This is a genomic window from Cytophaga sp. FL35, from assembly GCF_014349235.1.
Lineage (GTDB): Bacteria > Bacteroidota > Bacteroidia > Flavobacteriales > Flavobacteriaceae > Euzebyella.
The window spans coordinates 114,274-171,944 of the sequence record NZ_JACSOH010000009.1; the positions used below are offsets into that span (position 1 = coordinate 114,274).

Here is a 57,671-nt window from a genome sequence, read left to right on the forward strand (position 1 = left end):
CAATAAAGCTAACTTTTCGTCCATTAGGGAGTCAATTTTATCTTTGAATTCCTCAGGTTCCAAAAGGTAATAATCTCGTACTTGGTCGGTTTCTTCTTCCCCTGCCAAAAAAAGCTCCAATAAAAAATTATTGACCTCTTCCCCTTTTCCTGAGAAAATCAATGATTCATCAAAATCTACTGTATTTAAACGAATGACCAAACTATCTCCGCCTTCAAGATATACGTATTGTACCTCTGGGTCATGGTTAAAGTGATAAAGGCCTTGTGGTAGGGTATCAAAGTTGAAACTAAACCTATTGTTCTTGTCCAGTCTAGCGCTATCTATAACTGCGTCTCCCTTAAAAAGTACAATATGTTCACTTGTAGGATTTACAATTTCACCGGCAAAATAGACTTTATTGCTAGTTTTTTCTGTGCTTCCACAAGAAGCAAAAAGAATAAGAAAAAGATAGAGTAAATGTTTATTCATATAGATCACCTCCAATACCTTAAACAAAATTAATGAACCCCTTTAGCTACGCTGTTAATGGGGAGTTAAAAATTAAGGTGATACGTTAATTATGAGGATGAAAGGTATTGAATTCAAGATTATTGGTAGAGCATAGAAATTTATCTATTTTTGCACGGATTTTTAAAAAGAGGAAGGCTATGTTATCTGTATCTAATTTATCTGTTCAATTTGGGAAAAGAGTATTGTTTGATGAAGTAAACGTCAGTTTTACAGAGGGCAATTGTTATGGGGTAATTGGGGCAAATGGTGCTGGCAAGTCAACCTTCTTAAAAGTTCTTTCCGGTAAAATTGAACCTACATCTGGTCGAGTTCACCTTGAGCCCGGTAAAAGAATGTCCATTCTTGAGCAAAACCATAACGCTTATGATGAAAATACGGTTTTGGAGACCGTAGTAATGGGTAACAAGCCACTATTTGAAATCAAGAAAGAAATTGATGCCCTTTATGCCGATTATTCTGATGAGAATGCAGATAGGATAGGGGAGCTGCAAGTTCAGTTTGAGGAAATGAACGGATGGAATGCAGATAGTGATGCAGCGGCCCTCTTGTCCAATTTGGGAATTTCTGAGGACATGCATTACACCCTAATGTCCGATATGGATTCTAAGATGAAAGTAAGGGTATTATTGGCTCAGGCACTTTTTGGAAGTCCGGATGTTCTCATCATGGATGAGCCTACCAATGATTTGGATTATGAGACCATCAATTGGTTGGAAAACTTTTTGGCAGATTATGAAAATACCGTAATCGTAGTTTCTCACGATAGGCACTTTTTAGATACCGTTTGTACACATATTGGTGATATAGATTTTGGAAAGTTGAATTTATATTCCGGTAATTATACATTCTGGTATGAGAGCAGTCAGTTAGCGGCAAGACAACGCGCACAGCAGAATAAAAAGGCAGAGGAAAAGGCCAAAGAACTTCAAGAGTTTATCTCTCGTTTTAGTGCCAACGTTGCTAAAAGTAAGCAGGCTACTTCCAGAAAAAAGATGTTGTCCAAACTAAAGGTGGAGGATATTAAACCTTCTAGCCGAAGGTATCCCGCCATTATTTTTGAAAGGGAGAGAGAGGCAGGCGACCAGATTTTAAATATAGAAGGGCTGACTGCCAATTCGGAAGATGGGGATTTGCTTTTCAGTAATGTCAACTTAAATTTGGCCAAAGGCGACAAGGTGGCCGTTATATCCAAGGACTCAAGGGCGACTTCCGCGTTTTATGAAATCATTAATGACAAAAGAAAGGCCGATGCTGGTGAATTTCAATGGGGTGTAACCACCACACAATCCTATCTTCCGGCAGATAATGCCGAATATTTTACCGAAAACATCAACTTGGTAGATTGGTTAAGACAATGGGCTAAAACCGAAGAGGAAAGGGAAGAAGTTTATATCCGTGGATTTTTGGGCAAAATGTTGTTCAGTGGTGAAGAGGCCCTTAAAAAGTGTACGGTACTTTCCGGGGGTGAAAAGGTGCGTTGTATGCTAAGTAGGATGATGATGCTTCGTGCCAATGTTCTAATGTTGGATGAACCTACCAACCACTTGGACTTGGAAAGTATTACAGCCTTTAACAATAGCTTAAAGAACTTTAAGGGCACTGTTTTATTTACAACACATGATCATGAGTTTGCACAAACTGTGGCCAATAGAATTGTAGAATTAACACCTAAAGGCAACATCGACAGGTATTTATCGTTTGAGGAGTATATGTCTGATAAAGCACTAAAGGAACAACGGGAAAAAATGTATCCCGTAACCGTCTAGCGCCATCAGTCCCAAACTCTTAATATATGAAAACCTACCGTTTGTACCATATCTTATGGGTACTGTTATTTGTTGCCTGCTCCAAATCCGAAGATACTAGCGAAAATTCAACGGAATTACAACATTCAGGTAAGTCTAGCTATACCATGTTATTGGATACGGGGGAGGCCATTTCCTCTATTGATTTGGAGGCAAATGGGGAGTTACTTTATGTGCATGCAGAATCTTTAAAAGTTTCCACAACGTCAAAGCCGGAAATTGAATTTTTTGGAGACAACAAGTGGAGTACCTATACTGCAAGTGGTGATTGTAAAGGAGAATTACAAATTTTTGATTTTCAAGGTAATACCCCTGTTCAACTAAATCCTTTAAAGGACTTAAACGATTGTAAAATCAGCGTTCATGCCATGTTGCACACAAATTCAAAGGTATATCTAGGATACGAGTATAGAGAGACGCCCAAAAAGACATATTATTTCATAAGGTCCATCGGTTATAATAATAATTCATCAGAATATCTGGATATTCCTTTGGACAAAAAGCCAGTGGGTTTGGCTTTGGCGAACCAACGGTTATTTGTTCTAACTTTGGATTTAGAGCAAACTAGTAAAAATGCTTTGACTATTTTAGATAGTACCACTGATTTGCCTGTTCATTCTACCGAATTAGATAGCAATGCAAGAAAAATTTTTAAGGGGCCACAGGACCAGATTATCGTAAGTTATGACGATCATCATACGGCCATCAATTCTCAAACCCTGGCAGAAAGTTTAACAAAATATGGAACTGGAACAGAACCAAATTTTAATTCTGCCACTTCAATGAATTTTGATACTTCCGGTAAGATGTATTATGATATGCCTGGAGGGCCGCATAGTAGTTATCCAACCATCTCTGCCGTTTACGATTTTGATAAAAATAGCGCAGTCTTATATGCTTACGAAAATTTTATGACCGAAGAAGAGAGACAGTTTGAATATCAAATTGAAAACACCACAGTGGTTTCGTATGATTCCACCAATGATTTAATACTTATCGGTTATAAAAAGTCCATACAAGGCCATAAGGGTGGTTTAATTCGTATAAAACCGGCTCCTCAACCAAAATTTGTGGATAATACCGATACAGATGGTATTCCCTATGCCATTTTTGTCAATTAAAAGCAACCTCTTTTTTAGGCATTAAAGTATTTACTGTTCCAGATGGCAGGATTAAAATTCTTACCTAAGGCGAAGCCATAAAATATGACAACGGAGGCTAAGCATTTGAACATAAAAAAGAAAATGATCCAAAACTGTGCATTGGTATTGGTTTTTGAAAATAGCCCGTCGGGAACCAATAGCGTCATTAAGTAACTAATTAGAACCACTAAAACGCTAAGATTAACAATGCTTTTAAAAGGCCACATGAGTATCCTTCTAAGAGGGTGCAGGTCATTGCCCCATTTATGCACCAAATAATAATAACCATTGCCTATAGGTGCAAATAGTAAAGGGTCATCTTTGTCCTCCAATTTAAATAGTTTGGAGGGAGCTAGAATTTTAAGGCCATTTAAAGTTGTATTGTGTTTATATTCCAATTCCCTTATTTGAGAAATAGCCTCCTCAGGAATTTCCCCTTTAAAATATTTAGAGTCCAAGAACCGTAATCTGTAATTTATACAGATATCCTTAATATGGGCTAAGTGGTAAATCCTTTTGCTTTCAAGGAGGTCGATATCAAAGCTATTGGAATTCGATTTTTGATGGGTAGATAGACGATTGTGTATCAGTTGTCTATCCTCTTGATTCTTGTTTAGAATCTCTTGTACTTGGGCCAAAATTTCAAAGGAAGATGTTTCCTTATTTCTTTTTTTGCTCAGTACCTCTTGAATATTCGTTCTACTCAGCATTTCTTTCTTTTTATAGCAATCCTAACAAAGTTAAGAATTAAGATTGGCTATTAAAATGAGAAATACGATGCAAATTAGTTAAGTAAATGTTAAATAATGTGTCTTTGGTCGATAATTTTTGTAAAAAATTAAACAATAGTTGTTATTTGTCGATGAAGTTTACCGTTCATCGGATCCTAACTTAAATTTCGCCCCCAAATTATGAAGTTAACTGTCAAGTCCATCATTGTTGTTCTTTTGTTTGCTGGCGCAAGCGTATCTGCACAATCCAAAATACAGGAGAATCAAAAAAAATCCATTGTAAAGACAACGGCAAGTTCCGATCATCATAAGACCTTATTGGCGGCAATGAGAGCTACTGATTTAGAGCAATTATTGGACAAATCTGGGCCTTTTACCGTTTTCGCGCCTTCTGATTCGGCCTTTGAAAATATATCGGGTAAATCAATAGATTATCTTTTAGACCCACAAAATAGAAAAGAACTTAAGGAATTGGTCACTTACCACATAGTTGCCGGTAAATTATCCGCATCAAAAATTTTAAAGGCAATGTGCCAGGGTCGTGGCAAAGCTACTTTTACTACCGTTCATGGAGACGAGATCGTTGCTACCATGAACGGAATTGACATTGTCCTTACAGATAGCCATGGAAATAAGGCGACCATAGTGGTTGCCGATTCCAATCAACTAAATGGAGTTATTCACGAAATAGATAGCGTTATTCAACCCGCTTACGTTAGATCTTAACGCAACTCTGCTCCTAATTCTTCTTCGTAACGTCTTTGCAGCTTGGCCATAATTTTGTCAATCTGCTTATCCGTTAATGTTTTTTGTTCGTCTTGTAGGGTAAAGCTAACTGCATATGATTTTTTGCCTTCCGGAAGCTTTTCTCCTGTATAGACATCAAATAGATTGATGGTCTTTAGAAGCTTTTTTTCTGTTTGAAATCCTATCTGGTGTATTTCATTAAAGGTAACAGAATCATTTAAAAGAAGGGCAAAGTCCCTTCTAACTTCAGGATTTTTTGGTATTTCCTTGTACTGAATATTGTTTTTACTGGTTAAGGAAATAATGTGGTCCCAGTTAAAGTCTGCATATAGAACGTCTTGTTTAATATCCAGTTTCTTGAGAATGCTTTTTTTGACAAGTCCTATGCACACCAATTCCTTTTTGCTTGCTCTTAACGTGATTCCCTCAGAAAAAATAGTATTCTCTAAAGGAGTCGGTTGAGGGTCGGTTATACCTAAACGTTCCAGCAAATTGGTCACAACGGATTTAAGATAGAAAAAGTCAGATGGTTTTTCATGAACTGACCAACTTTCTTGATTTCTATTTCCGGTAACAAATAGGCTTAAGTGCTTGTTTTCTATTTTTTTGTCATTCTGCTGATGATATGTTTTACCAAACTCGAATAACTTAAGATTGGGTTTTCTTCTGTTCAGATTATAAGAAATAGCTTCGAGTCCACTAAATAACATGGATTGCCGCATTACGGATAGATCGTTGCTAAGCGGGTTAAGCATTTTTACAGGCTCATGAACAATTGTGGAGTCCAATAACTCCGTGTATGCCGCAGAAGTTAAGCTATTGGCCATAATCTCATAAAAACCTATAGAAGCCAATTGATCGCCTAGTTTTTGCTGCAGTTTATAATCATCAAACTTGGATACGGGAGCAACCGAAGCGTTCAATTTAGTCTTAAAGTCAATATTATTATAGCCGTACACCCGTAAAATCTCTTCAATTACATCTACTTCCCTATACACATCAACGCGATAGCAGGGAATGGACAGACCTAACCCAGTTTCCGTTACATTCTTAACTTTAATGTCCAAAGATGCCAAGATGGATTTTATGGTATCTTGAGGTATTTCTTGTCCAATAAGACTATACGTCTTTTCAAAGGTTAGAAATACTTGTTGTTCTTCAATCTTTTTTGGATAGAAGTCCTCAATATCCGAGGTGATATCGCCACCGGCGATCTCTTTAATCAATAGGGCCGCACGTTTAAGGGCATATTCAACATTTTCAATATCTATCCCACGTTCAAATCGAAACGAGGCGTCCGTATTCAAACCATGTCTTTTGGCCGTTTTTCTAATACTTACCGGATCAAAATAGGCACTTTCCAAGAAAATGGAGGTTGTTGATTCCGTAACCCCTGTGTTTATACCACCAAAAATGCCGGCCAGACACATAGGTTTTTCGGTATCACAAATCATTAGATCATCTTCATGTAGACTGTGTTCCTCGCCATCCAAGGTCATGAATTTGGTGCCAGCGGGCAACGTTTTTACAAGTACCTTTCTACCATGAATACGGTCTGCATCAAATGCATGCAATGGTTGGCCCAGTTCATGTAACACGTAATTGGTGGCATCAACTACATTATTAATAGGTTTTAGTCCAATGGCTTTTAACCTATTCTTTAGCCAATTCGGTGAAGGTTGTACTACCAAATTACTAATGGTAACCCCACAATATCTTGGAGCCAATTTACTGTTCTCCACTTCAACCAGCATTTTCAAAGAACGATTGTCTACGTTAAAATTGCTTACAGAAGGTGTTATTAGCTCCTTATTGATTTCTTTTTGTCTTAAACCAGCCTTTAAATCCCTAGCTACACCGTAATGACTCATGGCATCTGCCCGGTTAGGTGTAAGGCCAATTTCAAAAACCTCATCTAGCTCTACGGAGAAAATTTCCGAAGCTGGCGTTCCCACGGGAATTTTGTTGTCAAGAACCATAATTCCGTCATGACTAGAGCCAAGTCCCAATTCATCCTCGGCACATATCATACCTTCACTAACTTCACCTCGTATTTTTCCCTTTTTTATTTTCCATGCTTCACCTTCGGGCGTATATAGAGTAGTGCCAATGGTAGCAACAGGTACTTTTTGTCCTTTATCAACATTGGGCGCCCCGCAAACAATTTGTAATGGTGCTCCTGCACCTACGTTTACGGTAGTTAGTTTAAGTTTATCTGCATTGGGATGCTTAATACAGCTGAGTACTTCTCCAACGACTATTCCGTTAAGACCGCCTTTTACGGATTCAAAGGAGGTAACTCCTTCAACTTCAAGCCCTAAATCTGTTAAAAGTTCTGCTGTTTTTTCGGCTTCCCAGTCCAGTTTTAAGAACTGCTTCAACCAGTTGTATGATATTTGCATTGGTCAATTTTATTGGGCGCTAAGATAAAACAATGCTATAAGACATTCAATAAGCAGTCTTATTCATTTCTTTAATTTTTTACTTAGTAGTTTTGCAAACTCTAATGTCAGAATAATTTATGATCAGATCGGTAATTATCCTCGTTATTATAACTTTCTGTTTCTCATGTAAACAGAATAAAAGCAATACTCTTTTAAATGATGGTATGTGGAGGGCGCAGTTAAAAACCAAAAACGGAGATGCACTTCCATTTAATTTTAGGGTAATCAAATCTGAAACGGATAGTATTTCCTTAGAAATATTGAATGCCGAAGAAGTGATTACAGTAGATGAAGTTGAAATTATTGGAGATTCCATTCGTATACAACCTCCCATTTTTGAAGGTTATATTGCTGGAATTTTCACGGAAAATAGTATCAATGGAAAGTTTATAAAGGAAAGCTTGGACCGTGCTGTTACCTTTTCTGCTAAATATGGAGAAAAGCAACGTTTCTTAAATACATCTCCAGCCAACTTTGATGTGAGCGGTTCTTGGGAAACTGTTTTTTCGGATAGCACTAAAAGTAGGTACGAGGCAAAGGGTATCTTTGAGCAGACTGGCTCAAAGGTTACTGGAACTTTTGAAACCCCAACCGGTGATTATCGATTTTTAGAAGGAGTTGTAGCGGGAGATTCCTTAAAATTATCGGCTTTTGATGGTGCACACGCTTTTCTGTTTCTCGCATCTTATAAGGATAGGATTCTTGATGGTGTTTTTTATTCTGACAATCATTTTGAAGAACCATTCCGTGCCAAAAGAAACGACAACTTTACGTTGCCTGATGCAGATTCGCTTACTTTTCTGAAAGATGGATATGATGAATTCAATTTTGCATTTCCGGACAAGGAAGGAAGAATGGTCTCTTTAAAGGATGAGAAATTCAAGAACAAAGTAGTTTTAGTGCAGATTATGGGTTCTTGGTGCCCTAATTGTTTGGATGAGACCAAATTTTATATGGACTACCTGTCAAACGAGCATCCCAAAGATTTGGAGATTGTGGCTTTGGCCTTTGAGTATGCCAAAACCCAAGAGTCCGCATTTAAGAGCCTAGAAAGGTTGAAGAAAAGGATGGAATTATCCTATCCTATTTTGCTTGCACAATATGGAACCTCCAACAAGGTTGAAGCGCAAAAGAAGTTGCCCATGCTAAACCATGTATTGTCCTATCCAACAACTATTCATATAGACAAAAAAGGAGAGGTTCGCAAAATCCATACAGGATTCAATGGACCAGCAACTGGAGAAAAATTTAGGGAATTCAAGAAAGAATTTCAGGAGTTTACGGAGGCACTCAGGAACGAGTAGCTAAATTAAATTATGGTGGATTTTCCTAACCCTATATTTTCATCGTTAATATTCAGGTTCTCTTCAGAATCTACAATATGCTCCGAAATAAAATCACCTACGTAGTCCGTTCCATATTTACTGCTTCCAAGGATATCCGGAGTAACTACTTTTCTGCTTAAAGACTCATGAACCGCCTTTACTATGGAATTGGCTTCTTCCTCAAGTCCAAAATGTTGAAGCATCATAACGGTACTGAAAATGGAAGCTACAGGATTGGCAATGTTCTTACCTTTTGCTTGAGGATAGGAGCCATGAAAGGGTTCAAACATGGCATTGTCCGTACCAATGGAGGCAGATGGCAATAAACCTACAGAGCCAATAATAACACTGCCCTGATCGGATAAAATATCGCCGAACATATTATCGGTAAGGATAACATCAAACTGCGTTGGTTTCAGCATCATTTGCACGGCAGCGTTGTCTATGAACATTGCTTCCCAAGTAACATCCGGATAACTTTTGGCAATTTCCGTCACGGTTTTTCTCCACAGTCGGGAAGACTCCAGAACATTGGCCTTGTCTACCAGTGTCAATTTCTTTCGTCGTCTCTTTGCAGCTTTGAAGGCCATGTGTGCGATTCTGCTGATCTCCTTCTCAGAGTATTCACATACGTCAGAGGCCTTTGTTCCATCGGCGCTAATAGTCTTTTCGCCAAAATAAATCCCACCGGTAAGTTCCCTGAAAATTACAAGGTCTGTACCTCTAACAATAGACTCTTTTAAAGGAGAGTTTTTAAGTAGGGTAGGGAACATTTTTACAGGGCGTACATTGGCAAAAAGCCCTAATTCCTTTCTCAAACTAAGTAGGCCCTGCTCCGGTCTTACTTTGGCTTCCGGGTTGTTATCGTACTCCAAAGCACCAATGGCACCAAATAGTATGGCATCAGACTCTCGGCATAATTTAAGCGTCTCATTTGGTAGAGGTTTTCCCGAGCCGGACATGGCTATAGCACCTACGGGCGCTTCTACATACTCAAATTTATGGTTAAAGGTCTCCTCTATGGCCCTCAAACATTTAACTGATTGTGCCAAAACCTCAGGACCAATACCATCTCCACCCAGAAGAGCTATTTTTAACTGCATAGAACACTATTTACACCTTAAGTGCGTAAAAAGCGAGTTTCATACGCACATCCTTCGCTTTTATAAAGCATAACGAAGGTTAAAAAAAATAGCGACATTTCAGCAAAAAGCTGTGGAATTTTTAAAAAATGAAATTCAGGGGGAAACCTGTGTTAGGATACGCTTTCAATATTTAGATTGGTAGCCTCGATTATTTTTGGAATGTCCTCATCAGTAATTTCCTTATGCTCATCGGCAAATTTCAAAAACTCTTGGTAAACATCGTCCAATTGAAGTTTGGTGAGTTCAAAACCTACCAATTTGGCTCGGTATGCCAAAGCGGCCCTTCCACTACGTGCCGTTAGCACAATGGAAGATTCGTTTACCCCAACGTCCGATGGGTCTATAATTTCATACGTTTCCCTGTTTTTAATTACCCCATCTTGGTGAATACCCGAGCTATGGGCAAAGGCATTGGCGCCAACAATAGCTTTATTTGGTTGTACGATCATACCCATTTTTTGGGAAACCATTTGGCTGGTGCTATACAATAGTTTACTATTGATATTGGTATCCAAATTCAAGGTTGGGTGCTGCCTTAAAATCATCACCACTTCTTCTAAAGAAGTATTTCCGGCACGTTCGCCAATTCCGTTGATGGTACATTCTATTTGTCTGGCACCATTGATGACTCCCGCAATGGAATTGGCAGTGGCCAATCCTAGGTCATTATGACAATGGCAGGAAAGGGTCGCTTTTTCAATACCCTTTACGTTCTCTTTAAGGTACTTAATTTTAGCACCGTATTCATCTGGAAGGCAATATCCCGTGGTGTCCGGTATATTGAGTACGGTGGCACCGGCCTTTAAAACAGCTTCGCAGACGCGCGCCAAAAATTCATTGTCCGTTCTTCCTGCATCCTCGGCATAAAATTCAACATCTTCTACAAAAGTTTTGGCATAGCTAACCGCTGATACGGCCCGTTCTATAATTGCATCCCTATTGGAGTTGAATTTATATTTTATATGAGAGTCCGATGTGCCGATACCTGTATGGATACGAGGTCTTTTGGCCGATTTTAAAGCTTCGGCAGCTACCTCAATATCCTTTTTGACTGCGCGGGTCAAACCGCATACCGTAGCATTTTTAACTAAATCCGATATTTCTGCAACAGACTTGAAATCTCCAGGACTTGAAATGGGAAATCCAGCTTCAATAATATCCACACCTAGTTCATCCAGTCTTTCGGCAATGACCAATTTTTGCTCGGCATCCAATTTACAGCCGGGCACTTGTTCACCATCTCTTAGCGTTGTATCAAAAATCTGTACCTTATCTTTGCTCATTATAATTATGTAGTTTAGCTAACCATTACGAAGATATGACCCTTAGGTTAAAACACCTAGACCCGATATAAAATAGTACAACGTTAAATTAGATTTTCAATTATGTAAAAAATTGAAAATCAGTAAAATAAACTATACTTTTTACGATGACAAATGCGCACCGAGATGCTTTGTTCGTGCTTGTAAAATCACTTTCCAAATCAGAGAAACGACAGTTTAAGCTGTATGTTGGGCGTTTGGGGGTAAATACGGATGCCAAGTTTTTGGCCCTTTTTAATTTATTGGACCGCTTGAAGAAGTACGATGAGAAGGCAATCCTTGAATCTGGAATCGTAAAAAAAGCACAGCTGTCCAATTTAAAGGCACATTTGTACAAACAGATTTTAGTAAGCTTACGCTTAAACCCCGTGAACCAGACTATTCGGGTTCAAATACGGGAACAACTGGATTTTGCAACCATCCTCTATCAAAAAGGATTGTACAAGCAAAGTTTAAAGATTTTGGATAAGGCGAAGGCAGTGGCCATTGAAAATGAGGAAAAGAACATTGCTTACGAAATAGTTGAACTTGAGAAAATAATTGAAACACAGTATATTACCCGTAGTATTCCTGACAGGGCAGATGAATTAGCCGTTCAGGCTAAGGAACTTTCTGCGCATAATGTGATTACCAGTAAACTGTCTAATCTTTCGCTACAACTTTACGGACAGATGTTAAAAGTGGGGTATGTACGTAGTGATGAGGACTATAGAAGGGTCAAGGAATATTTTGACAAGCATCTGCCCAAATATCAAATAGAAAATTTAGGATTCAGGGAAAAATTATGGCTGTATAAGGCGCATTTATGGTACAGTTTTTTAACCCAAGATTTTTTATCCACCTATAAGTATGCCAATAAATGGGTGGATTTGTTTTATGAGCACCATGAACAAATTGCACTTAATCCGGTATTCTTTTTAAAGGGGAATCATTACTTGTTGGAATCTCTTTTTTATGTGAAGTATAGCAGCCAGTTTAGGCAAACCTTGGAAAAACTGGAAGAAGTAGTAGAGAGTAAAAGCTTCCCTAAAAATGATAATATTGCATCCTTAACATTTTTATATCTCAATGCCAATAAGTTGAATCTCCATTTCTTGGAAGGAACATTTCAGCAGGGGTTATATTTAGTGAAAATTGTTGAGTATGGTATTAACAAGCACAAGGATCGTATAGATGCGCATCACATTATGGTGCTATATTACAAGATTGCTTGTTTGTATTTTGGAATTGGAGATAACAAGACCTGCATACAATACCTCAAAAAAATAATCAATAACAAGAATTTGAAAATGCGCGAAGACCTTATGTGTTTTGCGCGTGTGCTTAGTTTGGTGGCGCACTATGAAGCAGGTATGGATTATCACTTAGAGGTTCAGCTAAAGAGTACGTATAAGTTTCTACTGAAGATGAACGACCTTCATGCCGTGCAAAAGGAGATGATCAAGTTCTTAAGGAACCTTGGAAATATTTATCCGAACGAACTTAGAAACGAGTTTGAAAAATTACATACGGAGCTAAAGAAATATGAAGACCACCCATACGAAAAACGTTCGTTTCTCTATTTGGATATTATTTCTTGGCTTGAAAGCCATTTAGAGAACAGACCAGTTGCTGAAATTATTAGAGAAAAGGCTCTTGCCGTTAGAAGATAAAATTTAATGCCCCTTACCGCCCAGACCAGAAATTTCTTAGAATTAAACCTTACCGTATTTTTTATGTCAACCTCAGGGCCGTTCGGCAAGTTCATAGAACTGCCAGCCCCGTTGACCATTGAATTAAGGGCTCTTTTTGCATTTCTTTTTTTACTGATTTATTGTAAAATCAGGAAGATTTCGTTCCATATCAGCAAAAGGGATATTTGGCCAGTTCTCCTAACAGGTGTTTTAATGGGAGTTCATTTAGTCGCCTATTTTCACGCGCTACAATTGAGCAATGTGGCAATTGGTATGCTGTCCTTATTTACATATCCCATTATGACCGCTTTTTTAGAACCTTTGTTCTTAAAAACCACTTTTAGGAAAAGTCACCTATTTTTAGGCTCTTTGGTACTTCTTGGAATTTACTTTTTAGTGCCCGATTTTGGTTTGGAGAATGATAGTACCATTGCCATAGGTTTTGGACTGTTTTCTGCCTTCACGTATGCTTTGCGAAATTTAATACTAAAGACGAAGGTAGACCGGTATCAAGGTTCCACCTTAATGACTTATCAAATGGGGATTATCGGTTTCCTCCTGCTGCCTACCTATATAGCTTACGATATTTCTGAAATTCCCCAATTTATTCCGGCGCTTTTGGGGCTTATCCTTATAACCACTGTGATTGGCCACACAATGTTCATCAATAGTTTTAAGAACTTTTCAATTACTACCGTAAGTATATTAAGCAGTGTTCAACCAGTATACGGAATTTTGATAGGAGCTCTTTTCCTCAAGGAAATTCCCGGTTGGTCCACTATTTTAGGAGGGGGATTGATTTTAACTTCCGTGATATTGGAAAGCGCCAGGTCCTTCAAATAATGCTTAATTTTCTGGAGATATCGGGGTTGGAGTAGTGCTATTTGCCTTAAACTGCCCCATGAGTCCATCGCCCATTTTTTGAAATTCTTCGTTCTGGGCCATTTGACGCACTTTCACAGGATCAAAATCACCATTGAAATATAAAAATGAACCTGTGGTGTTATTGTTGTTGTAAATAAGGATTTCCTTTACGGCATCCCGTTTTTCTCTTATGGAAACTACATTCCGTTTTAACTGGTCATTTTTACGATATACTTCAATAAAGGAGTTACCAGTAATTCCGTTCATTTGCTGATTCAAAAAGCGGGTTCTGTCTTCTGTAGCGCTAGGAAATTGCATGAACCTTAAATCTTTGGTATTTCCTACTAGGGATTTCATTTCGGGGGAGATATTACCTATCATTGATAGCATGAACCTAGGAACCCTAATAGCGGTAACCTGGTCATCTTCTTTATGTGCATTGTAAAAAGCATCAATGGAATTGTAGGTACTGCAGCTGCATAAAATCAATAGGCAGCTCACTAAGCGTAATTTTTTCATAATGGTGTTGTGTTTATGTTGCTAAATATAAAGTATTTAGCAACAAGCGTTCCAAAGTGGTTCTGAAGGCGGAGGGGCAAGAAAGGTCATTTTCTCCTTCTTCACAGGGTGAACAAATGATAAACTACGGGCGTGAAGGTGTATGCTCGCATCTTTGTTACTACGGTCAAAGCCGTATTTTAAATCTCCTTTTATGGGACTTCCAATACCGGCCAGTTGGGCTCTGATCTGATGATGACGACCGGTTTGCAAATCTACCTCCAGTAAAAAATAGGTATCCAATTTTTTTAGAACCTTGTAGGATAAAATGGCTTTTTTACTATTTGCCGTCTGTTTGTTGGAAGGGTATGATTTATTTTGTTTCGGGACTCTGGTGAGCCAGTGAACTAGAGTTTCCTCCTCTTTGGGAGGAGCATTCTTTACTACTGCCCAATACGTTTTTTTTGCATCTTTTTCTGCAAAAAGTTTGTTCAACCTAGGTAGTGCTTTTGATGTTTTTGCGAAAACTACTATACCGGAAGTAGGCCTGTCTAAACGGTGTGTAACCCCTAAAAATACGTTTCCAGGCTTATTGTATTTTTGTTTGATATAGAGCTTAACCACCTCGCTCAGGGGCATATCGCCGGTTTTATCTCCTTGAACAATATCCCCTGGTCTTTTGTTGATAACGATCAGATGATTGTCTTCAAATATAACTTGAAGATTTTCGGGCGTGGAAAGGACTTTTTTTGACACTAGAACAAGCTTTTTTCTTTGGAGAATGATAAGGCCAGTAACAAAATAACACCAAAAGTTACGGATACATCGGCCATGTTAAATATTCCTGTCTTAAAAATACCAAGTTGAATCTGAAAGAAATCGGTAACGGAACCGTAGGCAATGCGGTCTACCAAATTTCCAATTCCACCTCCTATAACACAGGCAAAGGCAAGAATAGACCATCGGCCCAAATGTTCTTTACTCAAAATTCGATACAACAGGATTAGTAAAACCATAATAGGAAGGGCCTGAAATAAGATAAGTTTTATCCAAAAAGGGAACTGCTGTCCAAAACCCAGCATAGCACCCGTATTTTCCACATTAGTGAGTATGAACCTATCTCCAATAAGCTGAATGTAATCCCTTGGGGTCACATGTTGGCGCACCACTTCTTTTGAAATTTGATCGCAACCAAAATTCAACAAAACAATGAGAACAATGGCTATTTTTCTTAAAAGGCCCTTATTCATAGTTATGATTAGTATTGCTCCTGATCATTGGGGAAGTCCCTGCTCTTTACATCAGTTACATACTGACCAATAGCTTTGCCCATATCTTCATAAAGGTTCATATACCTACGCAAAAACCTTGGATTGAACTCATGGGTCATTCCTAAAAGGTCATGAATTACCAGTACTTGCCCATCTGCGTGTTTACCTCCGCCAATACCAATGGTTGGTATACTTATACTTTCTGAAACTTTCTTGGTTAAATCTGCTGGAATTTTTTCCAAGACAATGCTAAAACATCCTAGCTTTTCAAGAAGTTTTGCGTCTTCAATGAGTTTTTCAGCTTCTTCCTCTTCCTTGGCCCGGACGGTGTAGGTTCCAAATTTGTAAATGGATTGTGGTGTAAGTCCCAAATGCCCCATCACCGGAATACCCGCATTTAAAATACGTTTGACCGATTCTTTGATTTCTTCTCCACCTTCCAATTTCACCGCATGGGCTCCGCTCTCCTTCATAATTCGTATGGCACTGCGTAAAGCTTCTTTGGGGTCGCTTTGATAGCTCCCAAAAGGAATGTCAACAACTACCAAGGCTCTTTCCACTGCACGAATTACCGAACTGGCATGGTAAATCATCTGGTCTAGAGTAATTGGCAGGGTAGTTTCATGGCCGGCCATAACGTTACTCGCAGAATCACCAACCAAGATTACGTCCACATTCGCAGAGTCTACAATTTTGGCCATGGAGTAATCATAAGCGGTAAGCATGGAGATTTTCTCACCATTCTTTTTCATATCTACGAGGGACTTTACCGTTACTCTTTTGTACTCTTTTTTTGCTGTTGACATTAGTTATTTGTTTTTGGAGGGTTAAAAGTAAGGAAATTGTTTCAGCAGTGAGAAGGGTAGTGGTGGTTTGTACCTTCTCTTAAATATAATTTTATAAATTACCTTGTGATTTTATTTTACTTTTAAAAATAAGTTCGGTCCTATGTTAAGAATACTATCAATCCTATTTGTTTTATTGAGTACAAATGTGATGGCTCAAGACGACCAAGATGCTGTCAAGAAAACCATTGAAGACTTTTTTGCAGGATTTCATGCACAAGATTCACTATTGATGAAACAAGAGGTATCTGAATCTGTAATTCTTCAGACTATTGGCAAGGATGAAACTGGCAATTCAATTGTGAAAAGTCAGCCTTTTAATGAATTTTTAAAATCCATTGTAAGTATACCCTCTACCACTACTTTCGAAGAAGTAATTACTAACTATTCCATACAAGTAGATGGGCCCATGGCCAATGTGTGGACGGATTATGAGTTTATGCTTAACAATGAGTTTCACCACTGCGGCGTAAATTCCTTTCAACTGGTAAAAGATGCCAATAAAGGCTGGCAGATAATTTACTTGATCGATACTCGCAGAAAAGAGGGCTGTAACTAAAAAAGCGGAAAAACCCAAAAGGTTTTCCCGCTTTGAAAAATAGTTTTGTGAGAACTACATCTCCCAACCTTTTCTATAAGTTCTACCAACATATTGGTTGGCTTCTTCAAGATTGGTAATACGCATGTTTTCGCCGTCCCATAATAATTTTTTACGGGCGTAGAAATCCATTTTTCCTTTTTCATCCTCTTTTCTCAACAAGTAACTTCTGATAGCTAGGTTACCCATTAATACGGTCTCCGTCATTGGGCCCGCATAATCGAATGATGATGTAAGTGCTTTGTGCTCTTCACTGCCAAAACCAGCTTTACAGGCATCGACCCATTTGCGCTGGTGACCGTATTCCGGTTCATCGTTTGGCTCTGTTTCAGGGCCAAAATCGGTGGTTCCGTCGTTCAAGTATAACTTAGGAGTTAGCGGACTACTATCATTAATATTGGTAGAAATAATACCTTTTTCACCAATAATGAGAACCCCGTTTTGGCTGTCGGGTCCGCCTATATCGTTGTTGGCCGGAATGATATCTGGGTGGGCAGGGCGTATACCCCCGTCGCTCCATGTCATCTCGATAGGTGATTTTGATTTTTCAGTCTCGTCAAAATGGAGGGTGATGAAAGAGCTGGCAGGGCAACCATCTGGATGGTAATCTGCATTCCACATCTGGGAATAAACGGCTCCTACGCTACACTCGGCATCCGTAGGGTATTTTAAACCTAATGTCCTAAAAGGAATATCGATTAAGTGACAACCTACATCTCCCAAAGCTCCCGTACCATAATCCCACCAACCTCTCCAGTTAAACGGGTGTAAATTAGGGGTATAGGGTTTCTCTTCAGCAGGGCCCAACCACAGGTCCCAGTTCAAGCTGTCCGGTTTCATGGATGGGTTGGGTTCCGGGAAAGCACCACCTTGTGGCCAAACAGGTCTGTTCGTCCATACTTGTACTTTGCTAACGGCACCAATAGCATCTTCATCGATCCATTTTTGAACCATACCCAATAAAGGATTTGACCCCCCTTGGTTACCCATTTGGGTCACAATTTTCTTGTCCCTGGCCATTTGGGTCAGCATTCGTGCTTCCCGAATGTTGTGGGTCATTGGTTTTTGAACGTACACATGAACACCTCGGTTCATGGCATATGCCGCTGCTGGTCCGTGTACGTGGTCAGGCGTGGAAATGGTAACAGCATCAATGCCTTTTTCCTTATCCAACATTTCCCTGAAATCTGCATAAAGTTTTGCTTTCGGAAAACGCTCTACAGATTTTTTTGCAGAACCGGCAAAATCTACGTCGCAGAGGGCAACTACTTTTTCACGTCCGTTAACGGATGCATTCGCAATGTCACTGGCACCTTTTCCTCCGGCACCGATGGCTGCAATGTTCAAACGATCACTAGGCGCTAAGTAACCCACTCCTCCCAGTACATGTCTTGGTACAATAAATACGGATGAGGCAATGGCTCCTTTCTTGAGGAAGGACCGCCTAGAGTTTTTTGAAGATGGAGTCTTCTTGTTTTTCATTTTCTTTTTGATATAGTTAGGATTTGAATGAGCTTCTAAAGGTAGTAAAATATGTGAAAGCACTAATAATTGCACTAAATATTAATCATTTTCTAAAGTTTAGTTTGCTGTTTGTAAAAATTTGATGGGTTTTTCTATATTAGCCAACTTTAAAACCAAAACCCCTAACTCATAATGAAAAGAACTACATCGTTACTCTATCTATTTTTATTTATATTCTTAGTGGCCTTTTCTTCTGAAATACGTTCTCAAGACGACAAATTTTTTGAAGGTAAATGGGATATGACCTTACAGATGGACGGAAAAGAAGCTCCGTCTTGGCTAGAAATTAAACATTCTGGAGTACAGACCTTGGTAGGTCGTTTTGTATATGCCAGTGGCAGTGCCAGGCCAATTTCAGAAATTGTTGTTGAAAATGGCAGTTTCTCATTTACCATACCACCACAATGGGAACAGGATTTGGGTGACATAACCGTAAAGGGTACCAAGGATGGCGAGGGTCTCAAAGGAACCTTGTCTTTTGAAAACGGAAAAACCCACAAATTTACAGCGGATAGGGCACCCAAGTTGGCTTATACCGAAAAGGTGAAATGGGGAAAAACCAAAGATCTCTTTAATGGAAAGAATCTAGAAGGTTGGAAAGCCTTGGGTGAAAACCAATGGGTCGTTGAAAACGGCATTCTTAAAAGTCCGAAATCGGGTGCGAATTTAGTTTCTGAGGAAAAATTCAATGATTTCAAGATTCATGTAGAGTTTAAGGTTCCTGAAGGAAGTAACAGCGGTATTTACCTTCGTGGTCGTTATGAGGTTCAAATCACAGATGATCATGGTAGCGACCCGAGCAACGTTCTGTTTGGTGGCGTTTATGGCTTCTTGACACCTAACGAAATGGCAGCTAACCCTGCTACTGAATGGCAAACCTATGACATTACGTTAATCGGTAGAAGGGTAACAATTGTGGCAAATGGCAAAACTATTATTAGCGAGCAGAATATTCCAGGAATTACGGGAGGTGCTTTAGATAGTAAAGAAGGCGAGCCCGGACCTTTCTATATTCAAGGAGACCACGGTCCGATTTCATTCAGAAAATTTACCGTAACTCCAAGAGTTGAATAAAAGTTTTTGTTAGGGCGTCAGTTCTAACAATCACTCATATTAATACCAACAGCGAGACCTCCTTTGGAGGTTTCTTTGTATTTGGAGTTCATGTCCTTGGCTGTTTCCCACATGGTTTCTACCACTTTATCCAAGGGAACCTTCGCATCTTCGGGGTTGGATTCCAAAGCCAATTCCGCTGCTGTGATGGCTTTGATGGCCCCCATGGAATTTCTTTCGATACAGGGTATTTGAACCAATCCTCCTATAGGGTCACAGGTGAGTCCTAAATGATGTTCCATGGCAATTTCGGCAGCCATTAATACTTGACCTGGAGAACCGCCTAAAAGTTCGGTAAGCGCGCCGGCTGCCATGGCGGAAGACACCCCTATTTCAGCTTGGCAGCCTCCCATGGCCGCAGAAATAGTCGCTCCTTTTTTAAAAATGCTGCCAATTTCACCTGCCACCAATAGAAACTGTTTAATGTGTTCAAAACCGGCTTTATGGTTTTCAATAACCAGATAATACATTAACACGGAAGGTATAACCCCAGCACTGCCATTGGTAGGTGCCGTTACCACACGACCTAAAGATGCATTTACTTCATTAACGGCTAAGGCAAAACAACTAACCCACTTAAAAATTTGTCTGAATTTTACTTTGGTCTTTCGGATAGTTTCCAACCAACCTTGTGCATTTTTATACTTCTTGTAGTTTTCGCCTAACAAACTCTTGTTCAGGTCTGCAGCCCTACGTGTCACATTGAGGCCTCCCGGAAGTTTTCCATGGGTATGGCATCCATTGTACATGCAGTCTAACATGGTGTTCCAGACACTATGTATACCAGTGTCTATTTCCTTGTCTGTTCTTAGGGAACGTTCATTTTTAAGCACAAGACTTGAAATGGAACTATCTTGTGCCTCACAATGTGCTAAAAGCTGCGTTCCGTTTTCCACCGGAAAAGGAAACTTGTGGAAATCTGCCATTTTTTTCTTGGCATTTTTTCTTTCCTTGACTACTACGAAACCACCGCCTATGGAATAGTAGGTTTTGGACTTTTTATCACCGGTTTCTAGCACCGCTTCAAACTTCAATCCGTTGGCATGAAACTCTAGAAATTTCTTATGAAAACAAATGTCCTCTAGAGGCGAAAAAGGAATTTCCATTTGTGATCCTAAATGGATTTTTTTGGTCTCTTGGATTTTATGAACGGTAGGAAGAATGTCTTTTTCAGGAATAGCTACCGGGTCTGCCCCGGAAAGACCTAGCATGATGGCATAATCCGTGGCGTGTCCTTTTCCCGTCAAGGAAAGTGATCCGTATACATGTACCTTTACTTGTCTAACCTTGGAAAAAAGTCCCTTATCCTGAAGTTCTTGAATCCACCTTTCAGCGGCTCTCCATGGTCCCAGTGTATGGGAGCTTGAAGGGCCAACGCCAATTTTAAGCATGTCAAAAACACTGATACATTCCATATACCCAATTTTGGGTAAAGTTATTATTTTCTAATAAGGACTTCGCACAGTTTTATTTATAGTGTGGTCTGTATTAAGGAAATTCCAATGTTAAGAAAGAAAGCATCTTGGTTCATACCTTCAAACTTTTTTAGCATACCAGACCTTTGATAAAGTAAATCGATATAAATTTTTCTGTTCATTATGTTTTTTTGTATGCCCGTACCTAACAGAAACCCAAGGCTTAATTTGGAGAATGGACTTTCGGTCGTTTGGTTAGTGCTTACAGTAACGCCATTGGTATCCTGCAATTCGTATTCGTGGAGATACTCAGATGAGAATTCTAAATTATTGAATGCTCCAATTTGGAAAGTTGGTTGTAATTTATCTCCTGGAAACTCATATTTAATTGATAAATTATTTGACCAAAATGTTCTCTTTGAACTAATATTATTTGTTTCAGTAAAATGATATAAGCTTTCTTGTCTGCTTTGGTTCCATTCTAAATTGATAAATGTGATGTAAGATGACCATTGAAGAAAAATGTTTCGATTGATTTTTGGGAAATTAGTTTTATAAAAGACTCCTAGAACGGGGGATGTGGCCTTTTTGTCTAAAGTCTCTTTAAAGTAATAAAATTGATTTTGCAAATTATCATTGGTAGCAACCGAAATGTGGTTGACTCCAAGGATCGCACCAAAGGATTGATTGGCTTTAGACACTTTACCACTATAATCATGGTATGAATCATTTTTTTCAATGTCCTGGTGATACTTTTTCGCTATTTCAATGAGTGATTTTCTAGTAAAAGGTAATGTAGATAGTTGACTTAAAACACTTTCGCTTTTGTAAAGTACAAGACTAAGTGTAGTACGATATTCATAGCTTTCAACTAAATAAGTCTTACCATTTCTTAAAATTTCTTTTTCATCGTTTTTGAGTTCGTGAAGTGTTCCTTCTTCGTCCAATATGTAATACCGGTCTACACCATTATAATTTAAAAAGTAAAGGCTTACATTCCCTTTGAACAAATGCTCTAAGAATAGCTTTTCATTTTCGTTATTAATGTTGACCAATCTTGAGCTGTATTTTGCTCCGTCCTTAAATTGAAAGGATATCAAATTTGTAGGATTATAAATTTCGGGCTCTACATTTAAATTCTTTATGAAAATACATTTTTTAGGGTTAAGGGAATTACCCTTAGTACTAATAAACCCTGGTATTGTGTCCTTATTAGCTTTTACAATTAAACCTTCTTTAAAATTGGATTGAGAATAAGAGGCAACTGTTGTGAGTAAGCAGATTAATAGGTAGTAATAATTTTTCATTGAAGTATAGGATAAGTTGGCCCAAAATAATATTTCAGAAATGATTTGGCTCAATAAAACGGTTGTATTACTCTTTAATTCGTCAATTTAATTAGAGAGAAGAAAGCATTATCCTCGGTATTTAATTAAGCTTAAAACCAATTACATTTTCATGAATCTGTTCTTCACCCATAAGGGAATCTACCTGAACATTCATTAAGGATATGTTCTTAACCGGTTCTTCTTCCTGACCCATAATTTTGGATAGAAATTGCCCTTTTTTCAAATGAACATTTTTCAGACTAATATCTGAAATGGGGGTAAGTCTTTTTTCATAGGTTGGTACTAGGTCCCGCCATTGGTATAGTACATCGGTTTCAATGCCTAATACTCCATTTCTAACCTCGTTGGCCATAATATTGTTCATGAAAATGTTCTTGACATAGCCGCCACGACGCTCATTCGTTTTTATAAATAATAGGTGGAATAAAGAAGCCTCATCTTCCACTACACAATTATCAATCAAGATGTTTTCAATACCTCCAGAAAGTTCGCTACCCACCGCCAATAATTGATGTCCGTTTTTGACCGTACAGTTTCTGATGACCATGTTTTTGGAAGGGGTGTCCAAACGCCAGGCATCTTGATTTCTACCAGATTTCACGGCAATGGCATCATCACCTTGGTCAAAAATACAATCTTCAATAAGTACATTTTGACTCATTTCTGGGTCCACCCCATCATTGTTGTGACCATGGGCTTTAACCTTCACCCTGCGTATAGTTACGTCGTTGGATAGATATGGGTGGATGACCCAAAACGGACTGTTGGTAATGGTGACATCTTCCATTAAAATATTCTTACTTCTATTGAATTGAATGAAATGAGGGCGAAGGTTGGCGCTATCGTTTACCATCTGCCGTTCTTCCACATTATCGCTTTTCGCCGCCAAATTGTATAATCTCTTTAGGCTGTTCATATGACCTGGAGGTCTGCCGAACCATTTCTCCCATGTACCCATTTTAGCTCTAAGTTCACCTTTGCCGGTAATGGCTACATTTTCACATTCATAGGCATATATCAATGGAGAGTAGTTGTAACACTCCATACCCTCCCATGTGGTATGCACTGCTGGTAGGTAATCTTTAGGATTATCAGAAAATAAAAGAATGGCACCTTCTTCTAGATGAAGGTTAACATTGCTTTTTAGATGCAATTTACCGGTAAGCCATTCTCCCTTGGGAACTGTAACGGTGCCACAACCGGAAGCATTTGCCTCAATAATGGCGGCCTGAATGGCTTGTTCCGTAGCTTGTTGATTTCCTTTTTCAGCCCCTTTGTCCACAATGGAAATGGTTGGGCACATACTAAAGTCCGGAGCTTTTACAGGTGGCATTTCAAAAGGAGCTTCCACATTTTGTTCCTTAATAGTTACTTGCGCGCTTTTATTTTTACAGGAGAAGGACAACAGGCCTATTAAAGCAATGAGATATACCTTATTTATTAGGGTCATACGGTAATTTTAGAAATTGAGGATTTTTTAAGATGTAGTATTCAACCTAAATGCTTCTTTCTGTGCGGTTAAGGCTAACTCGGTGGCCAAGAAGCAATGGTCTTGGCTCATGGCCGTTTCCGTACGCTCGACCACATCGTTGACCAATTGCTCCCCGTATGGCATATGCACTTCGTTGCAATCAAAGTATTTGGTTTCCTTTTGATCTACCAAGAAAAGATGATTGCCTTTGGGTCTTCCGGCTATATCAATGTACTTGCGCATTTCAATGTAACCCTCTGTTCCTAAAATAAAAGTTCTACCATCGCCCCAAGTGCCCAATCCTTTAGGGGTGAACCAATCGATTCGTATATAGCCAGTAGCATGATTACTTCGTACCATCATATCACCAAAATCCTGATAATTAGGATACTTTGGAGTGCCAAAATTTCCTATTTGGGAAGTGCTTACTTCGGCCTTGGTAGAATTGGTATAATATAAGAATTGATCACATTGATGAGACCCAATATCGCAAAGAATTCCACCCGCTTTTTCCGGATAAAAGAACCAATCAGGCCTACTTTCCGGGCGCATGATATGCGGACCCAAACCAATGGTTTGTATAACCTTTCCAATAGCTCCTTCGTTTACAAGTTTTCCCGCCATAACCGATGCCGGATTGGCCAATCTTTCACTGTACGTAATGGAATAAATTCTTCCTGTTTCCTTCTGGACCTTTTTTACCTCGTGAAATTGCTCAAAAGTGAGAATACCGGGCTTATCTGTCATATAATCTTTTCCAGATTTCATCACTTTTATTCCAATGGGTGCACGTTCAATAGGTATGGCCGCACTGGCCACCAATTGAATGGTGTTGTCTTCAATAATTTCGTCAGCGCTTTTGGTCACCTTAACGCTTGGATATCTTTTGGTGAAATTCTTTAATAAATCTTCCTCCTTGGCATAAACCGCCACTAAGGTACCTCCTCCTTTAATTAGGGAATCTACCATTCCGTATATATGGCCGTGATTGATACCGATTACTGAAAATTTAATACTGTTTTTTGGCGGGGCTATAGTTTTTTTGGGAAGTACGATTTCCCTTATGTTGTTAGCATCCAAATGATTGGAGTACATATTCATTGGAAACATGGTGGCAGCTGCCATACCAGCAGCGGAAGTTGCCCCTTTGCGTAAAAAATCTCTTCTATTGAAATCCATAATTAAGTTGATTATTGAGTAGGCGCAAATTAGAAAAATTAGGACATTATGTGTGCTTAGTAAAATTAAATTATTCCAAAAGGGCAGTCGTTTTACTTATTTATGATACTGAAATGACATCATGTCATGTTGCTTTGACTTGGCATATTGTTTGTCATTTTGATACCGAAAAAAATCAAGCACTAATATTTAATAACATATATAATGAGCAAAATTATAGGTATAGATTTGGGTACGACCAACTCCTGCGTCTCCGTAATGGAGGGTAATGAGCCCGTTGTAATTCCAAATGCTGAAGGTAAGAGAACAACTCCTTCCGTTATCGCTTTTGTTGACGGTGGTGAGATCAAAGTTGGTGATCCTGCTAAAAGACAGGCGGTAACCAACCCTAATAAAACTATTTATTCTATTAAGCGTTTTATGGGGAACAAATTTTCCGAGTCTAGCAAAGAAGCGGAAAGAGTGCCTTACAACGTGGTTAAGGGTGACAATGACACCCCAAGAGTAGATATCGAAGGTCGTTTGTATACACCTCAGGAACTTTCTGCCATGATTCTTCAAAAAATGAAGAAAACGGCCGAAGATTACTTAGGTCAAGATGTAAGCCGTGCGGTAATTACCGTACCCGCTTATTTTAATGATGCGCAACGTCAGGCTACTAAAGAAGCCGGTGAAATTGCAGGTCTTACGGTAGAAAGAATTATCAATGAGCCTACTGCCGCTTCTTTGGCATACGGTCTTGACAAAAAAGATACCGACCAAAAAATTGTAGTATTTGACTTTGGTGGTGGTACACATGACGTATCCATTCTTGAATTAGGAGACGGTGTTTTTGAAGTACTTTCTACCGATGGTGATACCCACTTAGGTGGTGATGATGTTGACCAAAAGATTATCGACTGGTTGGCCGAAGAATTCAAGAGTGAAGAGGATATCGATTTGCGTAAGGATGCCATGGCTTTGCAACGTTTGCGCGAAGCTGCTGAAAAGGCAAAAATCGAATTATCATCTTCAGCTCAAACGGAAATCAACTTACCATATGTAACGGCTACCGCTACAGGACCAAAACACTTGGTAAGAACACTGAGCCGTTCTAAGTTCGAGCAATTGATCGAAGATTTGGTAAGAAGAACTATAGAACCATGTGAGGCCGCTCTTAAAGCCGCTGGTCTATCAAAAAGTGATATTGATGAGATTATCTTGGTTGGTGGTTCTACTAGAATTCCTGCGGTACAAGAAGCTGTTGAGAAATTCTTTGGTAAGAAGCCATCTAAAGGTGTAAACCCTGATGAAGTAGTAGCCGTTGGTGCTGCCATTCAAGGTGGTGTATTGACCGGTGATGTGAAGGATGTACTTTTATTGGATGTTACTCCTTTATCCTTAGGTATCGAAACCATGGGAAGTGTAATGACCAAGTTGATCGAGGCCAACACCACTATCCCAACAAAAAAATCACAGGTTTTCTCTACGGCAGCTGATAATCAGCCTTCTGTTGAAATTCATGTGTTGCAAGGTGAGCGTCCTATGGCCGGTGACAATAAGACTATTGGTAGGTTCCATTTAGACGGAATTCCACCTGCACCTAGAGGTACACCTCAAATTGAAGTTACTTTTGATATCGATGCCAACGGTATCATCAAAGTATCGGCTACCGATAAGGCTACTGGAAAATCGCAGGATATTAGAATTGAAGCTTCTTCAGGATTGACCGAGGAGGAAATCAAGAAAATGAAGGCCGAAGCAGAAGCAAATGCCGAAGCGGATAAAAAAGCCAAGGAAACTGCCGATAAGCTGAACGAGGCTGACGGAATGATTTTCCAAACTGAAAAGCAATTGAAAGAGTTTGGCGATAAACTTTCTGCAGATAAGAAAAAGCCTATCGAAGATAGCTTGGAAGAATTGAAGAAAGCGTATGAAAGCAAGGACTTAGCGGTTATTGCCCCAGCTTTGGACAAAATCAACGAAGCTTGGAAAGCGGCTTCTGAAGAAATGTACAAGGCTCAAGCAGAAGCACAACAAGGCGGAGGACCATCAGCTGATGCTGGTGCCGATACTGCTAGTGCAGATGCCAAAGAAGGCGATAACGTAGAAGACGTAGACTTTGAAGAGGTGAAGTAATCTTCACTTGATAGATAAATTAAAGCCCCTGATGATTTTTCATCAGGGGCTTTTGATTTTTTAAGTATTGGAACTAGTCCCTAGAAAGAATGCTCAAAATATACCAAAAGAGCAACATTAAAGAAGCAAACAAGCCTAAAGAAGCGGCTACATACTGATTTTCGTTGTATTTGTGAATTAAGTTAGAGGTCTGGTAAAGAATAGAGCCAGAAGCCAAAACAACCATTCCAACACTGAACCAAAGTCCAAGATCAAAGCCGAACAAGGTTCCCGCAATGATCAATCCTAAGGCAATGCAAAACCCAATAGTTAAAATAGATTTCAAAAAAGAGAAATCTTTCTTGGTCAAGAAAACTACTGCCGAAAGTCCTGTGAACAGAGATAAGGTAAGAACGGCCGCCTGGTTTAAAATTTGGAAAGCGCCACCCTCGGCCATGGTCATAGCAATAAAAATCAAAGGGATAAATATAAATGCTTCCGCCACCACGTACAGCACTAATCCCGCATAGTGCATATTCTTATCGTTACTTCGTAAGGCCAACCTTTCGGCATAATTGGTCACAAGCATAAATCCTCCTAAGAGCAACAGCCAGCTTATTCCACCGGTTAAGGACAAAGCTAGATTTAGTATTGCATCGGATTGAAAAAATAAGGTTTCTACCAGAATGAAGAGTAGAACAGCGCCAGCCAAATGGGCGTATGTTTTTTTGTAGAAAGCTACGCGAGCTTGATCGTTCAGTTGTCCAACAAAGGGGTGGATTGGGTTAGGTTGTGTATCCATAAATTTTGATTAAGGTGTTTATACTGTTAACCAAGGAAACACTTTTAAGGAAAGTGAAGGTGTTTTGATCGATGCTTCGGACTAAAAAATAGTTAAACTACCCCAATTGTACTTTTTAATGAAATGCTATGGCTTTTATTTTCAATTGTAGGAATAACCATTAATTTTGCAGTATGTCACGAACAAGTCCCCTTCTTTGTTTATGCCTCTTGTTTATTTTGGTTTCCAAACTTTCAGCGCAAGAAATCGAAATATTTAAAGTATCTGATTTTGATTTAGTCGGCCCGGTAAAAACTTGTTTGGTTATAACCGATTATGGTAAAGAAGAATATCATTTTGATGAAAAAGGGAGGCTTACCAAATCCGTAACCATTTATAGTGATAGTGATTACGAGACTACCTATTATAAATATAAAGATGGGTATATAAGCGAACGTAGAATAGAGAATTATTTAAACGATACGTTCGATAGCGCTACTTCTTTAGCTAATTTCTATACCTTGGATACCTTGCCGCGACGAATGGTGACAGAAAAAATCATTAGCTATGAAAAGGAATTGTTGGAACAAAATCGGTATTACTATGACGAAGACCATAGAACTATAAGAATGGTTCGTGTAGGTACTGATGGTACCGATGAAATTACTTTTGAGTATGAGAATACCGATGAAGGAGAAGTGTTAAAACAAAGCTTGAACGGGGTTCTGGCCAAAACGGTTGAAACCGACTTTGTAGAAATACAGAACGATTCATTGAGACAAAAAACCGAAGTAAGTAAGAATTACATCAATGGCGAATTAACCTCTAGAAACAAAAAAGTAATTAATCCCAAAGGGAAACCACTTTATACCAGTTCTTCAATTTACGACGCCAGTACCGACAAGTGGATATCACAACAGGAAGTAAATTTTGAATACACGGCAGATGGTATTTTAAGTAAGACCCTAGAGAAGAATAAAGGGTTAACTTCTACCAAAGAGTATATCTATCAGTTTGATGGCCATTCACCAAAAAACTGGGTGAAGAAAATCATTACTCCTAACAACTCATATATTACTAGAAAAATTACCTATTATAAGCCTGAAGTTACCAAAACTATCGAGAAGAACGATTAGAGTATTAGCAGGAGCTGTCTGCCACAATTTTCCATACTCCATTTATTTTCTTGAAAATAATCATAAATGTTCCGTTGGCATTACCCGCTTTTCTGGTTAAATGGTATTGCCCCATCACATAATAGGCACCTTCATTTATTGGTGTAATTTGATCAATGATAAACTTTAAGGTTCCCGTGTAATCTTGGTTGGGATATCCTTTTTTATAATTGTCAAGAGTAGTTTGCCACCCTTTCGTAATTCGTGCTCCGCTGTAATAGGTAAGAGAGTCGGACTGCCAATATCCTTGCATAAAACCTTCTAAGTCCCCTTTGCTCCAAGCGGCTTCCTGTTTTTTCATTAGTTCAATGATAGCTTTTTCGTCCTTATTTTGGGCAAAAGTCAAAGAAGTTCCTCCAAAGAATAGGGCAATAAGTAGCAGAAGAAATTTATTTTTCATTGTTATAAATTTTATTGTCTAGCATATAGCCCTAAAATACCTCTTTTAAATTAGAATGAACCAGATTGATTTCTATCAATGTTTACTATATTGCCCACCAAACCAAACCGAAAAAATGATTTCTACACCAAAATCCTTGCTATCTCTTGCTTTTCTATGCATTCTATTTTCTTTAAAATTGTGTTGTCAACATACGGATGACAGGCCCAATATTCTTTTTATTCTTTCTGATGATCATACTTCACAGGCTTGGGGTATTTACGGAGGTATTTTAAAGGACCATGTTAAAAACCAAAATATAAAAAGATTGGCTTCGGAAGGTGTGGTACTTGAAAACGCATTCTGTACCAACAGCATCTGTACGCCAAGTCGTGGAAGCATTCTTACCGGACAGTATAGCCATATCAATCAAGTGTACACCTTGAGCGAACCTTTACCTGATGGTCACCCCAATATTGCCCGCACTTTTTCTGAAAACGGATATCAAACGGCCATTATAGGTAAATGGCACTTAGTAGGTCAGCCCCAGGGCTTTGATTATTTTAATGTCTTGCCGGGCCAAGGACGCTACTGGAATCCTATTCTAAAAACGAAAGAGGATTGGAAAGATGGCTATAACAGTTCGGGTGGCACGGAGTACAAAGGATTTTCAACAGATGTAATTACAGATTTGACTATTGAACATTTGCGGAAAAGGGATGAAAATAAGCCCTTTTTAATGTTCTGTAATTTTAAGGCCACGCATGAACCTTTTGATTACCCGGAAAGATTTAAAGATTTAAATGCTAACGTGGATTTGCCCGAACCTGCCTCGCTTTATGATTTTGGTAGTGCAACTACTGGCAGAACTTTTAAAGGACAAAAGCTAGAAAATTTAGGACAACGCTGGCATAATGCCACTGTGGACCCAGATAATTGGTGGACAACCTATCCCGGACTTCCATATCCTTTGGAAGGATTGGACAGCATTCAAAAACGAAAAAAGATATATCAGAAACTCGCGAAAGATTTTATTCGTTCCGGTGCGGCCATTGATGATAACATTGGTAAATTACTGGACTACCTGGAGAACGAAGGTATAGCCGATAATACCATTGTCATCTACACAGCGGACCAAGGTTATTTTTTAGGGGAACATGGTTTTTTTGATAAGCGAATGTTTTACGAAGAATCGTTGCGAATGCCCTTTGTTATCCGTTACCCAAAGAAAATTAAGGGCGGCAAACGTATAGATGATATCATTTTAAATATTGATTTTGCAGCGCTTATGGCAGATTATGCAGGTATAGAAAAGCCTGGTTATATTCAAGGAGAGAGCTTTAGAGATAACCTAGAAGGGAAAACCTCAAAAAACTGGCGCAAGCAAATGTATTATAGATATTGGTTGCATCACCCAGATAGACCGGCCCATTTTGGTATTAGAAACGAGCGTTATAAACTTATTTTCTTTTATGGGCAGCCATTGGATAAAAAAGGTACTTCTAAAGAAACTACAGAACCTGCTTGGGAATTTTATGATTTAGAGAAGGACCCTAAAGAATTGCACAATGCCATAAACGATTCAGAATATGAAGGGGTTATACCTGAAATGAAAAAGGACTTGGTGAAAGAAAGAAAAAAATATACCGATCAAGATATGGACTCCTATAAGATGCAAGAAATTTTAAAAGAGCATAGCTTACGCTAAAGACCCATCTAGTTTAAGCATTTAATTTTTTGGTACGCCTGTAGCCAAATAGCAAAAATAAAATAGGCTCCATATCCTTATTGGCTTTTTTCCTTAAAATGGCGAAGGCCTTGGTGATATGATATTCAATTGTTTTTATAGAAACATTTAGATGCTCCGCAATTTCTATGTTGCTAAAACCTTCCTGTTTGCTCATTAGGAATATCTTTTTGCATTTAGGAGGTAGGTTCTGTATTTCTTTCTGGACCAACGACAACAACTTTTCAAAGAACACTTCATCTTTGTCCACAATTCTATCCAATTCCTCAATGTATTTCTTTTCCAAAGCGGTAACGGACTTTTGTTTTCTGTATTGATCTATAAACTCGTTGTGTACAGAACGATAAAGAAAGCTTTTAATGGTAAAATCACTTTTAAGGTTTTGTCTGCGTTCCCATGTCCTTATAAATACATTCTGTACAATATCTTCTGCTTGGTCCTTATCATTTACCAAACTGTTCGCATAAACGCAAAGTGGGTGATGGTATTCCTCTACTAAATATTCGTAGGCCTTTTCGTTACCATTTTTAAGATTTTGTACAAGGAATTGGTTGTTGTTAAAATCTGTTTTCATAAAAAGGGTTAGGTTGTTAATTAGTACAGATTTTAAAATTATGAAAAAAAAATACAAATAAAGTTTAGGGTTGCGTAAAAAATACACGTATTAGTAACAGATATCGCAATATGAGTTTTTCGGACTTTGAACTAAATACAGCAAAATTCTTGAGCCGTTCCATTTCTTCAACCGAGCTTGACGCCTTGCAAAAAGCTATGGAGAACGAAGTAAACCATAATGTGTTTAAATCATTTACAGAGATAGAATTTGTTACAAGACATCTGATGAGCAAATACGATAAGGAAGCCGCTAAAAAAAACTTAATAAAAAAAATAAAGTCCGATAAAAGGGAGGTAAAAGTTTTGTTTATCAAGAGACTTTTTAATTACGCGGCCATTATCCTCTTGGGTCTTGGGTTAGGATACTTCTATTGGAATCACAATTTTGCCAATTCTATTAAAATCAAACCACAGAACTTGGAGGACGAAATTACCCTAACGCTATCAGATGGTTCCGTCAAGACCATTTCAGAAGCCAACGAGGCTTCGGTTTATGATCAAAAGGGTGATAGGGTAGGCCTCCAGCAAGGAAATCAATTAGTTTATAAAAAAGGGAATACCGCGGAGGAACTTATTTATAACACCCTTACCGTTCCCTATGGTAAAAAGTTTGCCCTGGTTTTGTCAGATGGAACAAAAGTGCATCTAAATTCTGGAAGTTCCATTAAATATCCGGTGGAGTTTAAAAATAATCATGAAAGAAAAATTCATTTGATCGGTGAGGGATATTTTGATGTCGCCAAAAATGAATCTCCCTTTGTCATCACCGCCAATCATCTAAATGTACGTGTACTTGGTACTCAATTTAATCTATCAGCCTATCCTGAAGATGAAACGGTGCGTACTGTATTGGTGGAAGGATCCGTTGGTTTTTTTGAGGAACGTGAAAAGTTTACGAGTGAATCGCCTGTGTTAGATCCTGGCTACATGGCCATTTGGGAGAGAAATATAAAAAAAATGGAATTCAAGGAGGTGAATACAGAGTTGTATACGGATTGGATGAATGGCCGAATAATTTTTAGTCATATGCCCTTTGAAGATATACTTAAAAAACTGGAGAGAATTTATAATGTAGAAATCACTAATAGCTATGAACAACTTAATCAAGTAAAGTTCAATGCCAGTTTTGATACGGAGACCATTAACCAAGTATTTGAAGCATTCAATAAAAATTACCCTTTAAAATTTACAATTGATGGGCGGAAAATAGAAATAACCCAACCTTAAATTTAAAACCTATGACATAGAACAACTAAGAATAAACACACTCTAAAAATAAAAAATCGGAAAATGCTGGCACATTTCCCGATTGGGATTTAGAGTGATATACGCAATCGTTAACCATCTAAATTTGAACAAATATATGAAAAACCCAATCATATGGAGTAGGGAGAATATGCCCTATCCATTGAAGTTACGGCTAAAAATGAAATTTAGTATTTGCCTTTTTGCCATCATTTTTTTTCAGGCTCAGGGAAACACGTCTTCGGCTGATACGGAAATTACGCTACAGCTAAAGAATGTAACCTTGGAAAAGGTATTTCAAGAAATTGAATCTCTTACTAGCTTTAAGGTTCTATATAATGACAATCAGGTTAATTATAATAGAAAAGTTAGTGTTAGTTATGTAAAGGCTCCATTAAAAGGGGTACTCACCGATTTATTCCAGGACACTTCCATTACGTTTGAAATCTTGGACACACAGATAATTCTAACAAGAAGTTTGCCTTCGTCAAAAATTAAAGCCACTGAAGCCAAGGTTCAACAAGATATTTCAGGGGTTGTTACGGATGTTAATGGAATGCCTCTTCCGGGGGTTTCCGTTGTTGAAAAAGGCACCTCCAACGGAACGGCAACAGATTTTGATGGAAATTATTCCTTGGTTACCCAAAATGCAAATGCCGTTTTGGTGTTTAGCTCCATAGGTTTTGCGACCAAGGAAGTTTCGGTAAATCAGTCGGCCACCATCAACGTTCAATTAGAGGAAGATTCCGAAGCATTGGACGAAGTGGTAGTGACGGCTTTGGGCATCAAACAAGAAACGAGAAAACTAGGCTATTCCGTAGCTAAGGTGGATGCGGAGGAAGTGAACGTAAACCGTTCGTCCAATTTCATGAATACCCTTCAAGGTAAAGTGGCGGGGGTTAATGTTTCGGCCCTTGGTACCGGTCCTGGTGGATCTTCAAAAGTACGTATACGTGGTCAATCCTCCATTTCGGGTACAAACAACCCCTTGATAGTTGTGAATGGGGTACCTATAGATAATACCAGCTTTGGAACTAATATTGGTAGTTCTGGAGGAAGTGGGGAACCCGGTACCAGTAGTGGGGGTGTGTATTCTGATGGTGGGGATGGTTTTTCCAGTATCAATCCGGATGACATTGAAAGTATGACCATTTTAAAGGGGGCAACCGGTGCCGCACTCTACGGTTCCAGGGCCAAGGACGGGGTGATAATGATTACCACCAAAACCCGAGGCACTGGACAGGGAATTGGTGTAAATTATACCTTAAGTATTGCCAATCAAACTCCTTTGGATTTTACGGATTATCAATATGAATATGGGCAAGGGGAAAACGGTGTACGACCTACTTCGGCAAATCCTACCTCAGGGCAATGGTCTTTTGGAGAACGCTTTGAGCCCGGAATGACCCAAATTCTATTTGATGGGGTAGAGGTTCCTTATGAACCGGTTTATGATCGTATTAAGGAATTTTATAGAAATGGCCTGGATATCACTAATTCTATCGGCCTGTCCGGAAATAGTGAAAAAGGTGGCTTCAATTTATCGCTCTCCAATCTTGAAAGTAAGGGCATAACACCCAATAATGAGTTTAAACGTATCAATGTTGGCTTAGGGGCTAGTTACCTCCTTTCAAAAAACCTGTCCTTTACAACCAACATCAATTATTCCAATGAAAAAAATACCAATCCGCCCAATGTGGGGCAGCAGGATAACACCATCCCAGTAGCTTTATTCAATATGGCGAATTCGATGCCTTTAGATTTATTGGATCAAAAGAAATTTGATGAAAATGGTAACGAGTTTGTGTATTCTAGATTTAGGAATAGGACCAATCCTTATTTCACTTTAAGTGAGCAGTTCAATAGTATTGAAAGGGACCGGATTTTTGGTAATGCATCCCTAAAGTATAATTTTTTGCCTTGGCTTTTTGGTCAGGTAAGGGTAGGACAGGATTATTGGTCCAGAGATCAAGAATATAATGGCTATCCTACAGGTCAGGCCTCTAGGCCACCAGCACCTGAAGGATTTGTGAACGGGACCTATACTCAGGAGGTAAGAAGGTTTAGGGAAACGAATGTGGATTTCCTTCTTTCAGCCAATAAGGATTTTGGTGATGATTTTAGTTTGGGTGTCAATTTTGGTGGAAATAAAATGAAACGTGTTAGCAAGCTTAACCGTGTTAACGTCACAGATTTTGTTATTAGAGACTTGTACACCGTTCAGAATGGTAGAGTAAAAGATCCCTTATACGGTTTTTCAGAAAGAGGAGTCAATTCTCTATACGGAGCATTGGACCTGTCTTTTAAGGATACGTATTATATAAGTGCTACAGCACGTAATGATTGGTTTACAACATTGTCTCCGGCGAATAGAAGTATTTTATACCCTTCTGTTTCAGCAAGCTACGTTTTTTCCAATGCCTTGGATAATGTGGAATGGTTAACTTTTGGCAAACTACGTGCTGCTTATGCCGAGGTGGGAAGTGACACGGATGTACCGCCATATTCAGATGCTTTATTTTATAATATCAACGCGAATTTATTTGCAAACTCCAATGGACAATTTCAGCCTGTAGGTGCTCCAAATACAAACACCCTTCCAAATCCAAATTTAAAGCCAATGAGGGTGAAGGAAACCGAATTTGGCTTGGATTTGAGAATGTTCAATTCCCGTGTGAATTTAGATTTAAGTGTCTACAGGAAATCTACTTTTGATCAAATTATACCGGCACAAATTTCAAATGCTTCCGGTTTCGTAAGCACCCTAATTAATAGTGGTGAAAGTAGGAGCGATGGTGTGGAAGCCCTATTGACGCTCGTACCTGTACAAAATGAAGATCTTAAGTATGACATTACCCTTAATACATCATACAACAAAACCAAGGTTGTTTCTTTGTTAACAGATACTCCGGGGGAAAGTATTGTGGTAGGAACCCACGCTTTTAATGGTTTTCTTTATCAAGTAGTGGGGGAGGAAATTGGTCAATTGGCCGGTTTTGGCTATAAATTCGATGAGCAAGGAAGGCAAATTTTTGCGGATGATGGTAGACCCCTGCGCTCAGATGATATTGTCTTTTTTGGCAGTGCCTTACCTAAATGGGTAGGTGGCATTACCAATAGTTTTAGGTATAAGAATTTTAATGCCTCTTTCCTTATAGATTTTAAACTGGGAGGCAAAATGATTTCCGGTACCAACTTTAACGCTACCAGGCACGGACTCCATAAAATGACTTTGGAAGGTAGGGAAGGCGGAGTTATTGGTGATGGTGTCAACCAAGCAGGTCAACCCAATACAGTTGCTACACCGGCACAGACCTACTGGGAAGTTGTGCGCTCTCAGCAACTTATTGAACCAATTGTATATGATAGTGGTTATTGGAAATTTAGACAACTAAACCTAGGTTATGATTTAACAGATTTGGTTCAGGATAGTACTTTTTTCCAAGGCTTAACGGTAAGTCTCTTTGCCAACAACCTCTTTATCATTAAAAAGTGGGTCCCGAATATCGATCCGGATTCATTTGGCTATAGTTCCGATAATGTATCGGGATTGGAATCTACTGGTGTACCTACTACTAGAAGTATTGGCTTAAACCTTAATTGTAAATTTTAAAGGAAAGCATCATGAAAAATAAACTATACAGATTTTTGATTTTTGGATTGATTTTCATGGGCTTATCATGTGATAAGAATTTTGATGAAATCAATACCAATAATGTAGACCCAACAAAAGAAAGTGTCGATCCCATTTTTCTTCTTAACAATGCCATCATAAATACGTCATTTTCAAATGCGCAGCTTATTTATGATTTAGGCGTGGTCCAGCAGATTATTTCTCCCAATTCAGGAGTATTAACAGGTGCCAATTACAACCAGGACAATAGGGATGTTACCGATGACCATTGGGTTAAGTATTATGAAAATGTCATTAAAAATACCGGAGATATATTGGGTCAATTACAAGCTGAGGATGCCCCAGACCGGCCCAACCTATTGCATATGACCAGGTTGGTACAGGCGTTGACCTTTATGATTCTAACTGATGAGTACGGTGATATACCTTATTCCGAAGCGGGTAAAGGGGTATCTGACCAAATTGTATTACCCTCCTATGATTCTCAAGAAGCCATTTATGCTGATTTGATCAGTGAGGTCAAGGAAGCAACAGCCGGACTAAGTGCTTCCGCGCCTTCCGAAAATGGAGAAGTACTTTATTCCGGTGAGATTGCTAAGTGGAAAAAATTTGGGAACTCCCTGCTCCTTAGATTGGGAATGCATATTTCTGAAGTTAACCCATCATTGGCAGAGCAAACGGTGTCTGAGGCCTTTGCAGCAGGACTTATGGAGTCCAATGAAGATAATTACGTAATTAGGCATGATAACAATTTCACCAACAATGCAGGCTCATTATTGAACTCAACGGAAGCCAACAATTTTTACATGGTCGACACTTTTGTAGATTTCCTGTCAAGTACCAATGACCCTAGGTTGCAGTCCTTGGCCTTACGTTTTGTGGGGGCTACCTCCGGACCGGAACAAACCGTGGAGGCAGGCGTAAAAGACCCCGAGGAACAGGTGGGCATACCCATGGGCTATGACAACGGTACCATTGGAGGGGTGGCAAGTGATTTGGGTCTCGCCAGTTTTTATGATTTTACACAAGTTGATAGATTTCTGGTAGCCAAGCAAACGGCACCTATGTATATAATTACCTATAGCCAGACTCAATTATTATTGGCAGAGGCAGCAACCCGGGGTTGGATAAGTGGAGATGCCGAAACATTTTATAACGAAGGGGTTAGGGCCCACATGCAGTTAATGTCCAGCTATGATGAGTCAGTAGCTATAATGGAAGAAGAAATAGACACCTATTTAACTGAAAACCCATTTGATGCAGCCAATGCTTTGGAGCAAATAGGAAACCAATATTGGGTCTCTTGCTTTTTGAACGGTCCGGAGGCATTTGCCAATTTTAGGCGAACCGGTTTTCCAGATTTAGACTCAAATCCATATCCCGCTCAGGACATCAGCACAGATTTTATTAACAGATTGACTTATCCCAATTCCGAAGTGGCAACCAATAATGAAAATTTGGGTGCTGCAGTTTCCAGAATGGGTGCAGATAATCTGGATACCAATGTATGGTGGGATCAATAAATAACAAATCCAAACATAGATACAGAAAATGAAGAACACTTTAAAACAGCTTATTGCTAAAAGTAGGGCAGAAGACAAAGCATATGCACAACAGCGTAAAGCTGAAATAATGAGTCCTAAAACAGGAGACGACCGTAGAAATTTTCTCAAAAAAACGGCTCTCGGTGGTATTGCCCTTTCAAGTTTCATGGGCTATTCTTTTGAAGATACCATAGCCGAGACAACTTCCAAAGTTAAAAGGGCCTCTGCTCCGTCAGAATTGAAAATTACGGATATGCGGTACGTGGTGACCAACGTAATGGGGGGTACGCCTATTATCAAAATTGAGACCAATCAAGGTATTCATGGTTTGGGTGAAGTAAGGGATGCTGCAGATGTACGATATGCATTGATGCTTAAAAGTAGAATTTTAGGAGAGAACCCCTGTAATGTCGAGAAAGTATTCAAAAGCATCAAACAGTTTGGTGGACCCGCTCGTCAGGCGGGTGGTGTCTGTGCTGTTGAAATGGCCCTATGGGATTTGTGCGGAAAGGCATACAATGTTCCTGCGTGGCAGTTGCTTGGGGGGCGTTATCGCGATAAAGTTCGTCTATATGCCGATACCCCTGAGGCCAACTCCCCGGAAGAACAACAGCGTCTCATTAATTTTAGGGTAAAGGAACAAGGGTATACTTGGCTTAAAATGGATGTGTCCATCGGAGAATTAAAGGGTAAAAAAGATACCGTTGTCAACGGTAAATTCTGGGAAGATTCCAAAGGAAGCCTTTCTCAATGGGGAGATCAAAGAAACTTTATGTCCTATGGCAATACCATGCATCCTTTCACTCAAATTCAAATTACGGAAAAGGGTTTGGAGCATTTACAACAAGTGGTAGAGGATGTTAGGAATATGGTAGGATATGAAATTCCTATTTCAACAGACCATTACGGCCATTTTGATATGAACAACAATATTCGTCTGGCAAAGGCTTTAGAGAAATATCGCTTAGCTTGGTTCGAGGATATGGTACCCTGGCAATACACGGAACAATGGAAGGAAATAACGAGAAGTATAGATACGCCAACAACTACTGGAGAGGATATTTACCTGTTAAAAGATTTCCTGCCCCTCATTCATGAACGTGCGATAGATATCGTGCATCCTGATTTGGCTTCCTCGGGCGGATTGCTGGAAACTAAACGGATAGCCGATTATGCCGAAGAATTTGGTATTGCCATGGCCATGCACCAAGCAGGAACCCCCATTTCCTTTATGGCGAATGTACATTGTGCTGCCGCCTCGCAGAATTTCTTGGCTTTGGAGCACCACTCTGTGGATTTACCTTGGTGGGAAGATTTAGTGACTACCGTGGGTGGATTTAAAATGATAGATAAAGGTTTTGCTACAGTACCTCTTACCGCCCCAGGTTTGGGAATTGAGCTAAATGAGGAAGTGCTAAAGAAACATGTACATCCAAAAGACAAAAGTTATTTTGAACCTACGGACCAGTGGAACAAACTAATGTCCCATGACCGTACCTACAGTTAAAATCGAAATTCATATTTATATGATTTTTCAAACCATAGCAGAGTGTTAGTCAATTTTGTTTGAGTTGGTTTGGTTGCCGTTGGACTCCCCGAAGCCTTAATTCGGGGACGTTCAACTACATTGGCAATAACGTACAAAATTGTTACATTGTTAAAAGATTAAAATAATATCGAACTACTTAATAATAATGAACAGTAAAAAATGATAAAAAGACTATTTTTTGGAGTATTTATTTTCCTTTTAAATGTTCCTATGCATGGCCAAGGGGTTATGGCTACTTCGGACTTCGTTAAGGAACTGACGTCCAATTGGGAAGGAGAACGTTTTGAAGATGGCAGACCCAAAGTTTCGGATGCATTGCTAAAAAGACTTAAAAATATCCAAATTGAGGAAGCGTGGGGCTATCTTAGAAATAAGGGCTATAACAATCAATATGATGGCGGTTGGAAAATTTTGCATCCAGAACAAGTAATGACCGGTAGGGTATTAACATCACAATACATGCCTCTAAGACCTGATTATCAGCAGGTGGTCAAAGAGAAAGGTGGAAAAGAAAAAAGGGATACCATTGGAGGTAGTAATTCGTGGCCCATTGAAATTTTAAAGCCCGGAGATATTTATGTGGCAGATGGCTACGGAAGGATAATTGATGGTACATTGATTGGTTCCAACTTAGGAAATGCCATTTATACCAATTCCCAAAACGGGGTCATATTTGATGGGGGCGTTCGTGATGTTGCCGGTTTGTTGGATATTGAAGGGTTTAATGGTTGGTTTAGGGGAGATGACCCTTCGTATCTAAAGGAACAGATGCTTACTTCGATCAATAATCCAATAAGGATTGGTAGGGCAATTGTTCTTCCTGGGGACGTAGTTTTGGCCAATCAACACGGGGTAGTATTTATCCCTTCCCATTTAGTAGCAGAATTGGTTATCTCTTCTGAAGTTGTGGGATTACGTGATGTTTTTGGGTTTCAACGCCTACGTGAGAAGACCTATACTCCTGGACAAATAGATACCAAATGGACCGATGCCATTAAGGCCGATTTTCTAAAATGGATTAAAAAATATCCCGATGAAAAATTACCAATGACAAGAACGGAATTGAATACCTATTTAGAAAACCATTATAATTAATTCCAATAAACGAATGATGAACTTTAAAATGTCCCTATCACTTTTTTTTCTTTTAGCTTTTTTGCAGTTAAATGCCCAATCAGACATTCAAAGAATTGAAAAAGGTGTAGAAAAGCTTTATGAGGCGATGGTAAATAAAGATGAAAAAGGCTTGATGCACCTTACCTCAAAGCAACTAACCTACGGTCATTCCAGCGGTACCATAGAAAACAAGGAGCAGTACATAGAGGCTGTAATGACCGGTTCCTTTGATTTTTTCTCCATAATACCTGAAAATCAAACCATTTACATTTCAAAAGACATAGGGATTGCCAGACATATTTTTGTGGCTAACGGTACTAATAATGGCGAAAAGGAAGATGTTAGGATCGGGGTACTAATGACCTGGCAAAAACAAGGTGATAATTGGCAATTGTTAGCTCGTCAAGCATATAAACTTTAAGTTATTTTGAAAAAGCTTTCCTTTTATTCCGTAAGCCTGATTTTGTCAGGTATGCTACTTTTGGTAATTCTCTACATGATTATTACAGGCAAAATTGACCAAGCTGGATTACTGTTTCTTTTGTTCTTTGGGTTGTTGGCCTTTGGGTTTAGTGGATATAAATCCCTTAATAGTTTGGTCTTTACCATAACCATATTTGCAGGTGTGGCAGCAGCTTTGTACTATCCACACTATTTTACCTACGTAGGGTATTTCAAGTTGACCGCCTTGATTATTCCCTTAATTCAAATTATTATGTTTGGTATGGGTACCTCCATGAGTATAAAGGATTTTGCAGGAGTGTTTAAAACACCTCGAGGTGTATTTATAGGAGTGGCCGCTCAATTATTAATAATGCCCTTAGTGGGTTTTGCACTGGCCAAAACGAGTAATTTTCCACCTGAAATTGCCGCAGGTATTGTGTTGATTGGCTGTTCACCAAGTGGAGTGGCCTCTAATGTCATGGCCTATTTGGCAAAGGCCAATTTGGCACTGTCCATTACCATAACGTCCATAGCAACATTACTCGCTCCATTTCTTACCCCTCTTTTAATGAAATTACTTGCCGGAGAATTTATAGAAATCAACGTACTGGACATGATGTGGAGCATCACTAAAATGATTATTCTACCTATTGGTGCAGGTCTAATTTTTAATAAACTTTTTAAAACGGATTTGCTGGATAAAGCTATGCCAATGGTTTCCATGTCAGCCATATTTTTAATTATCACTATTATAACCGCCGCCGGAAGGGACAGTCTTTTGGATATTGGAGGAATCTTGATGCTATTGGTGCTGATACACAATCTGTTTGGTTACGGACTTGGTTACGGTTTTGCCAAACTTTTTAAGATGGAAGAGCAAGATGCAAGAACCATAGCTATTGAAGTAGGAATGCAAAATGGAGGCTTGGCATCGGGAATTGCCAATTCCTTGGGAAAGATAGCTACCATGGGGCTGGCACCCGCCGTTTTTGGGCCGTTGATGAACATTACAGGTTCTATTTTGGCGTCTTATTGGCATAAAAGACCTCCAAAGTCCTTGGGTAGTGTGGAAGTGTCCATTGCAGATTCGCAGAAATAAATATCTCATTTACACTTTATATTGTTAAACGGGAGTAAATACGAGTTTTTGAGCTTTATTTACTCCCATTTTTTATGTTTAATATTTAATTTCGGCCCATGGGGATAATTACTGTTATCTTCGTAATTAACAAACAAGTTTAATCAACTCACAATGAAAAAAGTAGTGACCTTTGGGGAAATCATGTTACGATTGTCTCCTCCAGGATTTTTAAGATTTTCGCAAACAACAAGTTTTGATGTCGTTTATGGTGGCGGCGAAAGCAATGTGGCGGTATCCTTGGCCAACTATGGGGTGCCGGTGGATTTCGTTACACGTTTGCCTAAAAATGATATTGGCGAATGTGCCCTAATGGAAATGCGCAAAAGAGGCGTTGGAACAGATAAAATTGTTTATGGAGGAGACCGTTTAGGTATCTATTTTTTAGAAACGGGAGCGGTAAGCCGTGGTAGTAAGGTTGTTTATGACCGTGCGCATTCGGCTATTGCAGAGATTGAAAAGGGCATGATTGACTGGGATGCCGTTTTTGATGGAGTAGAATGGTTTCACTGGACAGGTATTACACCAGCCATTTCTCAAGGTGCTGCCGATGTCTGTTTAGAGGCCGTAAAAGCTGCTAGTGAAAAGGGTATTACTATTTCAACCGATTTGAACTACCGTGCCAAACTATGGAAATATGGAGGCGATAGGGAAGCCATTATGACCGAGCTTACTTCATATTGCGACATTATCTTGGGTAACGAGGAAGATGCAGAAAAGCATTTTGGAATTCATCCAGAAGGATTGGATGTTCACAAACATGGGCACGACGTAAAGGCGGAAGCATTCCTGTCTGTTTGTAAGCAAATGATGAAGAAGTTTCCAAGGGCCAAAAAGGTGATTACCACATTGCGAGGTTCTATTTCGGCTTCCCATAACACTTGGGCCGGCGTTCTATACGATGGTGAAAAAATGTATGAGACCCGTCAATACCAAATTACCGATATCGTAGATAGAGTAGGAGGAGGAGATTCCTTTATGGGCGGTTTGATTTATGGATTGCTGAAATACCCTGAGGATGATCAAAATGCACTTGACTTTGCCGTGGCCGCTTCCTGCTTGAAGCATACTATTAAGGGAGATGCCAACTTGGTAACCGTTGATGAAGTTGAAAAATTAATGGGTGGTGATGCTTCCGGAAGGGTCGCCAGATAAATTCATCCATCAGTAATAATAACTACTAACAAATTATAATTTAAATGGCTAAATATTCAAGATTGGAAGTGGCGGAAGTTATGAAGGAAACCGGAATGGTTCCTCTGTTCTACCACCCAGACATAGAATTAGGTAAAAAGGTTTTAAAGGCTTGTTACGATGGCGGTGCCCGTTTGATCGAGTTTACGGCTCGCGGAGACTTCGCTTATGAGGTCTTTTTGGAACTAAACAAATTTGCTTTAAAAGAATTACCAGGAATGATTATGGGTGTTGGCTCCATTACCGATGCCGCTGCCGCTAGTTTGTTCATGCAAATGGGGGCGAACTTTATCGTTACCCCAACCTTGCGAGAAGATATCGCAATTGTTTGTAACCGTAGAAAAGTACTTTGGTCCCCTGGTTGCGGAACCCTTACAGAAATCAATAGGGCAGAGGAACTTGGTTGTGAAATTATCAAATTATTTCCTGGTTCTACGTACGGGCCGGGTTTTGTTAAGGCAATAAAAGGACCTCAGCCTTGGACGAGCATTATGCCTACCGGTGGTGTAAGTACGGAAGAAGCCAACTTAAGAGGTTGGTTCAGTGCTGGTGTTACCTGTGTGGGTATGGGATCTCAATTGATCAGTAAGGAAATTTTGGCCAATAAGGACTATGATGGTCTTGAAGCCAAGGTAAAAGATACCTTGGCTTTGATCAAGAGTATTAGAAGCTAAATTTTAATAGAAAGCTTTACGTATTCCCAATTCCAATCCCCGTAATTCTGCCAAACCGCGTAAGCGGCCAATAGCGGAATAACCGGGGTTGGTTTTTTTATGGAGATCATCCAACATTTGGTGTCCGTGATCAGGTCTCATAGGAATTAGCCAGTCATGCCTCCCTTCTTCTTTTCTCCTTTTTTCTTCTTTAAGAATCAGTTTGATAAGCTCGTACATAGGTACATCGCCTTCCAAATGATTGGCTTCGTAGAAATTGCCTTTTCCATCCCTTTGAGTACTTCTTAAATGCAGAAAATGAACTCGATCGGCGAACCTTTCAAACATTTGTGGAATGTTATTGTCCTCCCTGGCACCCAAGGAACCGGTGCAAAAAGTAATTCCATTGTGAATGGAAGGCACTTTTTCAAAGATATAAGCGTAATCTGCCTCGGTTCCCATAATTCTAGGAAGTCCTAAAATGGAGAATGGTGGGTCATCTGGGTGAATACAAAGCATTACCCCAACCTCTTCGGCAACAGGCACCACTTGCTCCAAAAAGTAAACAATGCTGTTTCTCATTTCATCTTCCCCAATAGTATCGTAGGTATCCAAAATGGTTTGGAATTTAGACAGGTCAAATCCTTTTTCGGGAACAGGATAGCCTTCTGATGATCCAGGTAAACCGGCAATAATGGTCTTTACCAATTCCCAAATATCATTTTCAGACATTTCCTCATGCCTCTTTTTGGCGGCATCAATTTGTTCTTGGGTATAGGTTGCTTCGGCATTGGGCCTTTTTAAAATAAAAAGATCAAAGGCAGCCAAAGCTATAAATTCAAAAGATAAGGCCTTAGAGCCATCTTCCATTTCCAAATCAAGACTGGTACGCGTCCAATCCAGGACCGGCATAAAATTATAGCACACGGTAGTAACTCCGCATGAAGCCAAATTTCTAAGACTTACCTTGTAGTTTTCTATGTGCTGTTTATAATCGCCCTGTTGGGTTTTTATATTCTCGTGAATGGGCAAGGATTCTACCACGGACCATACCAAACCGTTTTCCTCAAGGTGGTTTTTCCTTTTATTGATTTCTTCAACAGACCACACTTCACCATTTGGAATATGGTGTAAAGCGGTGACAATACCGGTAGCTCCGGCCTGTTTAATATCCTGTAGGCTTACCGGGTCACTTGGCCCGTACCAACGCCATGTTTGTTCCATAATTTTATTGTAAGGGTATTAAGTTGTTTTCGAGTTTTAAAGGACTATACACCACTAAAGGCACTAAAACCTCCATCAATTGGTAGAACAATACCGGTAATAAATCTTGCGGCATCACTGCAAAGAAATTGAACGGCACCATTAAGTTCTTCTACTTCGCCAAAACGTTTCATAGGTGTATTTCTAATAATATCTTCTCCTCTTTGGGTATAGGTGCCATCTTCATTGGTTAAAAGTGCCCTATTTTGTTTACCGATAAAGAATCCTGGTGCAATAGCATTTACGCGTACACCTTCCCCAAATTTTAGGGCCATTTCAACTGCCATCCATCGGGTAAAGTTTTCCATTGCCGCTTTGGAAGCGGAATAGCCTGCAACACGGGTAATAACCCTCTCTACGGCCATAGAAGAATAATTAAGGATAACGCCGGACTTTTGTTCGCTCATGGCCTTGCCAAAAACAATAGATGGAATCACGGTACCGTTCAAGTTAAGATCGGTAACGGTCTTGAACGCATCGATTGAAAGATCAAAAATGGTCTTGTCAACGCCAATGGTCGCTCCGGGTAAATTACCTCCGGCAATGTTCAGAAGAATATCTATTCTACCAAAATCCGCCAAAATTTTGTCCTTTACCTCGGTGAGTGATCCTTCATCCAAAATATCAGATTCATAAGCTTTGGCAGTGCCGCCAAGCTTTTCAATTTCTTGAATTAAATCGGTTAACGACGATTCTTTTCTGGATAGTAAGGCCAATTTAGCCCCGGCTTTGGCAAAGCTAATGGCGATGCTTCCTGCCATAGACCCACTGGCTCCAGTTATAATGGCAATCTTGTCTTTGATGCCGTACATAGTTTTATGTTTTAAGGTTGAACGCCGAAGATAAAACAATATCCCATAAAAACTAAAAGTGTATGGTAATCACTTAAAAAAGCAACAAAAAAACTTTACTTTTAAACAAACAAAACTTCCAACTACTACAAATGAAAATCTACAAAACAAAGAATGCTGCCATTTTGGAATACGAAGGAGAACTTTACACCAAAAGGGTGTCTGATTGGGACCAATTTTTAAATAGGACCCATTTATTTTCCTCCCTAAAAGATGAACTCTCCACTTTTGAAACTTATAACGGGGCTATCGAGGAGGAGTCATTATTGAAACCTATGGGTACCCAAGAAATTTGGGCTTCAGGAGTTACCTATATGCGCAGTAAGACGGCACGAATGGAGGAATCTAAAAAAGCGGGCGGTGGTACTTTTTATGATCGTGTCTATGATGCGGATAGGCCTGAACTTTTTTTTAAGGCGACTGCGCAAAGAACGGCCGACCCACTGGGAAAAGTGAGAATTAGAAAAGATTCAGGATGGGACGTTCCAGAACCTGAATTGGCCCTTTTAATAAGCTCCAGCGGAACAATTGAAGGATATACCGTTGGCAATGACATGAGTTCCCGAAGTATTGAGGGTGAAAATCCTTTGTATCTGCCGCAGGCGAAAACCTATGAAGGTTGTGCGGCACTTGGCCCCTGTATTTACATTACGGAAGGCCCTATTTCCCCTGAAACGAAAATAGAGCTCCAAATTTCTAGGAATGGAAGTGTGGTTTTCAACGATGCAATTGCCATTAACCAAATGAAAAGAAAACATCAAGATCTGGTTGATTATCTTTTTAGGGAATGTAATTTTCCCAACGGATGCTTTTTAATGACCGGTACGGGAATTATTCCTCCGGATGAATTCACCTTACAATCAGGTGATGAAATTAGTATTTCTATTGAACACATTGGCACCCTAACCAATACGGTTGCCTAAAATTATTCTTAAGCTAAGGAAGTTGAAAAATTTGATCTAACGGTATCCATTTTTCACCTTCCTTGGCCCACGGAAGGGCTTGTTGAAATTTCCACATTAATTTTTCCCATTTCTGAACCTCGGGATTTTCGGCATCCATTTTTGTTTTTTTGGCGGGGTCAAAAGATTCATCAACTTCCATAATCATAAACATTCGATTACCTGTTAGATAAATCTGCATATCCAAAATACCGGCGTCCTTTATACTCTTTATTATTTCTTTAGGCACAGAACCCGGGGCATGATATTCTTTATATTCTTCAATGAGTTGGGCATCGTCCTTTAAATCACAGGAGTAGCAGTATCGCTTTGTTTGGCTCATGTAAATGTTTTTTAATGATAGCTTTTATAAACTTTTCTTCCGTAAAGTGCGACTACAAGGAAGCATAATAGTGATAGTATAAATGAGAATCGCATTTCTGATACTCCCAAAAAGGTGACATCTTCGTATCCAAAACCTCCCAAATCTAGGATATAGCCTTGTAAATAGGGGAGCAACGCACCACCAACAATGGCCATTACCAAAAAGGCCGCGCCAAATTTGGCATCTTCACCCTGGCCTTCTAATGCAATTCCGTAAATGGTAGGGAACATAATACTCATAAAGAAAGAGGTGAACACTAAGGCATAGATTCCTAACATTCCTGGTAAAAATATGGCTCCCAAGAGGGTAAGCATGGCTCCAAACCCAAAATACATAAGAAGTTTTCCAGAATCAATTTTGGCCATAAGGGCAGTACCTATGGTTCTACCCACTAGAAATACAATATAACCCGCCAGTCCATACCAAACCGCGGATTGGGCGTCAATTTCTAAGGTTTCGGCGTATTGATATACATAGGTCCAGCACATAATTTGGGCACCCACATAAAAGATCTGGGCCACAACTCCGAAGGCAAATTTAGGCTGTTTCCAAAGTCGTTTTACGGAATCAGAAAAATTCACTTTTGCCTCCTGACTTTTATTTTGGGGCATTTTCACAAAACTGATGAGCAGAAAGAAAATAATGACCACCACTCCAAGAATCACGTAAGGATTTCTAATAATCTCTAGGTCACTTGTTCTAATAGCGGCCTTTCCAGCTTCTGTTAGAGTGTCATAGATAGGAACTCCTTCTTCGGTAACATCATCTGATTGAAGGGCTCCCAAAACAAAATTCTGGGCAATCAGAAGTCCCAGTATGGACCCCATAGGGTTGAACATTTGTGCAAAATTGAGTCTACGGGTTGCCGTCTCCTCAGACCCCATGGATAAAATGTAGGGGTTCGCGGTAGTTTCCAAAAAAGCCAGTCCAAATGTAAGTATATACAATGCCGCCAAGAAAAAGCCATAGCTTTCTTTTGCCGCTGCAGGCCAAAATAAAAGTGCTCCCGTGGCGTATAGGGCCAAACCTAACAGTACCCCTTTTTTGTAAGAAAATTTATTTACAAATAGTGCCGCTGGTATGGCCATGGTAAAATATCCGCCATAAAATGCCAATTGTACCAAAGAAGCCTGGGTATTACTTAACTCCAAAACTTTTTGAAATCCCCTAACCATAGGGTTGGTCATATCATTGGCCAAGCCCCATAAGGCAAAAAGGGAGGTTATTAAAATAAAAGGTACGAGTATTTTCTTGGATACTACTGGAGAACGGGATTCTTCCATAATATAAAAATGTTGGTTTGGTTTAAATACTGGTTTAATTTTCTGTTAGTACGGCCCGATCTAGATGAACATAACCTCCGTCTACATGAATAAATTGTCCCGTGGTATGTGAAGACCTATCGGAAATGGTAAACAAGCATGTATTGGCTATTTCTTCCGTTGTGGTCATTCTATTTTCAAACGGAATCTTTTTAATAATGGATTTGAGTTTTTCCTCTCCGTTGGGAACTGTTTTGATCCAGTCATCGTAGGCAGGAGTCCAGCTTTCTGCGATAATGATGGCATTGGAACGTATTCCAAAGGGAACCAGGTCTACCGCCCATTCTCTCGTTAGACCCAAAACGCCACCCTTGGCCGCAGCATAACCAGAAGTTCTTCCTTGTCCGGTCAATGCAACTTTAGACCCAATATTCAGGATGTTTCCTTTGGATTTCTTTAAATAGGGTAGGGCATGTTTCACTATCAGAAAATAGCTCACCAAATTTAATTTTAAGCTATTCATAAATTCTTCGTAGCTGGCATCCAAACCAACGCCGTCATTTACTCCCACATTATTGAGTACCACATCTATACGACCGTACTTCGAAATTATCTCCTTCATGGCGCTTTCAATTTGGCCGGGATCTGTAACATCTGTTTTGCAAAAAAGGGCATCTACACCTTGCTCCTTTATTTCATCTACATATGTGAAGCCCCTGTCATTCCTGTCAATAACAGCAGGAATAGCGCCTTCGTCAACCAATCTTCTTAGAATGGTTTCGCCAATACTTCCTTTTTTACCTGCAGCACCGCAGATAACCACTATTTTATCTTTTAAGTTTAAGTCCATAACGGATGTAGTTAGGTTTGGGTTTTATCCCGTTTAGGTTGTTATTATAAATTATAGAATGCCATGGCATTCTTTCCCATTATTTTTTCTTGTTCAGTTGTACTTAAATCTTGAATAAAGTCCTTTACAAGATTTTTTACTTGCGGATAGGTTCCTGCTACCAAACAAACAGGCCAATCTGAGCCGTACATTACTCTATTGGGGCCAAAAGCCTCCAAAATTAAATTCATATAGGGAAAAATCTCTTCCTTGCTCCAATTATCATAATCCGCTTCAGTAATCATTCCGGATATCTTACAGAATACGTTTTCATGTTTTGATATTTCCTTCATCAATAAGGACCATCCATCAAAAAAACCATCCTTGATATAGGGCTTGGCAATATGATCAATTACAAAAGCCTGATTGGGGAATTTCTTTACGAACTCCAAAACAGCTCCCAACTGATGCGGAAAAACAAGAATGTCATAGGTGTGATTATATTTTTCTAGGAGAGAAATACCATTTAAAAAATCATTCCTTAATAAGAAATTGTGGTCAGCTTCCCCTTGAACAATATGTCTCCAACCTTTTAAGTTCTCATTTTCTTGATACTTTTCCAACTGCTCCGGTAAACTGGTGGAACGTAAATCTACCCAGCCAACAACTCCTTTGACGAAATCGTTTTCGTTTGATAGATTTAAAAGAAATTCCGTTTCCTCCAAGGTTTGATCCGCTTGCACTGCTACACATCCATCAACCCCATGGTTTTCATAAACCGGTTTAAGGTCTTGAGGAAGGAAATCGCGTCTAATTATGGCCATTTGGTCATCTATCCAAGCATGCTTTCGCTCGTCATAAATCCAAAAATGTTGATGGCTGTCAATTATCATCCAATAAATTTAAGAAAAGCTGACGGTAGCTTTGATTACCCCATTTTTAGGGTCTAACCAGCTATCAAAATTAGAAATCATTTCGGTATAGGGTACGGAGTGGGTAATAAAGGATTCCGTTGGAAACTGTTTCTTCCTCATTTTATCCATTACATATTCAAAATCTACCAAAGCCGCATTTCTGCTGCACAAAATGGAGGTTTCCTTGGCATGAATTTTTGGATGGGCAAAAGTAAGGTCTCCTTTGGAAAGTCCAACTAAAATATAACGGCCTCCATGTGCCATAAAATCGATTCCAGATTCTAAAGCCCCTTTATGGCCCGTAGCATCAAAAACGGCAGTGGCCAAATCTCCATTAGTAACTTCAGTAACTTTTTCAACGGCTTCCGCACCACCTAGTACCGTATGCTCAATACCTATTTCGCTTTTCACATAATCCAATCTACCCTGATCCATATCGATAGCGATGACATTGGCTCCTTCAATTTGAGCGAACTTCATGATTCCAATTCCTATGGGACCACAACCAACTACTACCACACTTTCACCCTTCTTTATTTGAGAACGTCGAATGGCATGTGCCCCTATGCCCAAACATTCTACAATGGCTATTTCATCATCCTTTAAGTCATTTGCGGGTAATAATACATTATGAGGTAGCGTAATTTGTTCCTGCATTCCACCATCTGTATGAACTCCTAAAACGGCAATATTGGTGCAACAATTGGTTTTACCGTTTCTACAGGCTACACATTTTCCACAACTTAAATAAGGCATGATAACCACTTTGTCACCTGCTTTTATATTTTGAGGGTTTTCATCTATTTCTACCACTTCGGCAGCAAGCTCATGGCCCAAAATTCTTGGGTAGGTGAAAAAAGCTTGATTTCCGGCGTAGGCGTGTAAGTCCGTACCGCAGATACCAACTTTGGTAATCTTCAGAAGAGCCTCTCCCTTTTTTCTTATGGGAGTTTCCTTTTCCTTCATTAGGAATTCACCTGGCTTTTCGCACACTATGTATTTCATGATAAAATTTTGTTGAGTACAACGACTTTTATTTGACCAGCGCCTAAATTAGGAAAATCCAAGCGATTGAAACGACAAATTACCCATAAGTGTTATAGTTCTAACGATAGCTATCGCAATTAGGATAAATGGGTTCAAAATCCGGGTGTAATCTAAATAGGGGAAAGGGAGAACAATGGAGGTGATTTCTAATTTTTTGAAAAGTGCCGTAGTCTATGAAATCCTGACTTTAATTCAATGGTTCGACAGAATATTTGTTATAAAATAAAAATAACCTTTGTTATTACTAATTTTAATGCCACATTTGTAATACAATCGATTACACAATTATGAAAGCTGCTGTATATAAAGGAAATAAAACTTTTTCCATTATTGAAAGGGAACTAACGGAGCCAAAGCCTGATGAAGTACGGATTAAAGTGGCATATACGGGAGTCTGCGGCACAGATGTTCATATTTATCATGGGATGATGGACAAACGAGTGTCCATTCCGGAAACCATTGGCCATGAGATGAGTGGAATTATAGATGCGGTAGGCGCAGAAGTTCAAAATTTTAAAATTGGGGACAGAGTAGTTGTAAGACCGTTGGATGATCGTAAGGTTAAACCGTCTGATAAGGGATTCAACCATATTTGCGAGGAACTAAAATTTATTGGGATTGATAGTCCTGGTTCTATGCAACAATTTTGGAACGTACCGGCTTTTACGATTCATAAATTAAAACCTGAGACCAATTTGCGGCTGGCCGCCCTAATAGAGCCACTTTCTGTGGCGGTCCATGATGTTAGGTTAAGCGGCTTAAAAGAAGGAGAGACTGCCGTAATTTTAGGTGGTGGACCAATTGGTCTTTTGGTGGCTCTGGTAGCTAAGCAAACTGGAGCACAGGTGATTGTTTCAGAAGTGAACGATACCAGAATAGAAAAAGCAAAAGAAATAGGATTGACCGCAATTAATCCGTTAAAAACAGACTTGTTTAGCTATGTGAAATCCATAACCGAAAATAGGAGGGCAGACGTTGTATTTGAAGTGGCAGGCGTTCAACCAACCTTGGATATGATGACAGAGGTGGCCGGGATAAGGGGTAGAATTGTAATGGTGGCCATTCATGGTCAAAAAAAGGAGATTGATCTATTTCAGTTTTTTTGGAAAGAATTAAAGCTTATTGGCGCTCGTGTATATGAAAAAGAAGATTATGAAAAGGCCATAGAATTGGTAACTGAAAATAAGGTGAAATTTGAAAAATTAATTACGAAGATACGACCGTTAAGTGATATTCAACAAGTTTTTGAAGATATAGACAAACAACCGGACGGCATGAAAATACTTATGGATTGTCAGCAATAAAAGAACAACAAGTAAACAATAAATAAAACAATGAGCATACTCAACAATTTTAGTCTAGAAGGAAAAATTGCCTTGGTTACAGGCTGCAAACGAGGTATTGGTAAAGCCATGGCCATAGGCCTTGCCGAGGCAGGTGCAGATATTATAGGTGTGAGCGCTTCCTTGGAAAAGCATGGGAGCATGGTAGAGCAAGAGGTAGAGGGAATTGGCCGAAAATTTAAGGCTTATACTTGCGATTTCAGCAATAGGAAATCACTGTATGCTTTTATAGAACAGGTAAAGGACGATTTTCCAAAAATCGATATCCTAGTAAATAACGCAGGTACCATACTTAGAGCCCCTGCTGTAGAACATTCAGATGAATATTGGGATAAGGTCATTGAAGTAAATCAAACGGCACAGTTTGTACTTACTCGAGAAATTGGAAAGGAAATGGTTAAAAGAGGATCAGGGAAAATTGTTTTTACGGCCTCCCTTTTAACTTTCCAAGGTGGTATTACCGTACCGGGATATGCTGCAAGTAAAGGGGCCATAGGGCAAATAACTATGGCTTTCGCTAACGAGTGGGCCGGTAAAGGGGTGAATGTAAACGCTATAGCTCCGGGCTATATTAGCACAGATAATACCGAGGCTTTGCGAAATAATCCTGAAAGGGCAGATTCTATTCTAGCCAGGATTCCGGCGGGCAGATGGGGACAACCGGAAGATTTCAAAGGTCCCATTATTTTTCTTTGTTCCAATGCTTCCAATTATATGCACGGTGAAACAATGCTGGTAGATGGAGGTTGGATGGGAAGATAGCTTCATCAACAAATATTTTATAGAAAACGAACTTGATGGAAAATGAAGTTCGTTTTCTTGTTATGCGGATGTTTTTGTCGCTTTTTGTGCTCTTAATTTTTTGGCTGCAATTTTCTTTTTGAGCCACTCAGGATAGTTGGAATCGTCTTCCGCTTCGTAAATCCTAATTTTTTGGTCTGATCTGGGTTTCTTTAATTCGTCTGCTGTACAGCCCAAAATCCTAGCGGCCGTATCAACTCCGGAATGTGCTGCACCCGCAACACCATGGGACAATATACTGGAGCCACACAAAAATAAATTCGCTATTTCGCTCTTTGCCCTATAGGCAAACGGACCAATGTGTTTCATCCGCTTCTCGGTACCATAAACATTACCTTTTGTGGTGTTGATGTAGTATTTATTGGTTAGGGGTGTTCCTAATTCCTTGTGTACAATATGGTCCTTGATCCCCGGAATGGCCTTATTGACACCATTGACCATTTTTTCCATCAACCTTTCCTTTAGGTCCAAATAGGCCTGAGAGCGTTCTTTTCCGTTCGTTTCAAACTTTTCAAAGGTTTTATAATCCACAAAGGTAACTACCTCTAGAGTATGATGTTTTCCATCATACCCAGTAGGGTCTTTTAAGGTAGTACAGCTTATGAACAAACCATCAAAGGAATCACCCTTTGTTATATCTTCGGCATGAATTTCGTCGTAGAAATCATTGGGTCCACGGTTTGGCATTTGCCAGATATTTCCAGAATCTACCCCATGCTTCCTCAAGTCCATATCAACCGTTAGAAAAAGCATGATAGAAGTGCAGGAATAGGTAGTGTTCTGTAATTTTCTTTGAAGTCGCTTACTTAGATTTTCTGCTCCTACTAGCTTATTATATGTGATACCTACATCGGCATTGGAAATGATATGTTGGGCGAAGAGCTGTTCGCCGTTTTCCAATTGAACACCAATAGCCTTTTTTTGCTTTTCACCCTCTAATAATATTTGAGATACCGCGGTGCTCGTACGTATCTCACCTCCATGGTTCTTAATAACCTTTGTCATAGATTTGATAAGTGCGCCTCCACCGCCCATAGGGTAGTAGGCTCCATGAAAATAGTGGTACATCACTGCACTATGTAGTAGAAAAGGGACTTTTTGGGGTGCAGTGCCATGATCACCACACTGAATGTTCAATATTTTTCTTAATAAAGGGTCCTTCACATGCCAACCTACCACTCGGCTTAGGCTAAATAAGGCATACTTTCCAAAATACTTGGTTTTGTACGGCATAATCAACTTCTGCCAAAAGCCCTTAAAATAAGGTATGGAGTATAACTCTCTACTTACGGTTCTCGTAAGTTTGAGATATTTGGCAATATTCTTTTTTTCCTTCGGAAATTTCTTTGAAAGTCGCTCAATAAGGGAATCCAGGTTGTCCGGATAATCAAATCGATCATCCCCAATTTTCACATGTTCATATCCATCAGGGTTCATCCTAAAAAATACAAGGTCGTTGGCCATTTCCAACCCTCGGTAAAGGTCATTGGTGGTCTGCCCTTCGGCCAGTCTGCCAATATAATGCACCCCTGGTGTAAAACGGTGACCATTAAGATAAAAACTGTGGCACCACCCCCCGGGAACATCATGCTGTTCCAAAACCAAAACCTTTTTACCTTCCCTGGAAAGACAAATGGCGCAGGCCAGTCCACCAGCTCCAGAACCTATTATAATGGCGTCATAATCAGCCTGTGATGAAAGGTCTTTATTAGATGAATTTTTTGAGATGGTTTTTTCCTGCATGCCCTTCAAAGATAGGCGAAGTTTGTTATAATTATTCTTTTATTGAACTTTCTCCAATAATTTAAGGATACAATTCTTCCCAATATATGGTTTTACCCTGTTCGGAAGATTTTTTGGCAGCGTTTAGAATCTTTGAAACCATTTCTGCATTTTCAAGAGAGGACAGTCCATATTCCTCAATTTCATATCCTTCATGCACCACTTTTTTGAATAGCGCAAATGGGTCATCAAATCCTGGTTCCCTAGAAGAAGCTTTTACAGGTGAGGGGCCTATTTTTTCATTGGTCATGATCATCATGTCACTACCATTTAGACATTTTATATAACCATTAGTACCAAATATCTCCATATCCTTTACGTGATGTGGCCAGTTCCAAGAGGCTTGAATAACAACTTCGGTACTTGGGTAGGTCAATATTATGGTGGCATCATCCTCTACTTTAGGATATACTTCTGGTTTCATCTGCTGAACGGTACAGGTAACTGAAATCGGAGTTTCACCTTTCATTAGCCAAGTTGAGATATTGGCGCCGTAACACCCAAAATCCATCAATGCACCACCGCCGTTAAGTTTAGGGTCTGTAAGCCATTCTAAAAATTCTTCATCACAGCCAATTTCCTTAGGTCCAAAATGACCCGTGTGAAAAGTTAGTTTTCGCATGGGGCCAATAGCATTTTCATTATGGATTAAATCATAGGCTTTTTGATTACTTCCGTACCATGTGGTTTCATAGTTGGTGAGAAGGTGAATATTATGTTTTTTGGCCAAGGCAATCATTTCTTGGGCATGTTCCCAACTTACTGCCAAGGGTTTTTCAACCATGACATGTATTCCTCTTGGAGCGCAAAACTTTACGGTCTCTAAATGGTCAAAAGTGCTATTGAAGGCATTGACCGCTTCGGGTTGCGTTTCTTTGACCATTTCCTCAATGGAATCAAAAACAATATCCATGGAAAGGCCATATTGTTTGGTAAGTCTTTTTGCTAGTTCCTTGTTCGGTTCTACAATGCCAACAATTTCAATGTTGCTTTTCTTTTCGTTGTTTAGAATCCAATGAACATGGCCATGAACCAAGCCTACTACACCTACACGTACAGGTTGAGAATTTTTTACCTTTTGAGAGTACCCAAAAGTCTGTATACCAAGAAGGAGAATTAGTAATAGATTTTTCATATTATTTAGCTAATGCTTCTTCAATGGCTTTTTCAACCAGAGGTTCCATTACTTTATACCCTTCCACGGTGGGGTGTACCTCGTCATTAGCATATTTTTTAGGTAGCCCGTTGCGTTCATCTACCATTACGGAAAAATAGTCCAGATAAACATGGCCTTGATCATCCGCATAGGATTTTATCATTTTATTGAGTTCCACAATCTTTTCTGCGGGTTCTACTTCCGGTTTCCAAGGATATTTGAAAGCAGGGAGAGTAGAGGCCAATACTACCTTTATGCCATTAGAATGGGCAATTTCTGCCATAGATTTGATATTGTCCATGATCATTTTCAAATTGGAAGGCCCTGTATTTCCGGCAATATCATTGGTGCCTGCCAAAATCACCACCACTTTTGGTTTTAAATCAATCACATCTTGACGAAACCTAATAAGCATTTGAGGAGTGGTTTGTCCGCTAATACCTCTGTTTATATAAGGTTTGCCCTCAAAAAATTCAGGCCTATTTTTCAACCACCCTATAGTAATGGAGTTCCCCATGAAAACTACACGATCCTCATCTTTGCTGGGGGCACTATATGTATCATTATCCTTTTGAAACTGTTTTAGATTGGGCCAGTCTTGTGCTAACATAGTGGTATTAAAGCCTGATAAAAGGAAAGCAAGGGTTAGTGTTCCTATTAATTTTTTCATATGCTGGGGTATTTTAGTTTTCTAGTTCTCTAATTTCTTCTGGAGTTAATGGAATTTGCTCCTTTAGTTTTGGTATGGTAGGTCTTTGGACCATTAAATAAGCGGTCATACAAAGGGCTATGACCAAAAATAAGGCACCGCC

The 57,671-nt window shown here is 39.4% G+C and carries 51 protein-coding genes (2 of these 51 only partly in view); 23 read left to right on the top strand and 28 right to left on the bottom strand.

Going from position 1 to position 57,671, the window contains the following annotated elements:
* Window positions 1-471, bottom strand: partial view of a transaldolase gene (locus BIZ36_RS09605; protein ID WP_187457679.1) — the 5' end (the start) only. Its footprint begins 912 nt before the window's first position; 471 of the gene's 1,383 nt are visible here — the first part of the coding sequence; its start codon is at window positions 469-471; its stop codon lies off the left edge, out of view.
* 179 nt (window positions 472-650) lie between these two features.
* On the opposite strand from BIZ36_RS09605, the gene BIZ36_RS09610 reads away from it, so the two are divergent.
* Complete coding sequence (locus BIZ36_RS09610; RefSeq protein ID WP_187457680.1) at window positions 651-2,279, top strand: ABC-F family ATP-binding cassette domain-containing protein; 1,629 nt, start codon at window positions 651-653, stop codon at window positions 2,277-2,279.
* Window positions 2,280-2,305: 26 nt separating this feature from the next.
* On the top strand, window positions 2,306-3,439 hold the full coding sequence (locus tag BIZ36_RS09615; protein ID WP_187457681.1) for a hypothetical protein: 1,134 nt from the start codon (window positions 2,306-2,308) through the stop codon (window positions 3,437-3,439).
* Between the two features lie 14 nt (window positions 3,440-3,453).
* On the opposite strand, the gene BIZ36_RS09620 is transcribed toward BIZ36_RS09615, so the two are convergent.
* The gene (locus tag BIZ36_RS09620) at window positions 3,454-4,170 is read right to left on the bottom strand and encodes a hypothetical protein (RefSeq protein ID WP_187457682.1); all 717 of its coding nucleotides are present in this window, start codon (window positions 4,168-4,170) and stop codon (window positions 3,454-3,456) included.
* A 201-nt stretch (window positions 4,171-4,371) separates the two neighbouring features.
* Between BIZ36_RS09620 and BIZ36_RS09625 the strand changes: the two genes are divergently transcribed.
* Entirely contained in the window at window positions 4,372-4,917 is a 546-nt protein-coding gene (locus BIZ36_RS09625) for a fasciclin domain-containing protein (protein WP_187457683.1), read from the top strand.
* Here BIZ36_RS09625 and pheT read toward each other — a convergent pair.
* The gene (pheT, locus tag BIZ36_RS09630; protein ID WP_187457684.1) at window positions 4,914-7,340 is read right to left on the bottom strand and encodes a phenylalanine--tRNA ligase subunit beta; all 2,427 of its coding nucleotides are present in this window, start codon (window positions 7,338-7,340) and stop codon (window positions 4,914-4,916) included. The two genes, BIZ36_RS09625 and pheT, sit on opposite strands and share 4 nt — an antisense overlap.
* A 119-nt stretch (window positions 7,341-7,459) precedes the next feature.
* On the opposite strand from pheT, the gene BIZ36_RS09635 reads away from it, so the two are divergent.
* Window positions 7,460-8,686, top strand: coding sequence for a peroxiredoxin family protein (locus tag BIZ36_RS09635; protein ID WP_187457685.1), 1,227 nt, complete (start codon window positions 7,460-7,462; stop codon window positions 8,684-8,686).
* A 5-nt stretch (window positions 8,687-8,691) separates the two neighbouring features.
* Here BIZ36_RS09635 and leuB read toward each other — a convergent pair whose 3' ends face one another.
* Window positions 8,692-9,810, bottom strand: a complete 1,119-nt coding sequence (gene leuB / locus BIZ36_RS09640) for a 3-isopropylmalate dehydrogenase (protein ID WP_187457686.1) — start codon at window positions 9,808-9,810, stop codon at window positions 8,692-8,694.
* A gap of 152 nt (window positions 9,811-9,962) precedes the next feature.
* Complete coding sequence (locus BIZ36_RS09645; protein ID WP_187457687.1) at window positions 9,963-11,135, bottom strand: 2-isopropylmalate synthase; 1,173 nt, start codon at window positions 11,133-11,135, stop codon at window positions 9,963-9,965.
* 146 nt (window positions 11,136-11,281) lie between these two features.
* Between BIZ36_RS09645 and BIZ36_RS09650 the strand changes: the two genes are divergently transcribed.
* Together BIZ36_RS09650 and BIZ36_RS09655 are read left to right on the top strand one after the other, a co-directional pair.
* Entirely contained in the window at window positions 11,282-12,826 is a 1,545-nt protein-coding gene (locus tag BIZ36_RS09650; protein WP_187457688.1) for a hypothetical protein, read from the top strand.
* 6 nt (window positions 12,827-12,832) lie between these two features.
* Window positions 12,833-13,690: a DMT family transporter gene (locus BIZ36_RS09655; protein ID WP_187457689.1), complete on the top strand. Its 858-nt coding sequence runs from the start codon at window positions 12,833-12,835 to the stop codon at window positions 13,688-13,690.
* Window positions 13,691-13,693: 3 nt separating this feature from the next.
* On the opposite strand, the gene BIZ36_RS09660 is transcribed toward BIZ36_RS09655, so the two are convergent.
* Genes BIZ36_RS09660 through panB form a run of 4 tightly spaced genes read right to left on the bottom strand, consistent with a single transcriptional unit; the run spans window position 13,694 to window position 16,286 of the window.
* Window positions 13,694-14,230: a DUF4252 domain-containing protein gene (locus tag BIZ36_RS09660; RefSeq protein ID WP_187457690.1), complete on the bottom strand. Its 537-nt coding sequence runs from the start codon at window positions 14,228-14,230 to the stop codon at window positions 13,694-13,696.
* Window positions 14,231-14,266: 36 nt separating this feature from the next.
* The gene (locus tag BIZ36_RS09665; RefSeq protein ID WP_187457691.1) at window positions 14,267-14,965 is read right to left on the bottom strand and encodes an RluA family pseudouridine synthase; all 699 of its coding nucleotides are present in this window, start codon (window positions 14,963-14,965) and stop codon (window positions 14,267-14,269) included.
* On the bottom strand, window positions 14,965-15,459 hold the full coding sequence (lspA, locus tag BIZ36_RS09670; RefSeq protein ID WP_187457692.1) for a signal peptidase II: 495 nt from the start codon (window positions 15,457-15,459) through the stop codon (window positions 14,965-14,967). Before lspA ends, BIZ36_RS09665 begins: the two co-directional genes overlap by 1 nt.
* An 8-nt stretch (window positions 15,460-15,467) precedes the next feature.
* The gene (gene panB / locus BIZ36_RS09675) at window positions 15,468-16,286 is read right to left on the bottom strand and encodes a 3-methyl-2-oxobutanoate hydroxymethyltransferase (protein ID WP_187457693.1); all 819 of its coding nucleotides are present in this window, start codon (window positions 16,284-16,286) and stop codon (window positions 15,468-15,470) included.
* A gap of 142 nt (window positions 16,287-16,428) precedes the next feature.
* On the opposite strand from panB, the gene BIZ36_RS09680 reads away from it, so the two are divergent.
* Window positions 16,429-16,884, top strand: a complete 456-nt coding sequence (locus tag BIZ36_RS09680) for a nuclear transport factor 2 family protein (RefSeq protein WP_187457694.1) — start codon at window positions 16,429-16,431, stop codon at window positions 16,882-16,884.
* Window positions 16,885-16,938: 54 nt separating this feature from the next.
* Here BIZ36_RS09680 and BIZ36_RS09685 read toward each other — a convergent pair whose 3' ends face one another.
* Window positions 16,939-18,405 carry a Gfo/Idh/MocA family protein gene (locus tag BIZ36_RS09685; protein ID WP_187457695.1) on the bottom strand — a complete coding sequence of 489 codons (1,467 nt, stop codon included), beginning with the start codon at window positions 18,403-18,405 and terminating at the stop codon, window positions 16,939-16,941.
* A gap of 174 nt (window positions 18,406-18,579) precedes the next feature.
* Between BIZ36_RS09685 and BIZ36_RS09690 the strand changes: the two genes are divergently transcribed.
* Complete coding sequence (locus BIZ36_RS09690) at window positions 18,580-19,521, top strand: 3-keto-disaccharide hydrolase (protein ID WP_187457696.1); 942 nt, start codon at window positions 18,580-18,582, stop codon at window positions 19,519-19,521.
* 23 nt (window positions 19,522-19,544) lie between these two features.
* Here the strand turns inward: BIZ36_RS09690 and BIZ36_RS09695 are convergent, their stop codons facing one another.
* The 4 genes from BIZ36_RS09695 to BIZ36_RS09710 all read right to left on the bottom strand — a co-directional run bounded on the left by BIZ36_RS09695 (window position 19,545) and on the right by BIZ36_RS09710 (window position 24,974).
* A complete protein-coding gene (locus BIZ36_RS09695; RefSeq protein ID WP_187457697.1) occupies window positions 19,545-20,975 on the bottom strand; it encodes an L-serine ammonia-lyase in 1,431 nt (476 codons plus the stop codon).
* A 56-nt stretch (window positions 20,976-21,031) separates the two neighbouring features.
* Window positions 21,032-21,922 carry a hypothetical protein gene (locus BIZ36_RS09700; protein ID WP_187457698.1) on the bottom strand — a complete coding sequence of 297 codons (891 nt, stop codon included), beginning with the start codon at window positions 21,920-21,922 and terminating at the stop codon, window positions 21,032-21,034.
* A gap of 481 nt (window positions 21,923-22,403) precedes the next feature.
* Window positions 22,404-23,774, bottom strand: coding sequence for a glycoside hydrolase family 28 protein (locus BIZ36_RS09705; protein WP_187457699.1), 1,371 nt, complete (start codon window positions 23,772-23,774; stop codon window positions 22,404-22,406).
* Between the two features lie 27 nt (window positions 23,775-23,801).
* Complete coding sequence (locus BIZ36_RS09710; protein ID WP_187457700.1) at window positions 23,802-24,974, bottom strand: Gfo/Idh/MocA family protein; 1,173 nt, start codon at window positions 24,972-24,974, stop codon at window positions 23,802-23,804.
* A 204-nt stretch (window positions 24,975-25,178) separates the two neighbouring features.
* Between BIZ36_RS09710 and dnaK the strand changes: the two genes are divergently transcribed.
* Window positions 25,179-27,092, top strand: a complete 1,914-nt coding sequence (gene dnaK, locus BIZ36_RS09715) for a molecular chaperone DnaK (RefSeq protein ID WP_187457701.1) — start codon at window positions 25,179-25,181, stop codon at window positions 27,090-27,092.
* Between the two features lie 73 nt (window positions 27,093-27,165).
* Here the strand turns inward: dnaK and BIZ36_RS09720 are convergent, their stop codons facing one another.
* Entirely contained in the window at window positions 27,166-27,873 is a 708-nt protein-coding gene (locus BIZ36_RS09720) for a Bax inhibitor-1/YccA family protein (protein ID WP_187457702.1), read from the bottom strand.
* A gap of 173 nt (window positions 27,874-28,046) precedes the next feature.
* On the opposite strand from BIZ36_RS09720, the gene BIZ36_RS09725 reads away from it, so the two are divergent.
* Window positions 28,047-28,988, top strand: coding sequence for a hypothetical protein (locus tag BIZ36_RS09725; RefSeq protein WP_187457703.1), 942 nt, complete (start codon window positions 28,047-28,049; stop codon window positions 28,986-28,988).
* 4 nt (window positions 28,989-28,992) lie between these two features.
* On the opposite strand, the gene BIZ36_RS09730 is transcribed toward BIZ36_RS09725, so the two are convergent.
* Window positions 28,993-29,427, bottom strand: a complete 435-nt coding sequence (locus tag BIZ36_RS09730) for a YybH family protein (protein ID WP_187457704.1) — start codon at window positions 29,425-29,427, stop codon at window positions 28,993-28,995.
* Window positions 29,428-29,542: 115 nt separating this feature from the next.
* On the opposite strand from BIZ36_RS09730, the gene BIZ36_RS09735 reads away from it, so the two are divergent.
* The gene (locus BIZ36_RS09735) at window positions 29,543-31,114 is read left to right on the top strand and encodes a sulfatase family protein (protein ID WP_187457705.1); all 1,572 of its coding nucleotides are present in this window, start codon (window positions 29,543-29,545) and stop codon (window positions 31,112-31,114) included.
* 13 nt (window positions 31,115-31,127) lie between these two features.
* On the opposite strand, the gene BIZ36_RS09740 is transcribed toward BIZ36_RS09735, so the two are convergent.
* Window positions 31,128-31,727, bottom strand: a complete 600-nt coding sequence (locus BIZ36_RS09740) for an RNA polymerase sigma factor (protein WP_187457706.1) — start codon at window positions 31,725-31,727, stop codon at window positions 31,128-31,130.
* A gap of 110 nt (window positions 31,728-31,837) precedes the next feature.
* Between BIZ36_RS09740 and BIZ36_RS09745 the strand changes: the two genes are divergently transcribed.
* From BIZ36_RS09745 to BIZ36_RS09785, 9 genes are all read left to right on the top strand, one after another.
* The gene (locus tag BIZ36_RS09745) at window positions 31,838-32,995 is read left to right on the top strand and encodes a FecR family protein (protein WP_187457707.1); all 1,158 of its coding nucleotides are present in this window, start codon (window positions 31,838-31,840) and stop codon (window positions 32,993-32,995) included.
* Window positions 32,996-33,131: 136 nt separating this feature from the next.
* Complete coding sequence (locus BIZ36_RS09750) at window positions 33,132-36,626, top strand: SusC/RagA family TonB-linked outer membrane protein (protein ID WP_286174678.1); 3,495 nt, start codon at window positions 33,132-33,134, stop codon at window positions 36,624-36,626.
* Between the two features lie 11 nt (window positions 36,627-36,637).
* Window positions 36,638-38,170: a SusD/RagB family nutrient-binding outer membrane lipoprotein gene (locus BIZ36_RS09755; protein WP_187457708.1), complete on the top strand. Its 1,533-nt coding sequence runs from the start codon at window positions 36,638-36,640 to the stop codon at window positions 38,168-38,170.
* Window positions 38,171-38,198: 28 nt separating this feature from the next.
* Entirely contained in the window at window positions 38,199-39,698 is a 1,500-nt protein-coding gene (locus tag BIZ36_RS09760; protein WP_187457709.1) for a mandelate racemase/muconate lactonizing enzyme family protein, read from the top strand.
* A 201-nt stretch (window positions 39,699-39,899) separates the two neighbouring features.
* Window positions 39,900-40,835 (top strand): RraA family protein, encoded by a 936-nt coding sequence (locus BIZ36_RS09765; RefSeq protein WP_187457710.1) that lies wholly within the window; start codon window positions 39,900-39,902, stop codon window positions 40,833-40,835.
* Between the two features lie 13 nt (window positions 40,836-40,848).
* Entirely contained in the window at window positions 40,849-41,277 is a 429-nt protein-coding gene (locus tag BIZ36_RS09770) for a nuclear transport factor 2 family protein (RefSeq protein WP_187457711.1), read from the top strand.
* Between the two features lie 6 nt (window positions 41,278-41,283).
* Complete coding sequence (locus BIZ36_RS09775; RefSeq protein WP_502709164.1) at window positions 41,284-42,399, top strand: bile acid:sodium symporter family protein; 1,116 nt, start codon at window positions 41,284-41,286, stop codon at window positions 42,397-42,399.
* Window positions 42,400-42,552: 153 nt separating this feature from the next.
* Window positions 42,553-43,593, top strand: a complete 1,041-nt coding sequence (locus BIZ36_RS09780) for a sugar kinase (protein WP_187457712.1) — start codon at window positions 42,553-42,555, stop codon at window positions 43,591-43,593.
* A 44-nt stretch (window positions 43,594-43,637) separates the two neighbouring features.
* The gene (locus BIZ36_RS09785; protein WP_187457713.1) at window positions 43,638-44,306 is read left to right on the top strand and encodes a bifunctional 4-hydroxy-2-oxoglutarate aldolase/2-dehydro-3-deoxy-phosphogluconate aldolase; all 669 of its coding nucleotides are present in this window, start codon (window positions 43,638-43,640) and stop codon (window positions 44,304-44,306) included.
* 3 nt (window positions 44,307-44,309) lie between these two features.
* On the opposite strand, the gene uxuA is transcribed toward BIZ36_RS09785, so the two are convergent.
* On the bottom strand, window positions 44,310-45,509 hold the full coding sequence (gene uxuA, locus BIZ36_RS09790) for a mannonate dehydratase (RefSeq protein ID WP_187457714.1): 1,200 nt from the start codon (window positions 45,507-45,509) through the stop codon (window positions 44,310-44,312).
* Window positions 45,510-45,553: 44 nt separating this feature from the next.
* Window positions 45,554-46,360, bottom strand: a complete 807-nt coding sequence (locus BIZ36_RS09795) for an SDR family oxidoreductase (protein WP_187457715.1) — start codon at window positions 46,358-46,360, stop codon at window positions 45,554-45,556.
* Between the two features lie 131 nt (window positions 46,361-46,491).
* Between BIZ36_RS09795 and BIZ36_RS09800 the strand changes: the two genes are divergently transcribed.
* Window positions 46,492-47,322, top strand: coding sequence for a fumarylacetoacetate hydrolase family protein (locus BIZ36_RS09800; RefSeq protein WP_187457716.1), 831 nt, complete (start codon window positions 46,492-46,494; stop codon window positions 47,320-47,322).
* Window positions 47,323-47,335: 13 nt separating this feature from the next.
* On the opposite strand, the gene BIZ36_RS09805 is transcribed toward BIZ36_RS09800, so the two are convergent.
* From BIZ36_RS09805 to BIZ36_RS09825, 5 genes are read right to left on the bottom strand one after another with little or no spacing between them, the layout of a single operon-like run.
* A complete protein-coding gene (locus tag BIZ36_RS09805) occupies window positions 47,336-47,683 on the bottom strand; it encodes an L-rhamnose mutarotase (protein ID WP_187457717.1) in 348 nt (115 codons plus the stop codon).
* Between the two features lie 11 nt (window positions 47,684-47,694).
* Entirely contained in the window at window positions 47,695-49,008 is a 1,314-nt protein-coding gene (fucP, locus tag BIZ36_RS09810) for an L-fucose:H+ symporter permease (RefSeq protein ID WP_187457718.1), read from the bottom strand.
* A gap of 34 nt (window positions 49,009-49,042) precedes the next feature.
* Window positions 49,043-49,837 (bottom strand): SDR family oxidoreductase, encoded by a 795-nt coding sequence (locus BIZ36_RS09815; protein WP_187457719.1) that lies wholly within the window; start codon window positions 49,835-49,837, stop codon window positions 49,043-49,045.
* A gap of 44 nt (window positions 49,838-49,881) precedes the next feature.
* A complete protein-coding gene (locus tag BIZ36_RS09820; protein WP_187457720.1) occupies window positions 49,882-50,709 on the bottom strand; it encodes an amidohydrolase family protein in 828 nt (275 codons plus the stop codon).
* Window positions 50,710-50,718: 9 nt separating this feature from the next.
* Entirely contained in the window at window positions 50,719-51,735 is a 1,017-nt protein-coding gene (locus BIZ36_RS09825) for a zinc-binding alcohol dehydrogenase family protein (protein WP_187457721.1), read from the bottom strand.
* Between the two features lie 329 nt (window positions 51,736-52,064).
* Here BIZ36_RS09825 and BIZ36_RS09830 point away from each other — a divergent pair, with 329 nt between their 5' ends.
* The gene (locus tag BIZ36_RS09830; RefSeq protein ID WP_187457722.1) at window positions 52,065-53,081 is read left to right on the top strand and encodes a zinc-dependent alcohol dehydrogenase; all 1,017 of its coding nucleotides are present in this window, start codon (window positions 52,065-52,067) and stop codon (window positions 53,079-53,081) included.
* Window positions 53,082-53,117: 36 nt separating this feature from the next.
* Window positions 53,118-53,882, top strand: coding sequence for an SDR family NAD(P)-dependent oxidoreductase (locus tag BIZ36_RS09835; RefSeq protein ID WP_187457741.1), 765 nt, complete (start codon window positions 53,118-53,120; stop codon window positions 53,880-53,882).
* A 60-nt stretch (window positions 53,883-53,942) separates the two neighbouring features.
* Here BIZ36_RS09835 and BIZ36_RS09840 read toward each other — a convergent pair whose 3' ends face one another.
* The 4 genes from BIZ36_RS09840 to BIZ36_RS09855 all read right to left on the bottom strand — a co-directional run.
* Window positions 53,943-55,664 carry a phytoene desaturase family protein gene (locus tag BIZ36_RS09840; protein WP_187457723.1) on the bottom strand — a complete coding sequence of 574 codons (1,722 nt, stop codon included), beginning with the start codon at window positions 55,662-55,664 and terminating at the stop codon, window positions 53,943-53,945.
* 61 nt (window positions 55,665-55,725) lie between these two features.
* Window positions 55,726-56,838, bottom strand: coding sequence for a Gfo/Idh/MocA family protein (locus BIZ36_RS09845; RefSeq protein ID WP_187457724.1), 1,113 nt, complete (start codon window positions 56,836-56,838; stop codon window positions 55,726-55,728).
* A gap of 1 nt (window position 56,839) precedes the next feature.
* Entirely contained in the window at window positions 56,840-57,529 is a 690-nt protein-coding gene (locus tag BIZ36_RS09850; protein WP_187457725.1) for an SGNH/GDSL hydrolase family protein, read from the bottom strand.
* Between the two features lie 13 nt (window positions 57,530-57,542).
* On the bottom strand, window positions 57,543-57,671 hold the 3' portion of the coding sequence (locus BIZ36_RS09855; protein WP_187457726.1) for a hypothetical protein. 339 nt of this gene lie beyond the right edge of the window; the window shows 129 of its 468 coding nt (coding positions 340-468); its start codon lies off the right edge, out of view; the stop codon is at window positions 57,543-57,545.

Bases quoted from the DNA above. Each gene is read 5' to 3' on its own strand.
- BIZ36_RS09760 (WP_187457709.1), top strand. From the start codon at position 38,199: ATGAAGAACACTTTAAAACAGCTTATTGCTAAAAGTAGGGCAGAAGAC.
- BIZ36_RS09695 (WP_187457697.1), bottom strand. From the start codon at position 20,975: ATGGAATGTATCAGTGTTTTTGACATGCTTAAAATTGGCGTTGGCCCT.
- BIZ36_RS09710 (WP_187457700.1), bottom strand. From the start codon at position 24,974: ATGGATTTCAATAGAAGAGATTTTTTACGCAAAGGGGCAACTTCCGCT.
- lspA (WP_187457692.1), bottom strand. From the start codon at position 15,459: ATGAATAAGGGCCTTTTAAGAAAAATAGCCATTGTTCTCATTGTTTTG.
- BIZ36_RS09705 (WP_187457699.1), bottom strand. From the start codon at position 23,774: ATGACCCTAATAAATAAGGTATATCTCATTGCTTTAATAGGCCTGTTG.
- BIZ36_RS09620 (WP_187457682.1), bottom strand. From the start codon at position 4,170: ATGCTGAGTAGAACGAATATTCAAGAGGTACTGAGCAAAAAAAGAAAT.
- BIZ36_RS09765 (WP_187457710.1), top strand. From the start codon at position 39,900: ATGATAAAAAGACTATTTTTTGGAGTATTTATTTTCCTTTTAAATGTT.
- uxuA (WP_187457714.1), bottom strand. From the start codon at position 45,509: ATGGAACAAACATGGCGTTGGTACGGGCCAAGTGACCCGGTAAGCCTA.
- pheT (WP_187457684.1), bottom strand. From the start codon at position 7,340: ATGCAAATATCATACAACTGGTTGAAGCAGTTCTTAAAACTGGACTGG.
- BIZ36_RS09845 (WP_187457724.1), bottom strand. From the start codon at position 56,838: ATGAAAAATCTATTACTAATTCTCCTTCTTGGTATACAGACTTTTGGG.
- BIZ36_RS09680 (WP_187457694.1), top strand. From the start codon at position 16,429: ATGTTAAGAATACTATCAATCCTATTTGTTTTATTGAGTACAAATGTG.
- BIZ36_RS09815 (WP_187457719.1), bottom strand. From the start codon at position 49,837: ATGGACTTAAACTTAAAAGATAAAATAGTGGTTATCTGCGGTGCTGCA.
- BIZ36_RS09830 (WP_187457722.1), top strand. From the start codon at position 52,065: ATGAAAGCTGCTGTATATAAAGGAAATAAAACTTTTTCCATTATTGAA.
- BIZ36_RS09615 (WP_187457681.1), top strand. From the start codon at position 2,306: ATGAAAACCTACCGTTTGTACCATATCTTATGGGTACTGTTATTTGTT.
- BIZ36_RS09770 (WP_187457711.1), top strand. From the start codon at position 40,849: ATGATGAACTTTAAAATGTCCCTATCACTTTTTTTTCTTTTAGCTTTT.
- BIZ36_RS09685 (WP_187457695.1), bottom strand. From the start codon at position 18,405: ATGAAAAACAAGAAGACTCCATCTTCAAAAAACTCTAGGCGGTCCTTC.
- BIZ36_RS09780 (WP_187457712.1), top strand. From the start codon at position 42,553: ATGAAAAAAGTAGTGACCTTTGGGGAAATCATGTTACGATTGTCTCCT.
- BIZ36_RS09800 (WP_187457716.1), top strand. From the start codon at position 46,492: ATGAAAATCTACAAAACAAAGAATGCTGCCATTTTGGAATACGAAGGA.
- BIZ36_RS09650 (WP_187457688.1), top strand. From the start codon at position 11,282: ATGACAAATGCGCACCGAGATGCTTTGTTCGTGCTTGTAAAATCACTT.
- BIZ36_RS09745 (WP_187457707.1), top strand. From the start codon at position 31,838: ATGAGTTTTTCGGACTTTGAACTAAATACAGCAAAATTCTTGAGCCGT.
- BIZ36_RS09610 (WP_187457680.1), top strand. From the start codon at position 651: ATGTTATCTGTATCTAATTTATCTGTTCAATTTGGGAAAAGAGTATTG.
- BIZ36_RS09755 (WP_187457708.1), top strand. From the start codon at position 36,638: ATGAAAAATAAACTATACAGATTTTTGATTTTTGGATTGATTTTCATG.
- BIZ36_RS09655 (WP_187457689.1), top strand. From the start codon at position 12,833: ATGCCCCTTACCGCCCAGACCAGAAATTTCTTAGAATTAAACCTTACC.
- BIZ36_RS09795 (WP_187457715.1), bottom strand. From the start codon at position 46,360: ATGTACGGCATCAAAGACAAGATTGCCATTATAACTGGAGCCAGTGGG.
- BIZ36_RS09625 (WP_187457683.1), top strand. From the start codon at position 4,372: ATGAAGTTAACTGTCAAGTCCATCATTGTTGTTCTTTTGTTTGCTGGC.
- BIZ36_RS09635 (WP_187457685.1), top strand. From the start codon at position 7,460: ATGATCAGATCGGTAATTATCCTCGTTATTATAACTTTCTGTTTCTCA.
- BIZ36_RS09660 (WP_187457690.1), bottom strand. From the start codon at position 14,230: ATGAAAAAATTACGCTTAGTGAGCTGCCTATTGATTTTATGCAGCTGC.
- BIZ36_RS09825 (WP_187457721.1), bottom strand. From the start codon at position 51,735: ATGAAATACATAGTGTGCGAAAAGCCAGGTGAATTCCTAATGAAGGAA.
- panB (WP_187457693.1), bottom strand. From the start codon at position 16,286: ATGTCAACAGCAAAAAAAGAGTACAAAAGAGTAACGGTAAAGTCCCTC.
- BIZ36_RS09730 (WP_187457704.1), bottom strand. From the start codon at position 29,427: ATGAAAAATAAATTTCTTCTGCTACTTATTGCCCTATTCTTTGGAGGA.
- BIZ36_RS09750 (WP_286174678.1), top strand. From the start codon at position 33,132: ATGAAAAACCCAATCATATGGAGTAGGGAGAATATGCCCTATCCATTG.
- dnaK (WP_187457701.1), top strand. From the start codon at position 25,179: ATGAGCAAAATTATAGGTATAGATTTGGGTACGACCAACTCCTGCGTC.
- BIZ36_RS09740 (WP_187457706.1), bottom strand. From the start codon at position 31,727: ATGAAAACAGATTTTAACAACAACCAATTCCTTGTACAAAATCTTAAA.
- BIZ36_RS09820 (WP_187457720.1), bottom strand. From the start codon at position 50,709: ATGATAATTGACAGCCATCAACATTTTTGGATTTATGACGAGCGAAAG.
- fucP (WP_187457718.1), bottom strand. From the start codon at position 49,008: ATGGAAGAATCCCGTTCTCCAGTAGTATCCAAGAAAATACTCGTACCT.
- BIZ36_RS09840 (WP_187457723.1), bottom strand. From the start codon at position 55,664: ATGCAGGAAAAAACCATCTCAAAAAATTCATCTAATAAAGACCTTTCA.
- BIZ36_RS09785 (WP_187457713.1), top strand. From the start codon at position 43,638: ATGGCTAAATATTCAAGATTGGAAGTGGCGGAAGTTATGAAGGAAACC.
- BIZ36_RS09690 (WP_187457696.1), top strand. From the start codon at position 18,580: ATGAAAAGAACTACATCGTTACTCTATCTATTTTTATTTATATTCTTA.
- leuB (WP_187457686.1), bottom strand. From the start codon at position 9,810: ATGCAGTTAAAAATAGCTCTTCTGGGTGGAGATGGTATTGGTCCTGAG.
- BIZ36_RS09850 (WP_187457725.1), bottom strand. From the start codon at position 57,529: ATGAAAAAATTAATAGGAACACTAACCCTTGCTTTCCTTTTATCAGGC.
- BIZ36_RS09735 (WP_187457705.1), top strand. From the start codon at position 29,543: ATGATTTCTACACCAAAATCCTTGCTATCTCTTGCTTTTCTATGCATT.
- BIZ36_RS09720 (WP_187457702.1), bottom strand. From the start codon at position 27,873: ATGGATACACAACCTAACCCAATCCACCCCTTTGTTGGACAACTGAAC.
- BIZ36_RS09645 (WP_187457687.1), bottom strand. From the start codon at position 11,135: ATGAGCAAAGATAAGGTACAGATTTTTGATACAACGCTAAGAGATGGT.
- BIZ36_RS09725 (WP_187457703.1), top strand. From the start codon at position 28,047: ATGTCACGAACAAGTCCCCTTCTTTGTTTATGCCTCTTGTTTATTTTG.
- BIZ36_RS09805 (WP_187457717.1), bottom strand. From the start codon at position 47,683: ATGAGCCAAACAAAGCGATACTGCTACTCCTGTGATTTAAAGGACGAT.